The sequence below is a fragment of the Flagellimonas sediminis genome (assembly GCF_010500845.1).
GTDB classification, from domain to species: domain Bacteria; phylum Bacteroidota; class Bacteroidia; order Flavobacteriales; family Flavobacteriaceae; genus Flagellimonas; species Flagellimonas sediminis.
In genome coordinates, this window is record NZ_JAAAMI010000016.1 from 1 (window position 1) to 41,497 (window position 41,497).

General features: G+C 42.1%; 38 protein-coding genes and 1 pseudogene. 22 read left to right on the plus strand and 17 right to left on the minus strand.

Going from position 1 to position 41,497, the window contains the following annotated elements; genetic code table 11:
• Positions 1–126 precede the first annotated feature (126 nt).
• The 7 genes and pseudogenes from GTK07_RS18520 to GTK07_RS18550 all read left to right on the plus strand — a co-directional run.
• A pseudogene (locus tag GTK07_RS18520) lies at positions 127–723 on the plus strand (nuclease/transposase family protein); the annotation flags it as partial.
• 532 nt (positions 724–1,255) lie between these two features.
• Complete coding sequence (gene lexA, locus GTK07_RS18525) at positions 1,256–1,879, plus strand: transcriptional repressor LexA (protein ID WP_163636582.1); 624 nt, start codon at positions 1,256–1,258, stop codon at positions 1,877–1,879.
• 2 nt (positions 1,880–1,881) lie between these two features.
• Positions 1,882–2,913 (plus strand): nucleotidyltransferase domain-containing protein, encoded by a 1,032-nt coding sequence (locus tag GTK07_RS18530; protein ID WP_163636583.1) that lies wholly within the window; start codon positions 1,882–1,884, stop codon positions 2,911–2,913.
• 3 nt (positions 2,914–2,916) lie between these two features.
• Positions 2,917–4,620, plus strand: a complete 1,704-nt coding sequence (locus tag GTK07_RS18535) for a ThiF family adenylyltransferase (protein ID WP_163636584.1) — start codon at positions 2,917–2,919, stop codon at positions 4,618–4,620.
• Positions 4,608–5,105 carry a Mov34/MPN/PAD-1 family protein gene (locus GTK07_RS18540; protein WP_203583845.1) on the plus strand — a complete coding sequence of 166 codons (498 nt, stop codon included), beginning with the start codon at positions 4,608–4,610 and terminating at the stop codon, positions 5,103–5,105. The genes GTK07_RS18535 and GTK07_RS18540 overlap by 13 nt, the downstream gene beginning before the upstream one ends.
• Positions 5,092–6,237 (plus strand): SAVED domain-containing protein, encoded by a 1,146-nt coding sequence (locus GTK07_RS18545; RefSeq protein WP_163636585.1) that lies wholly within the window; start codon positions 5,092–5,094, stop codon positions 6,235–6,237. Before GTK07_RS18540 ends, GTK07_RS18545 begins: the two co-directional genes overlap by 14 nt.
• A 432-nt stretch (positions 6,238–6,669) precedes the next feature.
• Positions 6,670–7,944, plus strand: a complete 1,275-nt coding sequence (locus tag GTK07_RS18550; protein WP_163636586.1) for a site-specific integrase — start codon at positions 6,670–6,672, stop codon at positions 7,942–7,944.
• Positions 7,945–8,181: 237 nt separating this feature from the next.
• On the opposite strand, the gene GTK07_RS18555 is transcribed toward GTK07_RS18550, so the two are convergent.
• Both GTK07_RS18555 and GTK07_RS18560 read right to left on the minus strand, forming a co-directional pair.
• Positions 8,182–9,180, minus strand: a complete 999-nt coding sequence (locus GTK07_RS18555) for a nucleotidyl transferase AbiEii/AbiGii toxin family protein (protein ID WP_163636587.1) — start codon at positions 9,178–9,180, stop codon at positions 8,182–8,184.
• Positions 9,177–9,791 carry a DUF6088 family protein gene (locus GTK07_RS18560; protein ID WP_067036133.1) on the minus strand — a complete coding sequence of 205 codons (615 nt, stop codon included), beginning with the start codon at positions 9,789–9,791 and terminating at the stop codon, positions 9,177–9,179. Before GTK07_RS18560 ends, GTK07_RS18555 begins: the two co-directional genes overlap by 4 nt.
• A 599-nt stretch (positions 9,792–10,390) precedes the next feature.
• On the opposite strand from GTK07_RS18560, the gene GTK07_RS18565 reads away from it, so the two are divergent.
• Positions 10,391–12,187, plus strand: coding sequence for a ParB/RepB/Spo0J family partition protein (locus GTK07_RS18565; protein ID WP_163636588.1), 1,797 nt, complete (start codon positions 10,391–10,393; stop codon positions 12,185–12,187).
• A gap of 241 nt (positions 12,188–12,428) precedes the next feature.
• On the opposite strand, the gene GTK07_RS18570 is transcribed toward GTK07_RS18565, so the two are convergent.
• Positions 12,429–12,623: a hypothetical protein gene (locus tag GTK07_RS18570; RefSeq protein ID WP_090294739.1), complete on the minus strand. Its 195-nt coding sequence runs from the start codon at positions 12,621–12,623 to the stop codon at positions 12,429–12,431.
• Positions 12,624–12,787: 164 nt separating this feature from the next.
• On the opposite strand from GTK07_RS18570, the gene GTK07_RS18575 reads away from it, so the two are divergent.
• Complete coding sequence (locus GTK07_RS18575) at positions 12,788–13,552, plus strand: membrane metalloprotease (protein WP_163636589.1); 765 nt, start codon at positions 12,788–12,790, stop codon at positions 13,550–13,552.
• Between the two features lie 62 nt (positions 13,553–13,614).
• Here the strand turns inward: GTK07_RS18575 and GTK07_RS18580 are convergent, their stop codons facing one another.
• The 10 genes from GTK07_RS18580 to GTK07_RS18625 form a co-directional block, all read right to left on the minus strand.
• Positions 13,615–14,568 (minus strand): DUF4382 domain-containing protein, encoded by a 954-nt coding sequence (locus tag GTK07_RS18580; RefSeq protein ID WP_163636590.1) that lies wholly within the window; start codon positions 14,566–14,568, stop codon positions 13,615–13,617.
• Between the two features lie 445 nt (positions 14,569–15,013).
• Positions 15,014–15,835 carry an NHL repeat-containing protein gene (locus tag GTK07_RS18585; RefSeq protein ID WP_163636591.1) on the minus strand — a complete coding sequence of 274 codons (822 nt, stop codon included), beginning with the start codon at positions 15,833–15,835 and terminating at the stop codon, positions 15,014–15,016.
• On the minus strand, positions 15,825–16,166 hold the full coding sequence (locus GTK07_RS18590; protein ID WP_163636592.1) for a hypothetical protein: 342 nt from the start codon (positions 16,164–16,166) through the stop codon (positions 15,825–15,827). Before GTK07_RS18590 ends, GTK07_RS18585 begins: the two co-directional genes overlap by 11 nt.
• Before the next feature lie 5 nt (positions 16,167–16,171).
• The gene (locus GTK07_RS18595) at positions 16,172–16,657 is read right to left on the minus strand and encodes a heavy-metal-associated domain-containing protein (RefSeq protein ID WP_163636593.1); all 486 of its coding nucleotides are present in this window, start codon (positions 16,655–16,657) and stop codon (positions 16,172–16,174) included.
• 28 nt (positions 16,658–16,685) lie between these two features.
• Positions 16,686–17,543: a hypothetical protein gene (locus GTK07_RS18600; RefSeq protein WP_163636594.1), complete on the minus strand. Its 858-nt coding sequence runs from the start codon at positions 17,541–17,543 to the stop codon at positions 16,686–16,688.
• A 13-nt stretch (positions 17,544–17,556) separates the two neighbouring features.
• On the minus strand, positions 17,557–17,829 hold the full coding sequence (locus tag GTK07_RS18605; protein WP_163636595.1) for a thioredoxin family protein: 273 nt from the start codon (positions 17,827–17,829) through the stop codon (positions 17,557–17,559).
• 158 nt (positions 17,830–17,987) lie between these two features.
• Entirely contained in the window at positions 17,988–18,350 is a 363-nt protein-coding gene (locus GTK07_RS18610) for a metal-sensing transcriptional repressor (RefSeq protein ID WP_072882308.1), read from the minus strand.
• A 58-nt stretch (positions 18,351–18,408) separates the two neighbouring features.
• On the minus strand, positions 18,409–18,615 hold the full coding sequence (locus GTK07_RS19305) for a GDCCVxC domain-containing (seleno)protein (protein ID WP_072882309.1): 207 nt from the start codon (positions 18,613–18,615) through the stop codon (positions 18,409–18,411).
• Between the two features lies 1 nt (position 18,616).
• Positions 18,617–19,219 carry a mercuric transport protein MerTP gene (gene merTP, locus GTK07_RS18620; RefSeq protein WP_163636596.1) on the minus strand — a complete coding sequence of 201 codons (603 nt, stop codon included), beginning with the start codon at positions 19,217–19,219 and terminating at the stop codon, positions 18,617–18,619.
• Position 19,220: 1 nt separating this feature from the next.
• Positions 19,221–19,517: an ArsR/SmtB family transcription factor gene (locus GTK07_RS18625; RefSeq protein WP_369885153.1), complete on the minus strand. Its 297-nt coding sequence runs from the start codon at positions 19,515–19,517 to the stop codon at positions 19,221–19,223.
• Between the two features lie 698 nt (positions 19,518–20,215).
• Here GTK07_RS18625 and GTK07_RS18630 point away from each other — a divergent pair.
• From GTK07_RS18630 to GTK07_RS18650, 5 genes are all read left to right on the plus strand, one after another.
• Positions 20,216–20,524: a DUF6660 family protein gene (locus GTK07_RS18630; RefSeq protein ID WP_163636597.1), complete on the plus strand. Its 309-nt coding sequence runs from the start codon at positions 20,216–20,218 to the stop codon at positions 20,522–20,524.
• Between the two features lie 123 nt (positions 20,525–20,647).
• Positions 20,648–25,021: a CusA/CzcA family heavy metal efflux RND transporter gene (locus tag GTK07_RS18635; RefSeq protein WP_163636598.1), complete on the plus strand. Its 4,374-nt coding sequence runs from the start codon at positions 20,648–20,650 to the stop codon at positions 25,019–25,021.
• Positions 25,022–25,025: 4 nt separating this feature from the next.
• A complete protein-coding gene (locus GTK07_RS18640; protein WP_163636599.1) occupies positions 25,026–26,225 on the plus strand; it encodes an efflux RND transporter periplasmic adaptor subunit in 1,200 nt (399 codons plus the stop codon).
• Between the two features lie 15 nt (positions 26,226–26,240).
• Positions 26,241–26,657, plus strand: a complete 417-nt coding sequence (locus tag GTK07_RS18645) for a Fur family transcriptional regulator (protein WP_067036187.1) — start codon at positions 26,241–26,243, stop codon at positions 26,655–26,657.
• Between the two features lie 42 nt (positions 26,658–26,699).
• Positions 26,700–28,667 (plus strand): heavy metal translocating P-type ATPase, encoded by a 1,968-nt coding sequence (locus tag GTK07_RS18650; protein ID WP_163636600.1) that lies wholly within the window; start codon positions 26,700–26,702, stop codon positions 28,665–28,667.
• A 337-nt stretch (positions 28,668–29,004) separates the two neighbouring features.
• Here the strand turns inward: GTK07_RS18650 and GTK07_RS18655 are convergent, their stop codons facing one another.
• On the minus strand, positions 29,005–29,313 hold the full coding sequence (locus GTK07_RS18655; RefSeq protein ID WP_163636601.1) for a hypothetical protein: 309 nt from the start codon (positions 29,311–29,313) through the stop codon (positions 29,005–29,007).
• 237 nt (positions 29,314–29,550) lie between these two features.
• Between GTK07_RS18655 and GTK07_RS18660 the strand changes: the two genes are divergently transcribed.
• The 8 genes from GTK07_RS18660 (at position 29,551) to GTK07_RS18685 (ending at position 36,423) form a co-directional block, all read left to right on the plus strand.
• Positions 29,551–29,904, plus strand: coding sequence for a single-stranded DNA-binding protein (locus GTK07_RS18660; RefSeq protein WP_036385938.1), 354 nt, complete (start codon positions 29,551–29,553; stop codon positions 29,902–29,904).
• Between the two features lie 63 nt (positions 29,905–29,967).
• Entirely contained in the window at positions 29,968–30,417 is a 450-nt protein-coding gene (locus GTK07_RS18665) for a JAB domain-containing protein (protein WP_163636602.1), read from the plus strand.
• Positions 30,418–30,558: 141 nt separating this feature from the next.
• On the plus strand, positions 30,559–30,720 hold the full coding sequence (locus tag GTK07_RS19205; protein WP_203583846.1) for a hypothetical protein: 162 nt from the start codon (positions 30,559–30,561) through the stop codon (positions 30,718–30,720).
• A 257-nt stretch (positions 30,721–30,977) separates the two neighbouring features.
• A complete protein-coding gene (locus GTK07_RS19385; RefSeq protein WP_262887595.1) occupies positions 30,978–31,106 on the plus strand; it encodes a hypothetical protein in 129 nt (42 codons plus the stop codon).
• Between the two features lie 72 nt (positions 31,107–31,178).
• Positions 31,179–31,766: a BfmA/BtgA family mobilization protein gene (locus GTK07_RS18670; protein WP_051947127.1), complete on the plus strand. Its 588-nt coding sequence runs from the start codon at positions 31,179–31,181 to the stop codon at positions 31,764–31,766.
• Positions 31,767–31,768: 2 nt separating this feature from the next.
• Positions 31,769–32,788 (plus strand): MobB family relaxase, encoded by a 1,020-nt coding sequence (gene mobB, locus GTK07_RS18675; protein ID WP_036379041.1) that lies wholly within the window; start codon positions 31,769–31,771, stop codon positions 32,786–32,788.
• Between the two features lie 11 nt (positions 32,789–32,799).
• On the plus strand, positions 32,800–34,386 hold the full coding sequence (locus tag GTK07_RS18680) for a type IV secretory system conjugative DNA transfer family protein (RefSeq protein ID WP_081894158.1): 1,587 nt from the start codon (positions 32,800–32,802) through the stop codon (positions 34,384–34,386).
• A gap of 141 nt (positions 34,387–34,527) precedes the next feature.
• Positions 34,528–36,423: a hypothetical protein gene (locus tag GTK07_RS18685; protein WP_156102167.1), complete on the plus strand. Its 1,896-nt coding sequence runs from the start codon at positions 34,528–34,530 to the stop codon at positions 36,421–36,423.
• 60 nt (positions 36,424–36,483) lie between these two features.
• Here the strand turns inward: GTK07_RS18685 and GTK07_RS18690 are convergent, their stop codons facing one another.
• The 3 genes from GTK07_RS18690 to GTK07_RS18700 all read right to left on the minus strand — a co-directional run bounded on the left by GTK07_RS18690 (position 36,484) and on the right by GTK07_RS18700 (position 41,331).
• Positions 36,484–38,202, minus strand: a complete 1,719-nt coding sequence (locus GTK07_RS18690; RefSeq protein WP_051947126.1) for a UvrD-helicase domain-containing protein — start codon at positions 38,200–38,202, stop codon at positions 36,484–36,486.
• A 3-nt stretch (positions 38,203–38,205) separates the two neighbouring features.
• Positions 38,206–40,011 carry an ATP-dependent nuclease gene (locus GTK07_RS18695; RefSeq protein WP_036379038.1) on the minus strand — a complete coding sequence of 602 codons (1,806 nt, stop codon included), beginning with the start codon at positions 40,009–40,011 and terminating at the stop codon, positions 38,206–38,208.
• A 159-nt stretch (positions 40,012–40,170) separates the two neighbouring features.
• Positions 40,171–41,331, minus strand: coding sequence for a hypothetical protein (locus GTK07_RS18700; RefSeq protein ID WP_163636603.1), 1,161 nt, complete (start codon positions 41,329–41,331; stop codon positions 40,171–40,173).
• Positions 41,332–41,497: the final 166 nt, after the last annotated feature.

Consider the following 41,497-nt stretch of genomic DNA (forward strand, 5'->3'; position numbering starts at 1 on the left):
ACTTTTTACAGATAGATCGAATCTAAAAGTGGTCCACTTTGGCCCGGCCAGGGTGGGTCACTTTCGTCCGGCCAGCTATGGTCACTTTAACCCGGCGAGGGTGGTATACTATGTCCGGCGTTTCCAAAAACTTACTTGGGAAAGGATTTTACGGATAAACGGAAATTGTTGGAGCGTGTAATCGAGGGTAAGACCAAACTATGCACATCACACATCAAGTTAAAGGATGGCAAGATTTTCTTATTGGCAGTATTCGAGATTGAAAAAGAAAACCATAACCTAAGACCAGAGATTATTGCAGAGGCTTCCCTGTCCCTTGAATATCCCATTGTTGTAAAGGTTGGCAAGGCAAGGCTTACCATTGGTACAAAGGAAGAATTTTTATACCGAAGACTGGCGATACAATCGGCACACAGACGGGCTAAGGTCGGGGCAACCTATTCCAAATCGGGTAAAGGTATTAAACGAAAACTAAAGGCAGTTGAAAGACTTGGTCAAAAGGAACGTAACTATGTCCATAACCGTTTGCATGTCTATAGCCGGAGGTTGATTGATTTTTGTGTTAAACATAGCGCAGGAACCCTCATACTTTTGAATCAAGGGGAAAAAAAAGAGATTGCTAAAGAAGAGGGATTTGTATTAAGAAATTGGAGCTACTATGATTTGATGACCAAAATAGAATACAAGGCTAAGAAAGCTGGTCTGGAATTAATTATTGATTGAATAGAATGGTTGAGGGTGCTTGTACGCCCATAAGGTGAGGTCAATGGCACTCACTAAATGCTAACTGCATATACAACGCGTGGGCTCTCTTATAACATTTAGTTCACCCCATTGAGTTTTTTTGTTAGTTTATTAAATGGCGTTGAAAATTAATTTACAGCTCTTTTATATTTTTTAATTCGGCATTATTGGATGTTCTAAAATTGACTTTTTACAAAATGACTACAATGGGTTGCTATGTTCTTCATTATTTTATCTGCATTTACTTTGAAGAAAGAGTTTTTACGATGCTTTCTAAAAAATTCTCATGAGTTATTAGAGCCACTTTTATAGGATTTGGAGTGTGATAGGTAAGGGGAATACGTTTGGAACAGAATTATTACAGCATTTATTATTCTCAATACAGAATTCCATGAAGCAATCATTTACTGGTGCACAAAATTTAAATTAACAAAACATGAATGTTGACAACTATTTTATAACTAACTATTTACGTTTGTCAATTAAGTGTATGTAGAGTGTATATTTATGTATGTTTTATAATTTAAGTGATAAAGAATTAGAAGCACTGAAAATCATTAGAAATTCTCTAGTCCATCAAGGAAGGATTCCAAGTGTACGCGAATTAATGATTGGTTTGAATTACAAATCACCACGTTCTTCTGCTGTTCTATTGAAGAGTCTCGAAGAAAAGGAAATTTTAAGAAAAAAAATGGATGGTAGTTATCAGATCGTTGATTTTGAAATACCAGAAGACTACGGTTCAAGAGCACAAACTGTAAAAATACCACTTTTAGGAAGTGTCGCGTGTGGAATACCAATATTTGCAGATGAGAATATTGAGGCAGAAGTTTCTATTTCAGTTGAAATGATAAAAAAGGGGTGTAAATATTTTCTATTAAGAGCGGAAGGAGACTCTATGGATAAGGCAGGAATTAATAATGGAGATTTACTTTTAATAAAACAACAACAAGATGCGGAAAATGGAGATAGAATATTAGCTTTAATCGATGATGAAGCTACTGTTAAAGAATATAATAAGAGTAACGGAATGGTTATTCTAAAACCAAAATCAAATAATAAAATACATCAACCAATAATACTTACTGATAATTTTAGGATTCAAGGTGTTGTTGAGAATGTAATAAAACTATAATTATGGCAAATAACATACAAGAAGCGTTTATAAAGTTTCATTCAAACATAAAGCTTGATTTTGAAAATAATCAGGTGCTTGTTGGAAAACGAGATATGATAATTGACGAAGTAAGAGTTTACCTGAAAAAGAAGGCTGAAGATGAGGGTGTTAAAATTAGCTTCACTTATGAAAATCAAGGTAGCTACTCAATGAGTACTGGGATTGAACCATTATCAGGAGAGGATTACGACATAGATATTATGCTTCTTTTTAATATTGAAAAAGAAGATTATACTGCAAAAGAAGTAAAGCAATGGGTTTATAATGCTTTAAATAAGTATCCTAGGACAGTTGAGATAAAAAAACCATGTGTTCGAGTACAATATCATCAATCTGGAGAAACACGTTACCACGTTGATTTAGCGGTATATTCTAATGGTAATCAAAATGGAAGCACTTATCTCTCCAAAAAACCAAAATATGCAAGTGATGACGAAGAATGGGAAGATGCAGAACCAAAAGAACTTAAAAAGCTTGTAAATGGAAAATTTTCTGTTGATGACGAAAGGCATCAATTTAAAAGATGTATACGTTATTTAAAAAGGTGGAAAGATTTCAAATTTATTAATACAGATAGTGGAAAACCAACAGGGATAAGTATCACTGCATTGGCTTTAAATGGTTTTGTACCTACACTAGAATACAATGGATTTACAAATACATATAAGGGAAATGATATAGAGGCTCTTAAAAATTTGGTTGATTATATTTTAAACCAATTTTCTTGGATCGATGATATCGAAGTAAGGTTACCTGTTAAACCTTACAATAATCTTTTTGAAAAAATGACGGATATCCAAAAAGACGATTTCAAGAAAAAATTAAATGATTTGAAGGATAAACTGGATGAAGCAATTAACGAGACTGACCCAAATAAATCAAGCAAAATTTTGATAAAAGTATTCGGTAAGGATTTTCCTGAAATAACTAAAAAAGAATCTGCTCAGGTTCGAAATTCCCCCGCAATTGTTAGTTCTCCAGACCAAGCTTAAAGGTTGGATTCTAGAGAATTATTAAATATGGTCAAATCCGTTAAGGGTTTTAGTTTCTTGAAGGAACTTAAATTAAATGAATTTCCATCGAAAAAATGGAATCTTGATTTTGGTTTTAGCGGGAATGTTGAAATTAATGGCACAATTTCGACATTAATTATTGGGTTTAATAACCATTATCCATATAACAAACCATTATATTTTATTGAGAACTACGATGAGTTTGGATTTATACCTCACGTGGAAAGTGATGGATATATATGTTATACTGAAGATAATATTATTCTTAATCCCGAGTTACCTAAAGAAATTCTAGAGAGTACGCTGCTCGAGGTAATAGATACACTAGAAAAGGGATTAAATAAAAAAAATGATGCAGACTTTATTGAGGAATTTGAAGATTATTGGTCGAGAAACCGGACTAAACTTTCCATAAAAGTACTTTCTTCTTTTAGACCGACCAATAAAGTGCAAATTATAAGAAGAGCTAAAATTGGCGGAAAAATTATTATTGGCGCTGATGACAATGTAATAAGAGAAATTGCGACTAAATTCCATATTGCAAAAAACTTAAATGCCCTATATAGAAACTGCTTATACATTCCACTAGCAGAACCTTTACTACCCCCAAACTATAATGAATTTTGGAGTTCTAAAGAGTTTAAGGTTAATATATATCATAATATTAGTGATGAAAATCGACAAATATTAGATGAATTACTTCACGACTACAATAACGTCAAAAAGGAAGAAATAATAGTTGTTTCACAACCAAAAAGTAATGGCTTTTCGATTTTTGGCGTGGTTTATAAAAAGCTAAAAGAAGTTTGTCATCCTTTGACTTTTGATGACTTAAGCTTTGAAATTAGCCCTCTTGAAGTTACAAGAATTGAAAAGGAAATTATTCAACCAAGAGGAGGTGGAGATAACTCTTTAAACCAAAAGAAGGTCTTATTGGTTGGTTGTGGGTCTGTTGGAAGTATTTTAGCACCAGAACTAATTAAATTCGGAATAGATAATATTGCTATAGTTGATAACGATTTTATTACCCTAGATAACATATATAGACATCAATTGGGACTTAATTTTTTAGGAAAGAACAAGGCTGAAGCAATGTTTAAGTTCTTAAATGAAAACTACCCTTTCACTACAATTATACCATTGGTTGATTCTATAGAGAATTTAATTTCAAATGGCATTGTCAATTTTAAAGATTATGATTTTATAATAAGTGCAACGGGTAGTCCGAATACAAACTTTTACCTCAATAAGTTCCTTTTTAAAAACAACGTTAAGACTCCAATAATTTACTGTTGGAATGAGCCGTATGGAATAGGTGGTCACAGCTTATTGGTTCAAAATAAATATGGCTGCTATAACTGCCTATATGACGAAAATTTATCTAATAAAGGTTCCTTTTGTTTGCCAGGTCAGCATTTTTCTAAAAAATTAGCTGGATGTTCCAGTTCATTCGTCCCATTTAGTTCCTTGGATAGTCATCGAACTGCTGTTTTAACTTTAGGCGTAATCAAGAATTTTTTCAAAGGAAATATTAGTAATAATCCTTATTTATCATGGAAAGGTGATAAACAGGAGTTTGTTGATGCAGGCTTTATTACTTCGAAAAGATTTGAACTATCGGAAAATGAGTTATTTGATACGCGTTATGGATATATTGATAATAAATGCCCCGTATGCCAAGTATAATAAGTGATATGGTATTTTCTGTTTCTAACGGAAAGAAGCTTAAAATAGATGAAAAACCAATTAAAAGTATGTTAAGTTATGTACAAGACATGGATGAAAAAGATGAAGCTGGAGGAGTTATTTTAGGCAGGGTTATTAAGGAGTCAAATAACGTAGTAATTGATGTAAATACTGAGCCTATGGAAGGTGATATTAGATCTCGGACTAGGTTTAAAAGAGGTAAAAAACGGCATCAAAAAATAATAAATGAAATTTGGAAAAAATCGGAAGGCACTTGTAATTATTTAGGTGAATGGCATACACATCCTGAAAAGAACCCATCTCCATCATCAGTTGACATCAAAAGTTGGACTAGAATCTTAAAAAAGGATGTTTTTTCCACGAAATACTTATACTTTATTATTGTTGGAACAGAATCTATTGGTGTTTGGGAAGGTAATAGAGAAAATCTTAAAATTAAAAAGCTAAATAATGTCAAAAGATGATCGGGATTCCATACCTGTAGCAATTAGGAATAAAGTATGGGTTGAAGCAGCGGGGAGGTGTGAATTTAGAGGATGCAATGTCCATTTATGGTATAATAATATTACGGGAAGAGTAACGCCTTTTGGTGAGTTGGCACATGTCATTGGTGCTAGTAGAAGAGGGCCAAGAGGTAATTGGAATTCACCAAAACTTCAAACTGACCCTAAAAATTTAATGCTATTATGCAAGAAATGCCATAAAGAAATTGATTTCGGTAATAATATTGCCGAATATCCTGCAAAGGTATTATTTGAAATGAAAAAAGAGCATGAGGAGAGAATCAAATTCCTTTTAGACACACCTCGAGATAAGACTAGTATTTTAAAATTTTCTTGTCCGATTAAAAATAATACGATAGTAATTAATAATGAAAGTGTTTACAATGCAGTTCTACCAAAATATCCTGATTCGTTACCAGCTTATTGGCATACAATTGAGGTAGATAACTTTGATTACAGTGATTCGCATTGGCAATATGTAATTAGCCTAATAGATAAGGAATATGAAAAAGTTGAGAGAAGAATTTTAAATACTGAAATTAATAATCTATCAGTTTTTGGAATTGCACCGATACCGCTCCTAATATATTTTGGGTTTAAATTTAATGATAAACTTCCAGCCGACGTTTTCCACGCTCGGGCAAATAATTTGCCGGAAAAGAGATTTAATTGGATAGATTCGGATAAAAATGTAATTACAAAATATACCGTTGAAACGATAAGAAAAACTAATTCAAAGAAAGTTCTGTTATTATTAGCATTAAGTGATTATTTGGAACAAGACAAATATCAAAACATTGTTGAGGATAAAGATTTCAATATTTATAAACTTTCAATAAAGTCACCGAATCCAAAGTTTTTAAAGAGTAAAATTGATTTAAATACATATAAATATGAACTTAGGGGTCTATTAAATATGATTCAAAAGGATTGTGGCAAGAATTGCGAAATTCATTTGTTAACAGCTATTCCAGCTTGTATTGCAATCGAAACCGGGAGAATGATTTTATCCACAAAAGACCCGGAAATTTTGATTTATGAGTACTTTAACGGTAGTCCACAAATCGTATTAACCGTAAATAAAATTCATTAGATTATACCTGTGAAGAATAAATTTTTACGGGTACCTTGTATTTGTTTTTGAAATGAATTAAGTATTTTTATTTAAAATAAACACATAGGATTTGTGTTCGAAAGTTGTTTTTTGCTTTCCGTGTTCTAAACGGGAATACCTTCAAGATTACAGGGTTAAAACAATGATTTTCAATACGATAAGATTTTGTCGATGATTCAGTCATCCCGACGAACCATGGTTTTATGACACTAAGTAAAACCTTAATTAATTGAAAACCAGAAAATTAATTTTTTCTGGTTTTTTTTATTTCCATCTGAAACCATCGATGAGGATGTCCTATAGAGTGTCCTATTTTTGTCGGGAAAAATTCCCTAAATTGTACTTCCGTAATTGATTTTTCGTGTGATTTGACTTTCGCTTAATCCAAAGTTTAACTTAAAGCGAGAACACATGAATACCTCTAACGCCTTCAGTATCAGTTTTTGGCTGAAAAAATCAGGAAGAAAAAAAGATGGACGTTTTCCAATTTATGTCCGAATCAGATGTAAAGGAAAAAATGCAGATCTCAGTGTCCATCGATCAACTTTTGAAGAACGATGGTGTCCTATTTTGGGAAAAATGGACCATAGGGCCAGTGAATCCGTTGTTGTCAACAAATATTTGGACGACGTCCGGGCAAAATTACTGGAATGCCATCGACAACTCTGTGCGGAGAGCAACTTTATAACGGCACAATCCATCAAGCTTAGATATCTGGGGAAGGACAAGGTGATGCTCACCCTATTGGACCTTTTGGAGTATAACCGAACCTATGAGTTGCCCAAACTGGCCAAAGGGACAGTCAAGAACTATTCTTCTACAGAGACCTACCTGAAACGTTTCATTGGCAAAAAATATCGGGTGCCCGATATTGGGTTGGCCTCCATTGACTATGCCTTTTTGATTGAATTTGAAAACTTCCTGCGGAACTGCGAACCCATCAAGTCGTTCCAAACATTGAACAACAATGGCATCATGAAACATATGCTACGGTTCAAGAAATTGGTGACCATGGCCTATAAATTTGATTGCATCCCCAAGAATCCCTTCAACCTCTATAAAGTGAAAATGGAGGATTATGACAGTGCTTTTCTGGAAGAGGAGGAAATCTTGGCACTGGGCCAATTGAAATTCGAGGAAAAGGGGATGGAACTGGTCCGCGATATTTTCCTTTTTGCATGCTATACTGGACTGAGCTACATTGAGATCAAACTTCTCAAACCCAACGGTATCGTATCCGGCATCGATGGGGAACTATGGATCGATGTAAAGCGCCAAAAGACCAAGACCGAAGTCAAGGTCCCCCTATTGACCAAAGCCAAGAAAATCTTGGAGAAGTATGCGGATTTTCCCAAAAATGAAGATATTGTTCTTCCTGTGTACTCAAATCAAAAGGTGAATCAATACCTAAAGATCATTGCACAAAGGGCAAATATTGATAAGCACCTAACGTTCCATGTGGCCAGACATACCTTTGCAACAACAATCACCCTTATGAACGACGTACCCATAGAGACCGTTTCCAAGCTCTTGGGGCATACCAAGCTTTCCACGACCCAAAAGTATGCAAGGGTGGTGGAAAAGAAAATCAGTAAGGACATGGCCCAATTGAAAAACATATTGGATGAGAGCAGCCATAAAATTCAAGATACCAGTGGGGTTTCCAATTTGAGAATTGTACGGTAGAGCTGTAGGGGTATTGTTATTTCTATTTAGAATACCTTTCAGGAAAGCAGTTTTTGCTGATGAGCGGGTTGTTTTATGCGCAATATCGAATGCAGTTCGACTTCAACAGATAAGACAGGACACTTAGTTTCAAGGGGTCAAAAGTCAGCTGTCGCGGAAAGGGACTCTACTTCAACGCTACTTTAACATTTGAGTCCTGTTTCTGGGCTATTTGAGAACAATTGGAATCAAAATGAACTAGGCTGAATTAAACCTATCTCTCAAGCCGGTCAGCTTGTTGATTAAATCTTTAAAGCTTTCCGTTTTACCATAGAACATGCTCTCTTTCATCTCCGCATAATCTTCTTCCCATTCTGCCATAACTTCTTCAGGTGGAATGAAATTCAAAGTTTCATAACCATGCTTTGAATAATCGATCCAAGATATTCGTGCATATACTTCTCGGTGTGCCACAATTTTGTCGTACAATGCTTTGTCCTTTATTGCCGATTCCCCAAATCCTGTATCCATCATTCTGGATACATCATATAAATGCCTTGTCATTCGATGACCTCTTATTGGTCCCCGTTCTTTTGGTTTCTGAAATTCCTCATGCAATAGGAACAGTTTTTCCAAAAATGTGCGTTGAGGCAAAACTGTGGGTATATTAACGGCTTTATCAGCAAAGGATAGGCCTCTGTACATTTCCCCAATAAACGATATAACTTCTCTATTTTCAAAGGGTCCCCGAAGTGACCTGGAGCTTATTTCAACCAGTATTCTTGGTTCTAAATAGGGAACCTTGTCGACCAATGACTTATAGCGGATTTCAATGGCCAAGGGATCAGTATCTGATTCTTCAAAATCGCGGACATGGATGGTAAAATCCTTGATGCCCATTTCATGAAGCTTATCCTCTAAATCTTGCGGCAGTATCTCGCTCACAAACTTGCATGATGCCTTTCTAAGTTTTTTAACCTGTTTTCGGGAAAGATCTCCCTCAAATTCAAAAAAGGATTTATCCATACCCAGATCTATGTCCTCCGAAAAGCGCTCAATAAGTCTCCATGCTTTGCTCAAGGACGTACCTCCTTTGAAAACCAAGTGGTTTGAATATTTGGTTTCGAATAGGGTACGAAGGACAGCGACCACCCACCAATCCTTTTCTATGGCCGCCTGTGGAAGGCCTTTTAAAATACTTGTTTGAACAATCACTTCTCTTCTGTCCTGTTCGGATAAATCAAACCATTCCTTCATGTCGGTTCCCTTTTTGATAGTGAATTTTGCATAATTTCAGAAATCCAAACAGGAGCTAGTTTCATATCATGAACTATTGATTCTCTGTCAACCTTTTGGAGTATCATATTTATTTTTTCCAAGGTTTTGTCATCTATATTGTGTTTGCCCAATTGGCGCAGGGCTTGCATGATAAGGATATTGGTCTCACTCTTGACGGCTAGAATTTTAGGGGAAGCCTTTTTAAACTTTATTGTATTTTCCCCAACGGATATGGTACGGGAAGTTCCGTCCGTTAAGTAAACTAAATTCAAAGGTACCTGTGTGGAAAGCCCCAGTTGGTTGAGTGCCTGAATCCCAGTGGGAATAATTCTGGCCTTATCCCTTTTAGAGATTGCTTTGGCAATTTCTTCCAAAGACGGATATAACGTCCCAAGTAGCTTGTGTTCTTTGGGATATAGATAAATGCCTTGGGCCAATCGGATCAAAAAACCTTTGTCCTCTAACCTTTTCAATGCTTGCCTTATCGCTTCAGATGTACCGAATTTGGAAAAGTTTTTCGGGAAAAAAATTTTTCCACGCTTATGGTTCGAAATTGAGTTTTTTATAAGTTTTTCAGTGGGTATGGGCATTTTGCAACTTATTTTCCGTCACAAATTTAGTAAAAAAATGTGACGAATAAATTTTTGGGGAGACAAGAGTGAAAATCACAAAAGATGGAGGGTGTAAACCTAGTGCTGTTGGTCAAGACCAACAGCACTAGGCAAATTTTACACATGGTAAACATCGGTGTTCACGAGCTATTTTGATATTTCGAGTGAATTGTGAACACCGATGTTTACCATGTAGTGAAGTTAGTTTTTTCCAGGAAGAAAGTCAATGGGGTAGGGGCTTTGTCGACGGTGTGTTATAAACAAATTAATGAACAGTGTGCTCTTGGGCCAAAATTCTTAAACTTGTCTATATGCATGGCAAGGGCAACCATTGGGTTCCCAAGGAGCGCTTTTGAAACCATTATAAATCACATCAGGTACCAACGCTTGATTTTGCCTTATAACTTTTATTTTCTTACCAATATTCCCGAAAGTTAAGCTCGCACTATTTTCTCGGACAAGGGACGGCATAAAACCGTTCCGATGGTCACTGTTTATTCCGTTTCCTTGCCGCTCCAAAATTTTGTCTTCCGCTTGGTTTCCGCTCAAATATTGTTTAACCAAAAATCCAAAAAATCATGGAAACACAAACAAAACAAAGAGCGACAAGCAAAAGGAATGCGGACCAATCATCAAAAGCAGAGCGACCCACACCGCAGAAGGAACGGAACTCTGTTCCACAGATCCAGATGTTGGAAATCGGTTTGGTTTCGCCAGATCCGACACAACCCAGAAAAACCTTGGATGAACAAAGTCTCAATCATTTGGCACAGAGTATTGCCGAGCATGGTGTATTGCAGCCCATCACTGTGAGAAAATCTGATGACGGCTATATCATCATCATGGGTGAAAGGCGATTTCGAGCCAGTAAATTGGCAGGATTGCCTACTATTCCAGCCATGATAAGGGAATATGCGGGCTCTGAAATTTTGGAAGTCCAGATCATCGAAAACCTCCAAAGGAAAGATGTGGAACCTACTGAGGAGGCCGAGGCCATCCAATTTTTGTTGGACCGTTACGAACCCGTTGAGATTGCCAAACGTCTCGGGCGTTCGGAGAACTTTATCCGCCAGCGTATCAAATTGGCCGGTTTGATCGAGGGATTCAAGGCCTTTGTCCGAAATGGGGAAATGACCTTGTCCTTGGGAGTCGCAGTGGCACTTTTTGAGCCCGGCGAACAACAGATGTTATTGGAAAGCCTGGAAGGGAAATTTCAGGAACATCGGATCAAACGGATGATCGAGAGCCGAACCTTTGACCTGACCAAGGCCAGCTTTGATGTGACAGATAAGACCTTATTGCCCAAAGCAGGGGCATGTGTTGCCTGCCCTTTCAACGCTGCCAACCAAGGCAACTTGTTCGGGGAAGGGAAGATGGTCTGTACCCGGACCTCCTGTTTTGAGAACAAAAAGACAAAGACCTTTTTGCAACTCCTGAAAAGAGTAAAAAAGGAAGGATTGAAACTGGTGCCCAACATCAACAAATATTGGGTGGACGAGGAGCGGAACCAGTGGGTCATGGCCCAAATGGAAAAAGAAGGTCTAGAAGTACATTTGACCAATGAATTCGAAATTTTAAAGGAGCCTGTTGAGCCTACCATGAAAAGCATTAAAGAAGAGCACCGGCACTATGAATACACCGAGGAAGAATTGGCTGAATTCCTTGACGAAGCTTTGGAATCCTTCACCGAGGAAAAGGAGGCATGGGACAAGGCCGTGGAAAATGGATTTGAAAAGGGTATTCTACTGGAAACGGATACCTACTTGACACAGTCCATTTTTGTAAAGGTCAGGGAAGAAACCAATAATGGAAGTTCAGGTGCCAAGTCCTTGGAGAAACGGAAGATGGCTGAATGTTCCCCAGAGGAACAGATCATCAAGATTCATACACGGGAACTTAGGAAAAAACAGATCGAGAACAACCACCAGTTCAAGGAAGTGGTGGATATGATCCGGGAAACGGATTACATCAATAGGGACAAACCTTTGACCACGGATGAAATGGTGGCCATCTCCATCTCACTGTTCGAGAACAACATTGGATATTATAGTCAAAGGGAACATTTTGAGGGGTTCATTGGGGAGGATTCCAAATTGTCCCGAGAGGAGCTGGTGGCCCGGTTCAAACAAAACTTCAAGAAAGAGACCTTCTATAAACTGATACGGTTTTTGTTGACCCGGCAGGTACACCTTGGGGAAAGCAACCATACCAATGACCTGACCAATCAATCTTTCTATGTGGCGATGCTATCCTTTTACAAAAAAAAGATCTCGGCCATTGAAGAAACATATGCAGAAAGTCGTCAAAAGCGTGAAGCAAGGATCAAGGAAAGGATTATAGTTCTGGAACGGCAGGCCAAGGCAATTGAGGATTAACAAAGATTGATGGAAGGGGCCTGTCACCAGGTCTCTTTTTTTTGGACATCCATTGTTTATCTACATCGTTATGTAAGCTATAATGTCCAACTGATTATTGTGCTCCCAGGGTTCTACTGAATGGACCAAGGTAATGGGATAGCTTCCTTTATCCCTTCCCTTAATTAAACCTATGGTTCCATTATGGGCATGGACACCAAAAAAAGAGTGGGGAACATGTTTTTTATCTAGGGTATTACTTTTAAAATTCTTTTTTGCCAAACTCACTATCAATGAACCGCGATTTGTTCTTTGCGTTACTGAAGGTATAGGATAGACTTGGGATAATTATGTCCACCACAATGATATATTTGATGGTGGTAAAAAATTCCCCTTCCCCAAAGGTCGTGAAAGCTACTCTTTGCTGCCCAAAAGCAAAAGATCGATATTTTGCCACCGCAAGGTGGTGCTCAGGCGATTGTCCATAAAGGACTTTCGAAATGTTAGGTCGGGGGAATTTAGTTTAAAAATAAACGGGACAAGAGCATACTATCCTTTTTTATCTGCCGTTGGGTAAATATGGAATTACATGTAAGAAAAAGATTTTGTTCCATTTGTTTAATGGGATTGCTTGGTATTTTGGGTCTTGGCTGCAGTGCCGACTCTGGACAAGCGGATGATGGAAATGGATTGAACGACACAATGGATGTTTCACAGAACCGTAAGTCCGTCGGGGATTCGGCCGCAGATCTGTTGGATGGTTCCCGTTTTCCAGCACTGCACCTTGAAATATTCTATGTGGAAGGCCTGAAGCCCAGTGCAACAACCTTGGACAATTTTGAGTCCTTCTTGATGGAACGGCTCCATAAACCCGATGGGGTTACCATTGCGCTTACAGAGATTTCATCCCCGGGGCAGGCCGTTTATTCCATTACGGATATCAGGAACTTGGAGGAAGATATACGTACAGCCTATAACCAAGAGGGTATCCTAAAGGTTTTTGGCCTTTTTATTGATGGGGAATATTCCGAGAACACGGAAAACGGTTCCGTATTGGGGGTAGCCTACAGGAACACCTCCTTTGTCATCTTTGCGGATACCATCCGGGAATTTAGCGGACAACCCTTGGCCCCGAGCACTGCGGTTCTGGAGACCACGGTCCTTGACCATGAGTTTGGACATCTATTGGGATTGGTAAATGCCGGTACCCCATTGCAAAGTGCGCATCAGGATGAGCCACACGGAAAGCATTGTACCACTGAGGATTGTCTGATGTATTGGACAGCGGAAACCGGTGAGGGGCTCATCAATATGATCAGTGGCGGCACCATTCCAGGATTGGATGCCGCCTGTTTGGCAGATTTACAGGCCAATGGTGGCAAATAAAACCTTTGACAATAAAAAAAGCCCCGTTCTGGGGCTTTTCTTGTTATAATCGATGGGATTGCCTATAGCGAAGCGGTCCCGGTCACGGTGACATTGGCGCTCAACTGTAGGGCCGATGTGATATTGATGGCCCCCAGGTCGAGACCTGTGGTGGACTCCACTTCCAATTGTGAGTTGAAATAAAACTCAGTACCATCTTGGGTATAGGAAGCAAAGATGAGTTCATACTCCCCTTCGGCCAAAAAGTTAAGGCTATAGGAGTTGTTGATTCCGCCCACTTCAGCACTGGTCACGGCATTGGCGAACCTGATACTGCTCTCACCCTGGCCCTGGGTCTCCACTTCGGCATTGTATGTGCCCTTTTCATAGGCATACACCACAATTTTATCGGAAGTATCTTGGGAATCGTTGACCGTACCCGAAATCTCTCCCGTCGCTTCTTTGTTTACGGTCCGAATACCTGCGGAAAGCTCAGAAAGCGTCACGAAATCAAAGTCTGATTCCAAGGTCCCCTGTTCTTCCTTTATGGTCTTTCGCAGGTCGAAATCGATGATGATCTCATTGGTATTGGTGGCAAAGACCTCAAAGGAATCCGTGATGTCCACAGTATTGGAAGAGGCCTCTATCCTGTCCTTGGTCCCATCGGCCATTTCCACATAACATCCGGGACTGTTGCCGTTCATGTCATTGGCATAGTCCAGGACCAATTCAATGTTGGAATAGGTCCCTGCCTCCATTTGGAGATTGCCCAAGGTCTTCGTCTGGCCGTTGACCAAGGCCGAAAGGTCAAAAGTGGTCTTGGAGAACCCCTCAATGGAGTTTCCGTTCACCTTTACATCGGAGACCGTGATGAACACCGCTTCCACTTTCGCATTGTCAATGGGTGCATCGGTCATTTTAAGGGTTGTTTGATAAGATTCCTTCTCTACATTGTCATTTTCATTGTTGTCACTACAGGATACTATCAAAAGCATTGTTCCAAAGATAATTCCCAAGTTTTTCAAAAGGGTCTTCATAAAAATTAAGATTTAAGGATTTATTATTTGTTTTAGTAATATAACAATTGGCATACGTCAAACCCTACTTGGGTCAAACAGGCCCAATACAATGCCGACTACCTGGAATGATGGTTCGGACTCCCTACGATAGGGCTCACAGCTGATATGGCATACTTAGAAACACATTGAATTTTTTTGATTAAAGAGGTCAAGGGTCCTGGTCTGTATACGTAGAACATTGGTTCTGAAATTTTAAATCAATGAAGGTTCGATGATTTTGGACTTTTCGATTGGATTGTTCAAACAACAAGCGGGAATGTGAACCTTGAAATTTGGGACAAAAACATGATTCTGGGAATCTTGTTTTCAGTAATGGCTTAATCGGTTTCCCGCTCAGTTTAAAGGATGGTCGTTTTGTAAAGCGAACTTTTTAAGGAACAAGTGAATTGTCCAATGTCCCTCACTATTTTCTGGACCAGATTAAAATTGCGTTCTCCTTAAAATTCGTGCTGTATAGGTATTCCCCGTCGAATTGCACATCCGTTGGATACATGATGCTTTCGGTCAAGACTTGCTGCAATGATCCATCAAAGTTGTAAATCAACACCCGGCCATTTTCTTGGTCGGTAATTGCGAACTCCCTTCCCCCCATTGCAATACCGGAAGTGACATTCATTTTTTCATTTCCACCAATGGTTTTTAGGTGTGTTCCATTGAACCCGAATACCTGTATTCTGCTGTTGTACGCATCGGCCACATATATCCTGTTATCCTTCATCTTTACATCTATCGGATAGTACAGCTCCCCATCTTTGTGCCCCTGCCTGCCAATAGTGAAGCATTCATTCGGTGTCTGTACGATGATTCGGTGGTTATAAAAATCGGCTACAAGAACTGTATCTCCGTAAATGGAAACCCCTGCTGGGGCCTGTGGCCTTTTGGATAGTTTCAAAGGCCATCTTTTGTCATCTCTATATTGCCAGATGGTGTCCGTCAAAAATTCGGGAATAAACAGGGTGCCATTGTCAAAATGGATGTTCATTGGTCGCTGGATACCAGTAATCGAATCCAACAGCTCTCCGTCCCGGTCGATCTTGTAAAGCCTAAAATAATCAGGGTCGGAAAACCATATCGCATCACCATCTTTGGCCAAAGCCAAGGGTCGGGCTTCCTCGGGCAGCATGATCTTCCGTTCGAACTGCCATTGTTTCTCGGGCTGCTCACAACTTGACATAAGGGACAATAAAAAAACAACCTGAATAATATGTGCGGGTCTAATATTCATATCCATAGTTTACTATCGTAAGTATTAAAACCAGAAATGTAACGGTCCAAAGCGTCCACGAATTAATGAGGTGCTTTTGTCCATGGTTTAGACAAGGACCTGCATTCCCACATTTCTTTTCTTTTTTGATGTTTTTAAAATGGGCGAACCCAAGCGTTCCTGCCGAAATAGTGGTCAGATAGGGCTGCACGGGATGCACCCATTCAAAATTCCCACCCAAGAAACCCAGTCCCGCCACGACCGACAACAAGGTCGGGGCCAAACAGCACATTACCGGAAGAAGGGCCGCTACCAAGCTGGTGCCCAATACCATTTTGAGAATTACTTTCATAAGGCCTATTCTATTTTGGACAGTATGATCTCCCATTGGTCCGAGAGATTATCATCATCTTCATCCTGTACCGTGCCACTTAGCGTTGTCCTGCCCACCGCCAATTTTTGAACCAATTCGATAGATGTATTCTGCGATACCGCAAACCGTTCGTTATCGGTCTCGATGTACCATTGGCCATCCTCTTTTGTTGCGTTACCCATTAGAACCACTTCGGCTTTCCTTGCCGAAAAACCGTTCTTTTTGACTTCTTCCTGAATGCTACGTAAGGTAAGGTCATTCTTTTCGGCCAATCCCAAATACGCCTTTCCATCGTTCAGGCTGACGCGAACCTCCTGAAGCCCGTCCATCTTTTTCAACCCGCGTTCCAATCCATAGGCACAGGGCGCGCAGTCCATTCCATAGACTTCTTGGTCAACCCTGGCGATTTGGCCGCTTATCGTGCCTATTCCAAGAATACCGATCAGGGCCATCATTTTGATGTTTTTCATTATATGTGCTTTTTAATTTATACTGTGTTTACAACCAATAACTTAAATTTACGGCAATCCGATACCTTTCTTTTACCGAACCGGGTGTCAAATCCTGTACTACTGGAACCATCGCACCAAAGGATATGCCCCAAGCACCGTAAAGTCCTAGGAAAGAAGGTCCCACCAAAACCTTTGTACTGCGCGTATCGCTAAAATCCAGTTGTCCATCAATTTTATTGCCTCCAGGGAATTCGGCCAATGATTCGATAAAGATGCGCCAATCGGGTTTTGGGTAATCACCCATAAAGATATTGGGCCGGTACCCCACAACGGCACTCGCATAGGGCAGGTCGCCCAATCGTTCGTCATCTCTTTCAAAATAATATTGGTAACCGCCACCGATCCATGCATACCAAGTGCGTGAGGCATAGCCCGTGGAAATGGCCGCATGTATAGCGTTGCCGACATTGACCTGTCCCCTGACATTATCGGTAGGAGCGGAAACACCCACGACGGCAGTGGACTCAAACCGCTTACCCACACCAAAGGCGTTCGAGAAAAAACGGTACCAAAGGGAAGCCTCGATATCCCCATTGGCGGGCATATTGCTATTGCCCCGTGTCCTTGGCGTCTCACCCAACCGTTCTATCATTGTGGGCGTGGTAAGGTTTACCTGTAGATCTTCTGTAATGCCATAGGAAAATAGGTAGCGCAACATATAGGAGGTTTCGGTTTCTGTGCCTAGGCTCATCCCGGCCACGTTCAAATCCACCCCGCCTTTGGCAAGGGTCGGTGTCTGTAGCCCATAGAGGGGGCCGTGGCCCTGGGCCATCACCGATCCTGATATGGCCAATAGCAATATCAATTTGACATAGCGAATGTTCAGGAATATTCTACAAATCATATGCAAACACTTTTCAATTATGACTGCCAATTCCTGCTTCCACCAATTCCATTTCGGTAATGGCCGAATCCTTACAGCATTCCAAGAGCACACCGTTCACGACCACAGCAGGCACTTTCTTGATGCCGTATTCATCCAACTTATCAAGACAGGTCTTGTCCTCACATTGCCTGACCAGATCATAGGTCGTTACCTCACATGTATCGCAGGCCAGTTCTTTAATCTTTTTGACCACGGGGTCACAGACCGGACAATTGGCCGTAAATACTTCTACTTGACGTTTCATGTTTCTGTTTTTTAAATAGTTTAAAATTTCCTGTACGCGACATGGAATTCAAACAATGCATCAAAGGTAGAATGGTGGGTAGGGTGGTCTCCAAATAAAATTTCAAAAAAAAAGCCCGCATCGTGCAGGCCATCCAATCGGTAGTGATTATGGGGAGGTCAAGCATTTTTGTGGTTTTCGAGTTTGGCCTTGAGCGCATCTATTTCCTTCATCTTTTCCGTTAGGCTGTCCAATTCCAAATCTGGAAATTGCTTTCGTATAAATTCGATACGTTCTTCATTGCCGCAATTTCCTGGACAGGCCTCGACAGTCTCGGATATCTTGATGGCGAGGGTCTTTCGATAGGTCTCATCGAGGAGCAGGTGATGTGCCTTGTCCAAGGCGTTCTTCACTGCTTTGAACTGTACCAAAATCTTCTCGGGGTCGGAACTTTCGTCCAATAACCTGACCAAACCGTTTACCTGTCCATTGATGCTTTGAAGTCTCGTTTTGATGTCCTGGCTTAAATCTTTTGGTATCATAATTTATATTTTATCTGCAATATATGGTTGTGAAAAGGGTGGTCTACCACTATTCTCGTCAACAACAGGAAGATTTATTCTGTATGGGTGGACAGGCGACAGAGCCATAGGAACAAAAAACACAGCAATCGCCTTCTTTAGGTCGAATTACTTCGTGACAGTTTTTACATTCATAAAAGTACTGGCAAGCATCGGTTGGCATTTCTTCCTCTTCTTGGTACCCACATTTGGGACAGGTAATGGTAGATAATATTTTTGTATCCATATTATTCGGAAACGTTATAGCCCGTATTGTTGATGGCCTTTATGATTCGTTGCTCCGTAACTTTGGCACGGTCATATTTAACTGTAGTATTGCTTTTTTCATAGCTTGCTTTTACTGAAACGATACCGTCCAATTTGTTGACCTCGCTCTCAATGTGGTTTTCGCAGCCGGAACAGGTCATTCCTTCCACTGTAAAGGTTATATCTACCATGTTGTCCTGCTGCACATATATGATTTCCTTGGTCGGTTGGGCATAAAAAAGCCCTGAGAAATATGGAAATGCCAGCATCAGTCCCGCAAAGAGGGTAACAAATAGCAGGAACCTTTTTGATTGTAGAAAGGAAGGTTTTACATCATTTTCACAGGCACAATCAATTTCTTGCTGCGATTTTGACTTTAGCTTCTGGTACCAGGCAAATCCAAGTACCAATACGGTCAGGCCTATAAAAAATGGTCTGAAAGCTTCCAGCCATGCAAAGGTAGATGCCATTCCGCTGGTGCCCGCAATCAATGCAAGCACAGGTGTGATGCAGCATAATGAAGCTGTGATCGCTGTAAAAACTCCAGTGAACATTGCTGAATATGATGATTTTTCTATGTTCATTCTATGCAACTTTTTTGTTTTCCTGAAGCCTGCTGAAGATGCCTTCCAACACCTCGCTTTGGCCTTTTACCAGTGAGTAATACAAGGTTTGACCTTCCCGTCTGGAGGTAATCAATCCAGCATCCTTCATCTTACGGATATGCTGCGAAATTGCGGGTACGGTCATTTCCAGTATATCTGAAAAATCACAAGGGCAGAGCTCACCTTCCTTGTTCAGCAGGAAAAGAATCTTCAATCTGGTCTCATTTCCTGCTAGGGCCAGTACCTTACCAATAGTGTTGATTGAATTCGAACTCATCCGTAGTGTCTCGCGACAGCGCGTCAACTGCTTTTGGTCCGCCTCGGCGCGGGTGCAACTTAATTCAAGGGCCATGATAAAAATTTTATTAAAGATAAGGTTATATCATTATATAAGCAAATGCTTAAATAAATTGTGTTTTTTTATGACCGGTTTATGGAACGACTGGCTTATCCTTCAAGGAAGCATCCCATTACAGGTCAACTTGCCCCTTTTGAATAGGACTTTTATACATCCGACGTGGCCTTTAGTACTGCCCGCTACATAAATTGAATCTTTTAGGCCACCATTTTGTACTATGATTAAGACCGTTTATTACGGTCAGTTGGACACCTGTCCATTGCAAGGAACGTTTGCTTGTTCCACTTGCCAACTGTACTTTGTTTCGTGTTGCATGGCAGTTGTAGAGGCTTGTTCCAGCAGTGATTTATTTTTTCGGTTATATGAGCGTTCTTGGATACTTTGATTTTTTCCAGACGAATTGGGATTGGGACGTGCTCTGGTAAAGCCATAGCCTTTTGGGGCGTTGGAATGGATTGGAAATTTCCTGTCTTGAATTTTGGATGGTCCGGATTGCCCCATTTGATCATCCCTTGAAATTTGAAATGGAATGCTCTTGGTTCCACACACTAAATCTTCAATAGGTCCTTTCCGAATTTTGCAATGCAGTTGCACCAAAGTTCTGTTATCTTTGCAAAGTGAAATTTTTTACCGTCATATTATCCATCTACGTATTGGCACTCAATGTGGTTCCTTGCAGTGATGCGGGTAACGTAACAGAAGACTCCCAAGGTGTTTATCTGGTTCAATTTGATGGTGAACACAGCGAGAATTGTGAACTATGCTCACCATTTTGCCACTGCCATTGCTGCCATGTGTACACGGTGGATTTTGGTATAGCTCGATTCCAGCCGCTTCAAGAGACTTACCTTGAAGATGATTTCACCCATTTTGAAGGATTGGGCAAGGAATTTACCGACCCACTATTTCAACCTCCACAGGTTTAATTCAGTTTTACAGGATAGCTATATCCGATTATGAGGTTTATGGACTTTGAACTTTTCAAAGACCTGTTCCCTCATACTTGCAACCCTATTGCATTGGTTCAACTGAATTAAAACACATTTTATATGATCAACAGAATCATTGATTTTTCAATCAATAACAAATTTATTATAGGTCTGCTGACCCTCGCATTGATTGGTGCGGGCGTTTACAGCATGACCCAAGTTCCCATCGATGCCGTACCGGATATCACCAATAATCAAGTGCAGGTCATCACCCAATCACCTAATCTGGGAACAGAGGATATTGAGCAATTCGTGACCTATCCCGTGGAAGTTGCGATGAGCAACCTACCCAATGTCAAGGAAATCCGCTCTGTTTCCCGTTTTGGGCTTTCTGTGGTGACCATTGTATTTGACGATGAGGTGGGCACTTATTTGCCCAGACAACTTGTAGCCGAAAAACTGCCCGAGGTTCAGGAACAGATTCCTTCTGGCTTTGGCAAACCCGTTATGGGGCCAATTTCAACGGGATTGGGCGAAATCTATCAATATACCCTTGAAGTAGATGATGAACATCAAGGTGAATATTCAGCAACGGAACTGCGTACGATCCAGGACTGGATTGTACGGAGACAGATGGCCATGGTACCCGGCGTGGTGGAGGTAAACGCCTTTGGCGGAAACAAAAAGCAATACGAAGTGGCGGTTGACCCGGACGAACTTCGCGCCATTGGTATCACCATTACAGAAGTGTTCTCGGCCCTTGAAAACAACAACCAGAATACAGGTGGGGCCTACATCGAGCGTAACCACCACGCCAACTTCATTCGTGGTGAAGGGCTGGCCAGGACCATATCGGATATTGAAAACATGGTGGTCAAGGCCGTTAATGGCATTCCCATCAAAGTGAAGGATATAGGTAAGGTAAGCATGGGAAGTGCGATACGCTACGGTGCGCTTACCAAAGATGGTAAAGGTGAAGCCGTGGGCGGAATGATCTTGATGCTCAAAGGGGCAAATTCCAACGAGGTGATCGAGAACGTGACCCGACGTGTGGAACAGATACAACGGTCCCTTCCTGAAGGAGTGTCCATCAAACCTTTCCTTGACCGTAGTGAATTGATCACCGAGACAACAGGCACGGTAACGGGGAACCTTCTGGAAGGTGGGCTTATCGTGATCTTCGTGCTGGTCTTGCTGTTGGGGAATTGGCGTGGCGGACTCATTGTGGCTTCGACCATACCCTTATCCCTATTGTTTGCCTTTATTTTGATGAATGTTTTTGACGTATGGGCAAACTTGATGAGCTTGGGGGCAATCGATTTTGGAATCATTGTAGATGGTGCGGTGATCATCGTAGAGGGTACTGTTTTCTTAATGTATTCCTATGTGGTTAAAAAGAAAGCCGTAAGCAAAGAAAAACGGGACGACATTGCCGCTAAGGCCTCTAAAAAAATGATGAATGCCGCCTTCTTTGGCCAGCTGATCATTCTGATTGTCTTCCTGCCCATTTTGGCCTTGGAGGGTGTCGAAGGGAAAATGTTCCGGCCCATGGCCCTCACCTTCATTTTCGCCATGATCGGGGCCATGCTATTGTGCCTTACCTATGTGCCTATGGTTTCGGCATTGTTCCTACGGCCGCCAAAATCCAAAAAACAATCCTATGGCGATAGGTTCGTGCATTGGATTGAGCGGAAATATGAACCGTTGTTGACCAAATCACTTTCTAAGGCCAAAGTGGTAGTAAGCATTGCCCTTGGCCTTTTTGCCATTGCCATTTTCGTCTTTACGAGAATGGGTGGTGAGTTTATCCCACAACTGGACGAAGGTGATATTGCCTTTCACGCAATCTTGAAACCCGGTAGTTCCCTGTCGGAAACCATCGAAACCACGACAAATATTGAACGTATCGTGAAGGCCGAATTTCCCGAAGTTGAAACCGTTCTCAGCCGTATCGGTGTCGCCGATGTACCAACGGACCCGATGCCCATGGATATCGCCGATGTCTTCGTTATCCTCAAACCAACGGATGAATGGACATCTGCAGAAAGCAAGGATGAATTGGTGGAAAAAATGAAGGAGGCCATCAGTATCGTACCCGGTGTGAATTTTGAGTTTACCCAACCTATCGAAATGCGCTTCAACGAACTACTTACGGGGGTTCGTGAAGATGTGGCCATTAAATTGTTCGGGGAAGACCTCGGCATATTGGCAAGCAAGGCCGAGGAAATGGGGGAAATCATTGCCGCCGTTCCCGGTGTGGCGGATATGAAAGTTGAGGCCACGGACGGCCTGCCACAAATCACCATTGACTATAACCGCAATAAATTGGCACAGTACGGTCTAAAGATCGAACAGCTCAATAAAGTGGTACAGGCCGCCTTTGCAGGAGGAAAGGCAGGCGTAATCTTCGAGGGTGAAAAACGGTTTGACCTGGTCGTAAGACTTCAAAAGGAAAACCGGCAAGGCATCGAGGACATCCAGAACCTGTTCATCAACCTGCCCAATGGTTCGCAAATCCCATTACGGGAAATTGCCGAGGTAAGTTATGAACCCGGCCCGATGCAGATAAGCCGTGACAATACCAATAGGCGGACCTATGTGGGCATCAATATTCGCGACCGTGATGTAAAATCCGTTGTAGAGGATATCCAAGAAAAATTGGATGCCCAGTTTGACCTGCCCACAGGATATTACATTCGGTATGGTGGTGCTTTCGAAAATCTGGAACGCGCCAGCAATAGATTGCAAACTGTTGTCCCTATTGCCTTGTTCCTGATTTTCATATTGATTTATTTTGCGCTAAAGTCCTTTCCACAGACCTTGATGATCTACCTCGCTATCCCGATGGCCACCATTGGCGGTGTGTTCGCCCTCTGGTTAAGGGATATGCCCTTTAGTATTTCCGCGGGGGTCGGCTTTATAGTGCTTTTTGGGGTGGCCGTTCTGAACGGCCTGGTCATGATAAATGGTCTCAATGAACTGAAGGAAGAAGGCGTGACCAATCTTAAAGGTAGAATTATAGAAGGCACCAAAAGACGGATTCGTCCCATTATGCTCACGGCCTTTACGGATATTTTAGGGTTTCTTCCCATGGCCGTTTCGGCTTCGGCCGGGGCAGAGGTACAGCGACCTTTGGCCACCGTGGTCATTGGTGGCTTGATAACTTCGACCCTCTTGACCCTCTTTATCCTACCCATCTTTTACCAATGGGTCGAGGGACGTTCAGAACGGATGAAGAAACCCGACCCGAAATGGGTTACCCCTGTGGTCATGGTCCTTCTTTTGTTCGCCACCGCACTGCCTGCCAAAATGCATGCGCAAGAAGGTTTTGAAAATGCACGGCAGATCCAGCCCAAAGATTCACTGCCCGCTATTTCATTGGAAGAGGCGGTGGAAGTTTCCAAGAAAAACTACCCGCTTTTGAAAGCGAAACAATGGGAGGTCCAAAAACAAACCGCCCTAAAAGGAATGGCTTACGACCTTGGCAATACCCAGGTCTTCACAGGTGGCGAAGAAATTATGGATGGACAGGGAATTTATACCTTGGTAGGGGTTGGACAACAGAATATCGACCTTTTGGGCATCAGTGCAAAAAAGCGTTTGCAGAAACAACGCATCGCTTTGGCCGAGACAGCTCTGGACCTTTCCGAATTGCAAGTGGAACAGGAAGTCAAAAAGGCTTGGTCAGAAGCCTATCGACAACGACAGAAATTTGAACTGTACCGTGAACTGGATTCCATTTATTCACAGTTTAAAAAAGCAATAGAACTCAACTTCGAGGTAGAAGCCATTTCCCGGCTGGAATATTCATCGGCCACAAATCAAGCCTTGCAAATCAACAATAAACTGCAACAGGCCGAAGGTGATTATGCCATTGCCCTGCAAAAGCTCAATCTTTGGTTGGTTTCGGACATCTACTATTCCGTTCCAGAAAAGCTTGATGAAAGTGCGGTAACGGTTTTGGGATGGGACGGGGATTTGGGAAAACACCCAGAGCTGGAACTTTCACAAAGGCGCATCGAAGAGGCCGAGGCGACATATGATGCGGCACGGGCTGACCTGCTGCCTAAGTTCAACCTTCAGGGCGGACTGCAACAGGTCAATGGCAATAGCGGGTTCTACACCTATCAAGCCGGCATTTCGGTTCCTTTGTTTTCAGGTGGACAGCGTAGTCAAGCCAAGGCCGCCAAAATTGAAAGTGAAATCGCAAAGACCAATGCGGATTATACCAAACGCCAGCTGCAATCCGAATATCGGCAGGCGGTGCAAGCCTATCAGAAATGGAGCGCATCGTGGCAATTTTATAGGGACAAGGCCTTGCCTCTTGCCCAAGAGCAGCGCAGGGGAGCATTGTTGGCCTACGCGGAGGGTGCGGTGGACTATGCAGCGTTCACACAGATTATTCGGGATGCCATAAACACGGAAATGGATGCACTTGACGCTCTTGACAACTATCTAGAATCAGTATTTGAATTACAATATTTTAAACAATAGACAAATGAACAATCTTTTTAAATATAACGTTATTGGGCTTGTGACGATGCTCTTGGTTCTTACTTCCTGTGGGAATTCCAAAGCCGATACTGAGGAAGCAAAGCAAAAAAAACCTGAAATGGGCGAAATGCACAAAGAAAGTGAAGCCAAAGAAGCCATGCTTACGGAGGCGCAGTGCCGGAATCTTAACATGAGAATCGATACCGTTGCCCAACGTGTTATGAAGCAGTATGTGGAAGCCAATGGCCAACTGGAGGTCCCACCTCAGAATGAAGCGACCATTACGACGGTCGTGGGTGCCAATGTGGTGTCCATAGAGGTCATTGAAGGCGACAAAGTAAAAAAGGGACAAACGGTCGCCTATTTGTCCCACCCCAATATCATCCAGAAACAGACCGATTACCTGAACGCCTACAGTAACAGCCAGTTTCTGAAAAAGGAATTTGAAAGACAAAAAACCCTGTATGATGCCGGGGTGGGCAGCGGGGCCAACTTTCAAAAGGCCGAAGCGGAATACCGGGCATCCCAAAGCCTGGCAAAGGGATTGGAAGCACAGTTGCAACAATTGAACATTGGTGCGTCCGGGGTGAGAAACGGTACGATTTACCAACGGGTGGCATTGCGAAGTCCCATTGAGGGATTTGTCCAGAAAGTAGCGGTGAAGACCGGGCAGTATGTAGAACCGCAGACCGACCTATTTGAAATCGTTGACACCCATCACGTCCATGCCGATTTAATGGTGTTTGAAAAGGATGTGTACAAAGTAAAGGTAGGGCAGCAAGTATCCTTCAATGTACAATCCATTCCCGGAAAGGAACTTACTGCGAAAATTTATTCCGTAGGGAAAACTTTCGAGCAAAATCCCAAAGCGATACACGTCCATGCTGAAATCGAGAACAAGGAAGGGCAGCTGATTCCAGGGATGTATGTTGAAGGACGGATTGAAATCCAAAAATCCGAGACCGTTGCGGTGCCTGAAAGTGCAATAAGTTCGAACGAGGGAAAGAAGTATATTTTTAAAGCGGAGCGTGAAGGCAATGACTGGAGCTTCAAACCTGTCGAAATTAACACAGGCCCAAATGACGGGGATTGGGTCACCATCGATTTTGTAGATTCCGTTGGGCCATATACTACATTTGCATACAACAATGCCTACTATTTAATGGCCCAAATGAAAAAAGGGGATACGGGACATAGCCATTGATAAAATTACAATATGATGACAGAAATTGAAAAAACATTGGAAAACAAAGGTGTACGCCCAACGGCGATGCGTATTTTGATCTATAAATATTTGGCTGAAAAGGAAGTGGCCATTGCCCTGACCGATATGGAGAACGCTTTCTCAAAAGCGGACAGAACCACATTGTACCGGACCCTGAAGACCTTTGAGGAAAAGCGCATTGTGCACCAAATAGATGATGGCACCAATATTTCAAAGTATGCCCTTTGCGAACCAGGTTGCAATTGTGAAATGGAGCAAGATCTGCACCTGCACTTTCATTGTGATAACTGTGATGAAACGGTCTGTCTCACTGAGCATAAGATTCCCCATATCAATCTACCTGATGGGTATGTGGCAGAAAATGCCAATTTGGTCATTAAGGGAATCTGCGACAAGTGCAGCGGGCAATAATTGCACTTCCGTTGCATGAAACAAATAACGACCTTACCGTCTATGAAAAAGAAAAAAGTAAAACTGCGTGATCTAGGTTCAAAGGAACGCCAGGGCGAACACGGACACGAAAGTGGCCATAACCATGGGGGTCCTGAAGGTGTATCTAAATTCAAGACCTATTTACCGGCCATTTTCAGTTTTGTAATGCTCATCATCGGCATAGCAGTGGACTATTTTGATGCTTTCCCGTTTTTCAAGGGCTGGATAAGGATCGCATGGTACACCCTTGCCTATTTGCCTGTTGGTTTCCCTGTCATCAGAGAAGGTTGGAACAGTATAAAGCATGGTGATTTCTTTACTGAATTTTTCCTGATGTCTATTGCCACTCTAGGGGCCTTTGCCATAGGCGAATACCCAGAGGGCGTGGCGGTAATGTGGTTTTATGCCGTGGGCGAACTGTTCCAAAATGCAGCAGTCAATCGGGCAAAGGGAAATATTAAGGCCCTTTTGGATGCGCGACCGGACGAAGCTTTGGTGTTTCGTAACGGGAATTTCGTTACCGTAAATCCCCAAACCGTCGAGATTGGCGAAAGGATACAAGTACGTGTGGGGGAGAAAATCCCCTTGGACGGTATTCTCTTATCCGAAAGAGCTTCCCTCAATACGGCGGCAATTACTGGCGAAAGTAAGCCCGATACGATAAATAGAGACGAAAAAGTCTATGCCGGAAGTATTAATCTCGAGGGTGTTATCGATGTAGAAACCTCCAAAGAATTCAAGGACAGTTCCATCACTCGAATCTTGGATATGGTACAAAACGCTACAGCCAGAAAATCAAAGACAGAACTGTTCATTAGAAGATTTGCAAGAATATATACGCCCATTGTGGTTTTCCTTGCCATTGGATTAACGTTCTTGCCCTACTTTTTTCTAAATGACTATGTATTTAAGGATTGGCTTTATCGCGCTTTAATATTCCTAGTGGTTTCCTGTCCCTGTGCCTTGGTCATTTCCATTCCGCTCGGCTATTTTGGTGGTCTGGGAGCGGCATCCCGAAATGGGATTCTTTTCAAAGGTGCATCTTTTTTGGAAGCAATCACCAAAGTGAACACGGTAGTGATGGACAAAACGGGAACCGTTACCAAAGGGGTTTTTAAAATCAAGGAGATCAAGACTGCCCAATTTGAGGAAGCCAAGTTTATGAAATACTTGATGGCCATGGAGGAACAATCTACCCATCCCATAGCAAAAGCAATTTTGGAATACAAAGCCGAAGGCACGGATATAAAGGCAACCGATGTATCGGAAGTTGCAGGAAAGGGATTAAGGGGAACGGTCAATGGGAAAACAGTGCTGGTGGGCAATAAAGCCCTAATGGCCTCAAACAACATTGATGTACCTTCGGAAACCGATGATCTTGTAGATTCTATTGTAATGTTGGCCATTGATGAAAAATTTGCAGGCTATGTTACCATTGCAGATGAACTCAAGGAAGATGCCCATCAAGCCATCCAACAAATCAGGGATGCCGGGATTTCGAAAATCATAATGCTTTCGGGTGACAAAGATTCCATAACGCAACAAGTCTCGAAAAAGTTGAACTTTGATTGGGCAAAGGGCGGCCTATTACCAGAAGATAAGCTCGGCGAAGTCGAAGAACTCAAAAAACAATCCGACACCAAAGTGGCCTTTATGGGCGATGGCATTAATGATGCGCCCGTTCTGGCCATCAGCGATGTGGGCATTGCCATGGGAGGCTTGGGTAGTGATGTGGCCATTGAAACAGCAGATGTCATCATTCAGACAGACCAACCGAGCAAGATGGCACGAGCCATTAAAATAGGACGCTCCACCCGAAAGATAGTTTGGCAAAATATTGGGCTCGCTTTTGGCGTGAAGGCATTTGTGCTCATCCTTGGAGCGGGAGGCCTAGCCACGATGTGGGAAGCAGTTTTTGCTGATGTGGGGGTTGCCTTATTGGCAATATTGAATGCTGTTCGACTTCAGCGGATGAAGTGGAACACTTAGTTTCAAAGAGGAACCATTTTTTGGGCTAACTTATATTTCAGCTGTTATTGGCAGCCCCATGGTTGGCCAAGACCTTCAATAAAATTGTGCATAAGAGGCTTCGCAGGTTGTGTCACCCAAACTACTGTCCGTGTATTGGAGGGGACTTCAGGAAGGTTAGGAGTCTGATTCTTCGAGAAACGGCGACAGGACTTATGAGACAATATGGAAGCTTCCGGGCATAAAGAATCTTATCCGAACAATTACGAAATGCTTATCACTGTAGATGAAAAATAATCCGGTCGTAGGGTAACTCCAATACGTTTGTTCCCTTATTGTCGTAATGTTTGATGAAACTTCATTTGGTCAAAACGGAAGTCTCCCAAACGGATTTTTGGTGCGTCCTTCCTTTGCAAACCCTTCTTGGGGTTTTGCCTGTAAGGCCGCAAATCCCCTTGACCGCCCAACAAATTTTAAGGGGTCGGTAATAAAAGAAGCCCTGATTGTTTTTCGGGGCATCGAAAAACAGGGCAGGGCCCAAGGACTTCCAATCAGGACACCATCGCCTGCAGTCGCTTAACTTCCCGTACGCTCCCTTGCCAATGGGTCGGATGGAATTCCTAAGGCCCTCATCGAACCTGTCAAGGCCAAGGCAGGTTTTGTCCATAAATAGGGTTTCCACTTCCTTGAAAACCTTAAGGTTTTACTACGTCGCGGAGCCTCCTGATTTCCGTCCAAAAGCCTTGACAGAACCCCCTTCTTTTATTGTGCTACGCACGTAAGAAGCAAACAAACGCCCCTTAAAATTTGGGAAACAATGACCAAAAAAATAGAGGGGAAATTTTTAACCCTGTTTGCTGATTTATCCAAACTGAAAGACGGCAGGCCTTTAAAACTTTTTATCATGAGTACATTGAGAAACAAAGTGCAACTTATCGGAAATGTGGGGCAGGACCCCACCATTACAGACCTTGACAAGGGGAAACGTGTGGCACGGTTCACCATGGCCACCAATGAACATTACAAGAACTCCGAAGGGGAACGGGTGACCAATACCGAATGGCACACCATCATCGCATGGGGAAAACTGGCCGACATCATCGAAGGTTTTGTGACCAAGGGCAAGGAAGTTGCCATCGAAGGGAAATTGACCTCCCGATCCTATGAGGACAAAGAGGGCAATAAAAAGTATGTGACCGAGGTAGTGGCCAGTGAGATCCTGCTTTTGGGTGGTGGTGATAACAATACCACCGAGTAAAATGGATAGGGGGGGTCCAGTCTTTGGGCATCCCTTTCTTTTTTCATCCTTAACATATTTGAAATGGAACACCGTGTCAATGAAATACAGATCAGTTATCGGGAAAAGCTCAGTACCCTGAAATCCCTATCCTTGACGAACTCCAATGAGGTGGCGAATCTATTGTTCCAAAATTGGGACAACAAGACGATAGGCCTTCATGAGACCTTTAAGATCGTACTGCTCAACCAATCCAACAAGGTCAAGGGCATTTATCCATTATCCCATGGGGGCATCACAGGTACCTTGGTAGATCTGCGCATCCTTTTTGCCATTACGCTAAAGACTCTTTCCGTGGGGATCATACTCGCCCATAACCATCCCTCTGGGCAACTCAAGGCCAGTTATCAGGACAAACAATTGACCCAAAAAATCAAAGAGGCAGCACAGCTTTTTGACGTCAAGATTTTGGACCATATCATCCTTGCCCCAGACGGACGGTATTACAGTTTTGCCGATAATGGAATTCTTTAATCCAATGGTCATGGAAGCGAATACAGAAATGACTGAACTTGAGAAATGGTTGGAAGAACAAAACGACCCTAGTTATTATCCCGATGGGTTCGATCCAAGCCTTTACGATTTATAAACAATGAAATTTTTAAGCATTGAATTATGGTCTATTTGAATTTTACCAACCTTGATAGCGAAACCCAGGAACGTTTGCTTTCCGTATCCAAAGAAGGTGTGGAAAGTCGTTCCGGGACTGAAATGCGACAATTTGCCCAAACCCATGGTTTGGACTATAATTCCCTCATGGAAGAGGAAGCCATGTGAAATCTATACAATTATGATTTTGTATTCAATATGTAAAACCTAAAACACACTATCGAAGCCCATCCATTATGATGGGCTTTTTTTATGTCTTGAATCTTGGTTTTTATATCTTTAAAGTGTTAGTTTTCAACAGCATTTTAGGTGCGGAATTATTTTGATCTGCTTTGGTAGATCAGTTTGACTTTCCTTGTTCCGTACCCATCGATTTGACTTTTACAGATTAGGCAACTGGGTTCAATTCCTATTGGTTTTGACCCATGTTGTGCGATACGATTTTGTCCCTTCGGGACAAATCGGAGAAGCAAGAGGATAGCGTGCTGGCGCAGCGCTACCGATTAGGATTGCTCCGCAAGGCCCTGTTTATAGGGGTTTGGGGTATTTTATAAAATTTTGAGCTTTTGGTTTTTGTTGAAAAAATGGGCCGGGCCCAGTAAAACCAAGGAATTTTTGTTGAAAAAATGGATAAAGGATACGAAAAAGAGACGTTTGCGGGACTGAGGATCAAAATCTCGGTGGCCCTGAAATTTCGGAGCTTTTCCAAACGGCAAGGAAAGTCCCATTCCATGACCTTGTTGGCCATGGTGGAGTTCTTTGACCATAATGGTATATCGCCCGATGAACGGATGCACGAGACCATTGCAAGCCTTAAATATTTGATCAAACGGCGATTCAATGCCATGGTGGCCATTATGCGCAGTATCGAAAAAGAGCAGACCCTGCCCACGGTCAGTATGATACAGGCCCTCTTTCAGCAGGAACTGGAGTCTGAAGATGGCGAGGAATGGGAAGGGGACTTTGAGTTTTTTGAAAAGCAACTGACCGAGATCAATGCCCCCACCAATCCTGAACTGTTGGACAAGGAGACCACGGTGCCCAAGATCGTGCATGAAAGACTAAAAGAGCAATTGGTGGAACTGAAGGAGGATTTTGCGCATGTTCTGGATCATGTGTCCGTGACCAAGAACCGCTTTGGAAAGGACCACCTAAAAGTGGACCTCAAACCCGGAGCCATTGAACAGTACCGCACCAAACTCAAAAATCTATAAGCATGTACATCGCCATCACAAGACAACACTTGGGAGATAACTATCACGGCAGTGCCAGTGATTTTGTCAAGTATCTCGAAAAGGAGAACGAAGGTAAGGCCCCCGAAGAACAAGAGCTTTTTTTCAACCAGACCGAAAATGATATCGATGCGCAAAGGGTCATTGCCGAGATCGATGCCAATACGGCCAAACTTTCGAAACGGGATCCCAAGTTCTATTCCATCATGGTCAGTCCATCCCAAGTGGAGCTCAACCATATCGGGAACGACCCTGAAAAGCTGAAAGAGTACACCCGGGAAATCATGAAGACCTATGCGGCCTCCTTTTATAGGGACAAAGAGGTGACGGTCAATGAGGTATTGTATTTCGCGAAACTGGAAAGGGAACGTACCTATTCCGAAAGGGACAAGAAAGTCAAGGAGAATCAAGCCTATGCCAGCAAGATTTTGGAATTGCAACACCAGGTCAGGGCCATCAAGGAGGGTAGGGAGCAAGGGGACATGGCCAAACTTCAAGAAAAAATCAATGCCTTGGAAATGGAGGCACCCCATAAACAGAATGGGAAACGTATTGTTCCAGGCATGGCCAAGGAAGGCCACCAGAGCCATATCCATATCATTGTGAGCCGAAAGGATATCACGAATTCCCATAGCCTCTCCCCGGGATCCAAGTTCCGCACCTCGGAAACTACCCTTAATGGGGAAAAGGTCAAACAGGGGTTTGATCGGGACAAATTCTATAGGGCCTCTGAAAAAACATTCGATAGGCAGTTTGGATATAGAAGGAACTTTGTGGAGACCTACCATGCCCGAAACCTTCTGGATAAGAATCCCAAACAGTTCTTTGCTGCCCTTTTGGGACTACCAAGCAATGAAAAACAGGCAGCCAATCAATTGTTGTTCAAGGCCGGAATCAAAGTGCCGAGCATCCCCACCAATAAAGCGCAGTTGGCCTATAAAGCGATGATGCAGCTCAAAAAAGGCATCGGAAAGGCCATGGAATCGGGATCCATTGGAATTTAAATAGTGTAGATATGGAAAATTTAGGATGGATTGAAATAGTATCTGGGATCGTATTCGGGGGAGGAATCTCGGTTGCAGTAAATCGATTTCTCAAATATGGGTTTGTGATTTGGGTTTTGGGAATTGTTCTTTTAGCGGTGGCCAATGGTTTAGTAGGAGGATGGGATGGTATCATAAAGGGATCATTGACCCTTTGGTTGCCATTGTTTTTTGTCCATGTGGTGATCTATGGTCTGGTGGATTACTACAAGGACAATAAGAAACCCTCCAAAGTCTTTGAGGTGAAAATGAGGGTAAAGGGGAGGCCATTGGTACTGGGAAACATCCGAAGGGGGGTCTCAGTGATGGCTTCTGCAGGAAGCGGTAAGACGGAGAGTGTCATCTATAATTTTTTAAAGCATTTTCAAAAGGAGCATTTCTCCGGGGTCATCCATGATTACAAGGATTTTGAGATAACCGAAATGGCCTATCCCTTGTGGAATGGTGAAGAGATCCCCTTTAAGATTGTTTCTTTTGGACCTATTTATAATCGGGTCAATCCAATAGCTCCCCGATACCTGCCCGATGAGGAAAGTGTGCATGAGGTGTCAAGGGTGCTATTGGAGAATTTGATGGAACATAGGGACTCGGACGAGAACAGTACCTCCCGCTTTTTTAAGGATGCAGCCGAGGGCTTGATCAGTGGATTGATTTGGCGATTAAAGACCGATTATCCACACTATTGCACCTTGCCCCATCTCATGGCTGTTTTCCAACAATTGGCCACCAAGAGCTTGATCAAGTTCCTAAAGGGAAACATCACCTCCCGTGCCATGGCGGATGCCTTTATCAGTGGCATAGGATCGGAACGACAGACAGCAGGGGTGCTCAGTACCCTGGCCAATGGATTTAAAAAGATCAGTACACGAAAGATCTTTATGGTGCTTTCCAAGGATGAGATCTCCTTGGATATCAATAATGAAGACCATCCATCCATCATTGCCTTGGTGAACAACCCCCAAAAGGATGCTTCCCTTTCCCCGGTGATTGCTACCATTATCCATACCATTTCCAAGCAGATGAGCCAACGCAACCGTAAACCTTCCTTTATGTTGTTGGAAGAGGCTTCTACTTTGCGATTGTTGAACATGCATCGGATTCCAGCCACTTTGCGGAGTTATGACATTGTTAGTGTCTATGTGTTGCAGGACAAGATCCAGAACGATATGATGTACGGGGAGAAGGCCAGTAAAGCGATTCTCTCAAATTTATCTTATCAGTTTTTCGGGAAAGTCAATGACCCAGACACCGCTCGATACTATGAACGTTTTTTTGAACTGGTCAAGATACCGACCCGTAGTGTGAGCAAGAGTTCAGGGTTGAACCTGGAACGACGCATCACGGAAGGGGAAAAGGAAGTGTCCAAGCGTAGGGCCGAGGTGTTTTTTCGGTTAAAGCAGGGGGAGTTTGTGGTTTTTGCAGATGGGAAGGACAGAAAGGTGCAGTTTCAAAAGCCAGAAATTGAAAGAGGATTGTCCAAGCCTTTGCTGGTTTCAGAATCGGAACTGGAGCAGCATTATCTAAAAGTGCACCATGATATTGGGATGATTTTTAAATGAAATGAAAGGATTGTTTTAAATTGTTCTTATTATCTCTCCCATCCTATTATTGCACAAATTTGAGTAATTTACTTAATATAGACGTAAGGCATTGCTAAGAAGGTTATACCGATATCAAAACTATCCCAAATAAATATAATTATGAAAATGAACAATGGGGTTGGACCTGTAAAAAGAGTGGACTTGAATTTGAGAACGCTGTTTCCCGAATTGGCAACAACCATTTATAAAATTGAGCTAAATAAATATCTCATCTATGTGACCAACTTTAGTGGGGATTTTAAAGTTCTAACAGAACGATTCGAAAATGAAATAAGGCCTTTGCTCACTCCAGTAAAACTTGTCAATACAAAGCCAGAACATTTTCAGGAGATTATCCCGGGATTATCGGATTTAGAAATCTCCAAGGGATTTCAAGGAATGCTCATGAACAAGGTAGAATGGATTTTTCTTCTAGCCGCTAAATTTCCAAAAATCAATTTTTACAAGATTTCCGATGACGACGGGGTCGTTGGCATACATATCGCCAATTATAAAATAAAAAGTGGAAAGGAGACCAAGTATGTGTATGCAGATATATTTTCTATTGCAGAATTGGAAGCTTTTATATCAAGTCACCAAAGTCCAATCACATTCAACATTATAATTGATGAGTTTGAGGAAAAACCGGAATTGACCCAAGGATTTGATGAACGTGGTGGAACCTTTACCTATGTGAGAGAAAAAAACCAGAAACCTCTGTTTGTTCAAAGGGACGAATCCTTGTGGTTCGACAACATCGACGCCATTTTTGAATCAAAGTACACCAAGGAACATCTTTATTTCTATGACAAAGAAGAGTATTCCTGTTATGCTGATTTTAGTGCTTTTCCCAATATTGACTTGCGATATTTTTTAATGCTTTATCAAACGATGTATTTGTCACCTCCCTTGGATACGAAGATTTCTGAATGGTTAAAGGGTTTTGATGTAACAGTACGGGAATTACTGACCTTGATTGAAAGAGGGCGCGTAAAGCTGATTCTTATAAATGATACTTCAAGATATGACCTGGGTTTCTTAAATGAGGTTTATGAATTGAGACCCAACGCCATAATCTCTAAAAGGGGTGTTTCTTGTCTGCAACAATGTGATATCGTAGAAATGTCAAATCGATACATCTTTAATGAAATGAAATTGGTTCAAGAACTGAAACTAATAAGTGAATTCTTGGCCAAAGAATTAAAAAAGGATACAAAGATGCTCTATAATGCATTAGTTTGGCCTATCAAGGCCCGACGTAAAAGCTTTGAGGTCTTACACCGGGGAGGTGTTCTCAGTGCTTCCCTCTACGGGGTGGACCAAATTATAGATAATCCTCCCAGTAGTGATATTAGTGAAGATACAAGCTTTTTATTGAAGATGTTTTCTTATGCCACCCATCTGTCACATTCTTTAAATGCTACCTATTTTCCAGTCAGGGGAGAAGAAGGGTATACTGATGAAAGTTATGCAGAAGTTATGGGGAAGCTTCTGAATTTTTACAGGAATGCAACAATAAGTAACCTTAAGGATTTTACGGATTGTGAGTCCTTTTTGGCCAATGGAAATACTTTTGTTTTACCCATTGAGCTGATTAAAATCAATCCCTACCCTTCCATTCTCGAATTCGAAGAGGTCTTGAGCAAGGAAATTGTATTTCCCAATAGCGAACGTTTAATCAAGACCCTTTCCCATCTCTCATTGGATGAGCAAAAGAAGAAAATTGCCTTCTATAATCGGGAGGTAACCAGATATCTTGGTAAAACACAAAAAACGGAACGCTTATTGGATTTAGGGGTCCAAACGTTATTCGAGATTATAGGGAGTCCCATGGGACTTCCAATAGGTTCGATTTTCAACTTTTCACAGTGGGCTACGAACAAGTACATGAAAAAAATTTCGCCAGCACAAAGAATCCAGGAAAAGATTGACCTTGCCCTAAATCAAAGTACCGATAGGAAGAATATTCATTTTTTATCCAAAATCAACCGAGTTGCGATGTTAAGAGAGGCATAACCTTTCTGGTAAAATCAAAAAGTTCGGACAGCAGCTAACACCATTTCATTGCAATTATTTTCACAACCCATCCAAATTGAACATATCCAACAACTTTGAACGGAAACCGGCCTGTCTTAAAATAAGGACATGGTGTCTTGCCCTTGTCACCCCTACCAACAATAGTCTTCTAGACCTGTCCATTCCAGCATTGTCATCCCGCAATTCGATAGGGGAAATGTGTTCATTTTGAAAAATGATGACACCATCAAATTCCTTCCCTTTGGACTTATAGGTGGTCATAACGTGTATGCCCTCCTCTTTGACCACATCTGATGACATTTGGGATTCCAAAACTGCCCTGTGTAGGATTCCACGTGCATCCACATATCCAGAATGTTCCAACCATGCATTTCCCAAGTCTCTCATGATGATTCTCCCTCGGTTGTATGCTACTAAAAATTCCGATTGTCGTGCGAATTTTTGTATTGGCCCCATTTCACAAGTAAACAGAAGTTCTTGTACATATTTCCAATCCTGTGCTGGATTGCCTGAAAATTGATGTTGACTAATTTTCTCAATCACTCCTTGAAAATAGGGTATGGTCTTACCACTAACTTTTCCGTCCTCCATTACTTTAGCTATCCAACCATCATATTTTGTACTTTCCTTTCTGTTTCCTTTTGCACTTTGGTAGTCCCTTAGGATTACCAAAACCCAAACCAAATGTTGCTTTTTGTCCAAAATGGGTTCCATCAGGCAGGCTACCAATCTACTGGAAAAGTTAGTGGCGGTCTCATCAAATTGAACCCTATGTGGTATTTTTCGGGCCTTAAGTGCACTTGAAACCATTTTAACTCCTTTCCACCAGGGGGTAAGGATGGCAATGTTCTTTGGTTTTTCTCCAGTTGCTTCTTCGATTTTGGAATTTAATATACCTACGCTTTGGCAAATACTACGGTCACGATATTTCGCAATTACAGCATACTTCATGGATGTCATACCTTTATATCCCCTATCTCTGGGACTATTATCGCGTAAGTCCCTTGCAAAATCTAGAATCTCTGTATTGGGATTCCGGAAATTATCCGATGCCAATGTTATTTCCAATGGATTGATTTGCTCCTTTATTTCCAAAAGCCGTCTCGGATCAATATCTGGTCTGTAATCAAAAATCTGTTGATCCAAATCGCCTAACAACAACAATTGGGAAATCCCGTGAAAAGCTTGTACAATTTGCCATTGTTCCGTGTCAGTATCTTGAGCTTCATCCACAATGATTAGGGGGAAGGCGCTCCCAATGGAATCCCGAATACGCTCACTCCTGGTGATGAGTTCCAATACAATTGCTGCAAAACGGTCAAAGGTTATCTTTCCTTCTTGATTGAAAAGGTCTTGTTTTTCCACTAGCCAAGCTGGGTCATCGTCCTTCCTGTCCCCTTTCAAAGCAGCTTCATCATGGGGTGGTATGATGGATATTTTTTTGGGACAACCCAAAAGATAGCCGTGGGTCTTTATAATTTCCAAAAAAAAGGCATGGAATGTCTGAACATACAACTTGGCACCAAGTTCCTTGAAATCAGGAAAGTTTTCCGCAGATTCTAAAATTCTGGCCCTGGCATTTCTGGAGAAACTGAGAAAAAGGATTTTCTCGCCTCGGTTCAATGATTGTTCCCGAATATAGGAGAATGCTTTGGCCAGGGCAATGGTGGTTTTGCCACACCCCGGGCCTCCTATGACCAACAAGTTTCTTTTACAGTCAAGGATGGCACGTCTATTTTCATCAATCTCAAGTGCCATGGGCTATTCCTCATCTGGTTCTGTGGCTCCATTCCCCTCCTCTTCAAATTCCATGAGTGGCACTTCCTCAGGTTGTTTGAACTTACGGTAGATTTCTTCCAGGAAAGTCTTAATTGTAATGGGGAGTTCTTCCATGGTACACTTTTCCACTAAAGAAGCCGAGCGCCTTTCCCCTTTCTTTTGTCTCAATGCCTCATCCAATAACTTTCCCACTGTGACATCATCCGGTTGCATTTCAGGGAGATGTGGTCCATTTGCAATCTCTCCATTTTCTTTGAGCTCTTGTAGAAATGCCCATTGAATGCTTACCGGCACCTCGTCCGCCAATAATTTCTCGATGGCCTTATGGTCAATTTCCTTGTAGAAGTCAAAAGCTTCATTCAGTTCTTGGATCTGGTCGGCGGAGCGCTGCATCTTATCAAAAAAAGCAAAGGTTGAAAGTCCTATTGATTTGAAAAACTTCCCCCAATCCGTAATATTTCCATCACCTTCAGCTTCAAAAATGGTCACTCCTGATAAATCGAATGGAAAATTGTCCCGATCCTGCTCCAGTATTTTTGCAGCAGCTGACAAGACTTCCAATTCAGTCAGACCTTCACCAACGATGACAGCATTTCCCAAGATTACCTCAGCTATGGAATGCCGTATTTTTCTCCGATAGTTCTTTGGTTTTAAACCGGCATAGGTAATATCCACACCAGTCACCTTGGAGCCTTCTTCCTTTTTCAGTATTTTGATGTTCTCCGGGTCGAACATTTCTATTACATATGGGGAATGGGAGGTCACAAATGCCTGAGTGGTCTGTTCCAACAAGTACTCAATGATTCGTCGTTGTGTATGGGGAGGCACCGCTATTTCCGGTTCTTCCATAGCGAATATGATGTTTTCCTTCTTTAGTTCTGCTATCGCGGAAAGCATTGCAAAGACCATAGTGCTGAGTGTTCCCGTGCCCAATCTCTGGAATGGAACCGGTTTCTGCTCCCCCGAAGATTTCATAAAAAAAGATAGAGTACTTCGAAGATGGTCCCTGGTCAATTGGGACACATGAAGAGTGGAAGCCTTTTCGTCGTTGGGAAGGGGAATATATTGTCCTATACGCAGCTCCAAGTTATCGAGTACTTTCCTAAGAACTCCGATGCTCTCCTCCAAAGGGGGGTCTAGCTCTTCAAGTCTGGTCCTTGTTTTCTCCCAAAATTTTGGCCGAATTTCACCAATTCGAAGTAGGATATCCAAAAGGGTTCCCCGCTCCAGACTCAACGCCCTTCTTCCAGTTCTTAATGCCCTGAGGTAGAGAAACCCTATTTCTCTTTTTCTGCGTTTTGGGACTTCTCTAAACTCTCCTTCATCTTCATCGGGGGAATGCGAGAAGTAGGTTTTTGCCGAAAACTCGTCCTCATCCCGATCATACTGACCAATGAATTGTAACCGCAGGCACATTTCAACGAATTCTTCATCGGTTGCTTCAATCTCCCCCTGATCAAGGATTTCTTGCCGTTTTTGATGCCAAAATTCCATATGATTTCGAAAGACGCCCTGCATCTCTATTGAAATGTCGGTGAGAATAACCTCTATATGGATTTGTTTTGGAGCTTCACCTTCCTCATAATAATAATCCCCATTGTAGAAATCATATTCATCGATGGCATCCATCCGGTTGAGACGGTCTGGACCCAAAACTAGATCAAGGGCTTCGCATATGGTGGATTTGCCAATATTATTTTTCCCCACCAATAAGGTATGGTCCTTAAAGAAAAGGGTGGCCTCCTGGATTCCCCTGAAATGGGTAATCTGCAATTTGCTTATTTTCATTTTGGTCAGTTCAGCTATTAAATGTAGTTCTTAACTTACAAATTTTCCCTTAGTATAGCTGGCTTTCACTTTAATTGTAGCGGAATCCTCGAGGAAATACACCTTTTAGGAATTGGAATGCTCGTTTACATCGGCATCAAGCAGGAAAAGCCTCTTGTTCTAAATAAGATATTTGGAGGCATCAATTCTTTCAGCTATTTCAGCAAATGCCATTGGTCTGGACCGCATTTTGAAATAGGCATCCCTGGCTTCATTGATAATGTCGTGAATATAAAACAGATCTAATCCTGATATTTGGGCCAATCGGTGTTTGCTGTTTTCCAATCCCGTAAGGAGTTTGGTGAAATCTTTCTGGTTGGCATTTTCATAGAACGATTTCAGGATTTCATACACGGTGCGAATGGGGTCAAAAAAATCATCCCCTTTGATCTCCTTAGACACCGATAGTTCAATTAATTCCAATAGTGCATTGATGGCTCCAGGTGCATAAAAATCGCCAAAGTCCACAGTGCTGAAAAACCGATGTTCCTTGCGATTGTACCTATTGCCAGCTCTAAGCCACTTGTTGAAAAAGGCAAGAGCCTTGGGATGACCTGCCCTAATAAGATACTTTATGGCGGTCAACCCTTCCATGCCCCCCTTATTTTTCTTTAATACCTCCATGGTCTTTTTGATTACGATTTCCTTCTGGCCTAAATTGATTAAGTGACCAGTGGCATCCCAATAAAGACTGTTATCGTCCTCTACAGGGGCTTCATTTTCCAAAATGTGCCGAAGCAACTGCACATCTCCTGTGGTCTCAACATATGACCCCAGCAATTTCCAACGACGATATCTGTTTTGGCTTTGGTCCAACAGATAGTCCCCAATCAGTGAATAAACTTCGCTCAACCCATGAGATAGCGCGAACTCTGCATGATTGATGAAAACAATGAACTCTTCCAAACCATTATGTAAATTTTTGATAACCCTGGCCTTGATCTTATCGATATCCACTTGCTCCAAAATATAGTCGTACCCTACCACGCCACCTTTTTCCAAATGATAATCGACCCAGAGCATGTCCAAATAGGTAGACTCTTGGTATTTGAAATCATAGCGTCTTCCAAAGAACCACAGGTACTCACAGATTAGGTAATTTTTGGATTGGTACCGTCCCAAAGCATGTTCGAAATCTCCATTTTTCTCATTCTTTAGGCACCACTTCTTAAGGTACGCAATATGCTCAGGTCGTTCAACAATATTCTTTTTTGATTGATTGGTCAATTCCCTTTTTATCTTGAACAGGATATAAAGCTCGTCATCGACGTATTTATGCACATCTGCTAATGTTATACTTTTACCTATCTGTCGCCTGGCTGCAAAAAACGGGCATAGTATACCACCTTCGGCGGGTCAAAGTGAGCCACCCGCGGCGGACCAAAGTGAGCATAGTGGGGCGGATGAACGTGAGCCACTAAAAAGATCGATTCTATTTGAGTGTTGC

Coding starts and splice junctions, on each gene's coding strand:
- lexA (WP_163636582.1), top strand. CDS start 1,256: ATGTTTTATAATTTAAGTGATAAAGAATTAGAAGCACTGAAAATCATT.
- GTK07_RS18530 (WP_163636583.1), top strand. CDS start 1,882: ATGGCAAATAACATACAAGAAGCGTTTATAAAGTTTCATTCAAACATA.
- GTK07_RS18540 (WP_203583845.1), top strand. CDS start 4,608: ATGCCAAGTATAATAAGTGATATGGTATTTTCTGTTTCTAACGGAAAG.
- GTK07_RS18545 (WP_163636585.1), top strand. CDS start 5,092: ATGTCAAAAGATGATCGGGATTCCATACCTGTAGCAATTAGGAATAAA.
- GTK07_RS18550 (WP_163636586.1), top strand. CDS start 6,670: ATGAATACCTCTAACGCCTTCAGTATCAGTTTTTGGCTGAAAAAATCA.
- GTK07_RS18555 (WP_163636587.1), bottom strand. CDS start 9,180: ATGAAGGAATGGTTTGATTTATCCGAACAGGACAGAAGAGAAGTGATT.
- GTK07_RS18560 (WP_067036133.1), bottom strand. CDS start 9,791: ATGCCCATACCCACTGAAAAACTTATAAAAAACTCAATTTCGAACCAT.
- GTK07_RS18565 (WP_163636588.1), top strand. CDS start 10,391: ATGGAAACACAAACAAAACAAAGAGCGACAAGCAAAAGGAATGCGGAC.
- GTK07_RS18575 (WP_163636589.1), top strand. CDS start 12,788: ATGGGATTGCTTGGTATTTTGGGTCTTGGCTGCAGTGCCGACTCTGGA.
- GTK07_RS18580 (WP_163636590.1), bottom strand. CDS start 14,568: ATGAAGACCCTTTTGAAAAACTTGGGAATTATCTTTGGAACAATGCTT.
- GTK07_RS18585 (WP_163636591.1), bottom strand. CDS start 15,835: ATGAATATTAGACCCGCACATATTATTCAGGTTGTTTTTTTATTGTCC.
- GTK07_RS18590 (WP_163636592.1), bottom strand. CDS start 16,166: ATGAAAGTAATTCTCAAAATGGTATTGGGCACCAGCTTGGTAGCGGCC.
- GTK07_RS18595 (WP_163636593.1), bottom strand. CDS start 16,657: ATGAAAAACATCAAAATGATGGCCCTGATCGGTATTCTTGGAATAGGC.
- GTK07_RS18600 (WP_163636594.1), bottom strand. CDS start 17,543: ATGATTTGTAGAATATTCCTGAACATTCGCTATGTCAAATTGATATTG.
- GTK07_RS18605 (WP_163636595.1), bottom strand. CDS start 17,829: ATGAAACGTCAAGTAGAAGTATTTACGGCCAATTGTCCGGTCTGTGAC.
- GTK07_RS18610 (WP_072882308.1), bottom strand. CDS start 18,350: ATGATACCAAAAGATTTAAGCCAGGACATCAAAACGAGACTTCAAAGC.
- GTK07_RS19305 (WP_072882309.1), bottom strand. CDS start 18,615: ATGGATACAAAAATATTATCTACCATTACCTGTCCCAAATGTGGGTAC.
- merTP (WP_163636596.1), bottom strand. CDS start 19,219: ATGAACATAGAAAAATCATCATATTCAGCAATGTTCACTGGAGTTTTT.
- GTK07_RS18625 (WP_369885153.1), bottom strand. CDS start 19,517: ATGAGTTCGAATTCAATCAACACTATTGGTAAGGTACTGGCCCTAGCA.
- GTK07_RS18635 (WP_163636598.1), top strand. CDS start 20,648: ATGATCAACAGAATCATTGATTTTTCAATCAATAACAAATTTATTATA.
- GTK07_RS18640 (WP_163636599.1), top strand. CDS start 25,026: ATGAACAATCTTTTTAAATATAACGTTATTGGGCTTGTGACGATGCTC.
- GTK07_RS18645 (WP_067036187.1), top strand. CDS start 26,241: ATGACAGAAATTGAAAAAACATTGGAAAACAAAGGTGTACGCCCAACG.
- GTK07_RS18650 (WP_163636600.1), top strand. CDS start 26,700: ATGAAAAAGAAAAAAGTAAAACTGCGTGATCTAGGTTCAAAGGAACGC.
- GTK07_RS18655 (WP_163636601.1), bottom strand. CDS start 29,313: ATGGACAAAACCTGCCTTGGCCTTGACAGGTTCGATGAGGGCCTTAGG.
- GTK07_RS18660 (WP_036385938.1), top strand. CDS start 29,551: ATGAGTACATTGAGAAACAAAGTGCAACTTATCGGAAATGTGGGGCAG.
- GTK07_RS18665 (WP_163636602.1), top strand. CDS start 29,968: ATGGAACACCGTGTCAATGAAATACAGATCAGTTATCGGGAAAAGCTC.
- GTK07_RS19205 (WP_203583846.1), top strand. CDS start 30,559: ATGGTCTATTTGAATTTTACCAACCTTGATAGCGAAACCCAGGAACGT.
- GTK07_RS19385 (WP_262887595.1), top strand. CDS start 30,978: ATGTTGTGCGATACGATTTTGTCCCTTCGGGACAAATCGGAGAAGCAA.
- GTK07_RS18670 (WP_051947127.1), top strand. CDS start 31,179: ATGGATAAAGGATACGAAAAAGAGACGTTTGCGGGACTGAGGATCAAA.
- mobB (WP_036379041.1), top strand. CDS start 31,769: ATGTACATCGCCATCACAAGACAACACTTGGGAGATAACTATCACGGC.
- GTK07_RS18680 (WP_081894158.1), top strand. CDS start 32,800: ATGGAAAATTTAGGATGGATTGAAATAGTATCTGGGATCGTATTCGGG.
- GTK07_RS18685 (WP_156102167.1), top strand. CDS start 34,528: ATGAAAATGAACAATGGGGTTGGACCTGTAAAAAGAGTGGACTTGAAT.
- GTK07_RS18690 (WP_051947126.1), bottom strand. CDS start 38,202: ATGGCACTTGAGATTGATGAAAATAGACGTGCCATCCTTGACTGTAAA.
- GTK07_RS18695 (WP_036379038.1), bottom strand. CDS start 40,011: ATGAAAATAAGCAAATTGCAGATTACCCATTTCAGGGGAATCCAGGAG.